Below are 43408 nucleotides of genomic sequence, written 5' to 3'. Positions count from 1 at the left end.
TCAGCTGCTCTACCAACTGAGCTATGCGCCCGATCGCATTTGCGATCCACCCCGGCGGCCACCAAGTCCGCTGGGGTGGCGGGCTGATACCAACGCGGCCGGGGGCTGTCCACCCCCAGCCGCTCTTTTTCTCATTCCGCCGCTGCATGCTGTGCATGCACGCGCACCGCGTGGGCCGACAGCTTGTTCAGCGCGGAGAGATACGCCTTCGCCGAGGCGACCAGCGTGTCCGGGTCGGCGCCGCGGGCCGTGACGCTGCGCTCGCCATCCCGCAGGCGCACCGAGACCTCGGCCTGCGCGTCCGTCCCGCCCGTCACCGCGTGGACTTGATAGAGCTCAAGCTGCGCCTGATGCGGCACCAGCGCCGAGATCGCGTTGAACACCGCATCCACCGGACCGTTGCCGTCCGCTTCCTCTATTCGCGTGCCGGTCTCGTCGGCGATGCGGAGCGTTGCCCGCTGGGGGCCCCGGGTGCCGGCGATCACCGACAGGGAGACCAGCCGGATCCGGTCGTGGGCCGTGGCGAGATTCTCATCCACCAGCGCCGCGATATCCTCGTCGTAGACATGCTTCTTCCGGTCGGCGAGCGCCTTGAACCGCTCGAACGCGTCCTGGAACTGGTTGTCGGACAGGTGCAGGCCGAGATCCTCCAGCTTCGAGCGGAACGCCGCCCGGCCGGAATGCTTGCCCATCACCAACGAGGTCTTGCTCAAGCCGACAGAGGCTGGGGTCATGATCTCGTAGGTCTCGGAATTCTTGAGCATGCCGTCCTGGTGGATGCCGCTCTCGTGCGCGAAGGCGTTGCGGCCGACGATCGCCTTGTTGAACTGCACGGGGAAGTTGGTGGCGTGGCTCACGAGCTTCGACGCGCGGGTCAGCATGGTTGACTCGACACCGGTCTCGTAGGGCAGCACGTCCGAGCGGGTGCGCAGCGCCATCACGATCTCCTCGAGCGCCGCGTTGCCGGCCCGCTCGCCGATGCCGTTGATCGTGCACTCGACCTGCCGGGCGCCGCCTTCGATGCCGGCCAGCGAGTTGGCGATCGCGAGGCCCAAGTCGTTATGGCAATGGACCGAGAACACGGCCTTGTCGGCGTTCGGCACGCGCTCGCGCACATTGGCGAACATGTCGCGATACTCGCCGGGCGTGGCGTAGCCCACCGTGTCGGGCAGGTTGATCGTCGTGGCACCGGCCTTGATGGCGGCCTCGACGCAGCGGCACAGGTAATCGAGCGGCGTGCGGGTCGCGTCCATGGCCGACCATTCCACGTCCTCGACGAGGTCGCGGGCCTGGGCCACCGTCTTGAGGATGATCTCGACCACCTCGTCCTGGCTCTTGCGCATCTGGTGCGCAAGGTGAATCGGCGAGGTCGACACGAAGGTGTGGATCCGCGCGCGCTGGGCGTGCCGCACCGCCTCGCCGGCCCGGGCGATATCGGCGGGAATCGCGCGGGCGAGGCCCGCGATGGTGGCGCGCTTGGTGCGCTTCGCGATCTCCGACACCGCTTCGAAATCGCCGATCGAGGCGATTGGAAAGCCCGCCTCGATGATGTCGACACCCATGGTGTCGAGGAGTTCGGCCACCGCCAACTTCTCGTCGAACGTCATGGTGGCGCCGGGGCATTGCTCGCCGTCGCGCAACGTGGTGTCGAAGATGAGGATCCGGTCGCGGGCGGTGGTGCTGGTCGCGGAGGTCGTCGAAGTCATGGTCTTACCCTGTCGCGGGCCGCCCGGCATGTGGCGCGGCGCGGCGTGATGCCCAGGCGGGCGGGTTCGCGAATGTGAGACAATCCCCTGAAGGCCCAGGCGCGCGCGCCCGGACGGCCCTCAGGGGCGGGTAAGCGGAAGCGGAAGGCGAAGCCCGGCGCGGCGCGCACGGAGCCGTTGCACCGTAGCGGCGGTGCGGACGGTCTCGGTCGCTGAGCCGGCTCTGGCCAAGGCTCGTCTCTCCCGGGTGGGGCGCGGACGGCACAAGGCAGCATACGCGCGGTAAGCGACGGCGTAGCGCTTGGATGTCCGAAACACAAGGGCTGCGCCGGCAACGAGGGTGCGGACGCCTTGCCAATCGCGGTCCCGCCTCGATAAAGCCCCGCCAGCCCGTCGAGACAGAATCCGCGAGACCGCCATGGCCAGCTACAAGCTCCTGCTCCTCCCCGGCGACGGGATCGGCCCGGAGGTCGCGGGCGGCATGCAGGTCGTGCTGGACGCGCTGAAGGAGACCGGGCTCGCCACCTTCGAGACCGAGACCGACCTCGTGGGCGGCTGTGCGCTCGACGCCCACGGCCTCCCGATCTCGGACGCGACGATGGCGCGCGCCAAGGCCGCAGACGCGATCCTGCTCGGCGCAGTCGGCGGACCGAAATGGGCGGGCGTTTCTTACGAGAACCGTCCCGAAGCCGGCCTTCTGCGCCTGCGCAAGGATCTCGACCTGTTCGCCAATCTGCGCCCCGCGATCTGCTACCCGGCGCTGGCCGAGGCTTCGGCCCTGAAGCGCGAGCTGGTCGAGGGCCTCGACATCATGATCGTCCGCGAGCTGACCGGCGGCGTCTATTTCGGCGAGCCGAAGGAGATCACGGTGCTGCCGGACGGCTCCAAGCGTGCCGTGGACACCCAGGTCTACACGACCGGCGAGATCGAGCGGATCGCCCGCGTCGCCTTCGACCTCGCGGCCAAGCGCTCGGGCCGGGTCGCCTCGGCCGAGAAGCACAACGTGATGAAGTCGGGCGTGCTCTGGAAGGAGGTCGTCACCAAGCTCCATGCCGAGCATTACGCCGACATCCAGCTCGAGCACATCCTGGCCGACAATTGCGCCATGCAGCTCGTGCGCCGACCGAAGCAGTTCGACGTGCTGGTGACCGACAACCTATTCGGCGACGTGCTGTCCGATCTTGCCGCGATGCTCACCGGCTCGCTCGGCATGCTGCCCTCGGCCTCGTTGGGCGCTGTCGATGACAGCGGCCTGCGCCGGGCGCTGTACGAGCCGTGCCACGGTTCGGCGCCGGACATTGCCGGCCAGGACAAGGCCAACCCGATCGCCATGATCGGCTCGCTGACCATGTGCCTGCGCTACTCCTTCGGCCTCGGCGACGCCGCCGACGCCCTGGACGGTGCCATCACCGACGCGCTCGCGGGCGGTGCGCGTACCGCCGACATCGCTGGCGAGGGCACGAACCCGATGGGCACGCGCGCCATGGCGGCTGCGGTGGCGGATGCGTTGCGAGCCCGCGTGGGCTGAACGCGCACGGGGCCGATCCCAGCCTTTGCGAACGCAGCAACATGGCATGGCGTCATGCTCGCAAGATCGGGCTGCCCCGGAACGCTTCGCTTGTGATGACGAACGGGGCTGCTTCGACCGAAAGGCAGCGCAGATGGCAGCGGCTCTGCGGGGCGCCCATCCCCAGCCGCGTGTTTCGACGCATGGCGGTTGGGGCTGACCTTCGCTAAGACCCGGCGATTGAGGAATGGGAGCGTCATGACGGTCGAAGACGGGGCATCCGAGCGCGCGAGCGCGGATTTCGGCTTCGAGCGCGTGGCGCTCGACGAGAAGCAGGAGCGCGTCGACAGCGTCTTCCACTCGGTGGCCCGCCGCTACGACATCATGAACGACCTGATGTCGGCGGGCCTGCACCGGGCCTGGAAGGCGCAGCTCGTTTCAATGCTGCGTCCGCCGCAGAATCGCGCCTTCGCCCATCTCGACGTGGCCGGCGGCACCGGGGATGTGGCGTTCCGGGTGCTCGCCGCCGGCGGCCCGCGCACCCGAGTGACGGTGCTCGACATCAACGAATCGATGCTGCGGGTCGGCGCCGAGCGGGCGCGGGAGCGCAAGGTCGACGAGGCCGGCGACCGGATCGCCTTCGTGACCGGCAATGCCGAAACCCTGCCGCTGCCGGACGCGGCTTTCGATGCGTATACAATCGCCTTCGGCATCCGGAACGTGCCGCGGATCGAGACGGCGCTCGCGGAGGCGCGGCGGGTTCTGAAGCCCGGCGGGCGCTTCCTGTGCCTGGAATTCTCCGCCGTCGATATCCCGCTGCTCGACCGGATCTACGACGCCTACTCGTTCAACGTGATCCCACGGATCGGCGCCCGGGTCGCGGGGGATGCCGATTCGTATCGCTACCTCGTCGAGTCGATCCGGAAGTTCCCGACGCGCGGCGCCTTCGCCGGCATGATCGAGCGCGCCGGGTTCCGCCACGTCACCGACCGGGCGCTCACGGGCGGGATCGTGGCGATCCATTCGGGCTGGAAGGTCTCCTGATTTTGGCCGACAGCGGTTTCCCCTCCCCCTTGTGGGGAGGGGTCAGGGGTGGGGGGGGCGCAGTAGGCGCCGCAGCATCCCATCCTGCACCACCCCCACCTCCGGCTCCTCCCCACAAGGGGGAGGAGAGTGCCTCTGCGTGGAACGGTCTTGGGGTGGCCTCTCGATGATCAGCGCCGCCATCAATCTGTTCCGCGGCGCCCGGGTCGGCTTCGTGCTGGCCCGCGAGGGCGCGCTGGCCTTCGCCGATCCCGCGGAGCTGCCGCCCCACCTGCGCCTCGCCCTGCGGCTTGGCCGTTCCCTTGAGAAGCCCGGCCGGAGTGATGGCGCGGTCGGGTTGTCGGCGGCGCTGACCCGGCTGGGCCCGTCCTACGTGAAGTTCGGCCAGTTCCTGGCGACGCGGCCCGACATCGTCGGCATGCGCGCGGCTTTCGACCTTGAGAAACTGCAGGACCGGGTCCCGCCCTTCCCGCAGGAGATCGCCCTGCGTGTGGTCGAGGCGGCGCTCGGCAAGCCGGTCAGCCAGCTGTTCGTATCCTTCAGCGAGCCGATCGCGGCCGCCTCGATCGCACAGGTCCACAAGGCGATCGTGCAGGATTCTGACGGCACCCAGCGGGCGCTGGCCGTGAAGGTCATGCGGCCCGGCGTGCGCGAGCGGTTCAATCGCGATCTCGAGGTCATGCGCTTCATGGCCCGGGTGGTTCACGCCCTCTCCCCGCAGGCCGAACGCCTGCGCCCGCGGGAGGTGGTCGAGATCCTGGCCCGCTCCGTGATGATGGAGATGGATTTCCGCTTGGAGGCGGCGGCGGCCTCGGAGCTGGCGCAGAACACGAAGGACGACACCGATTTCCGCGTCCCGAAGCCCGAATGGGAGCTGACCGCCCGCGAGGTGTTGTCGGCGGAATGGATCGACGGGACGCGCCTTCACAGTGCCGCCGAACTTGCCGCCCAGGGCCATGATCCACAGGCGATCGGCCGGACCGTGATCCAGAGCTTCCTCCGGCAGGCGATCCGCGACGGGTTCTTCCACGCCGACATGCACCAGGGCAACCTGCTCGTCGATGCCGAAGGCCGGCTCGTGGCGGTCGATTTCGGCATCATGGGCCGGCTCGGGCACAACGAGCGCCGGTTCCTGGCCGAGATCCTGCTCGGCTTCATCCTGCGCGACTATCGCCGGGTCGCGAAGGTGCATTTCGAGGCCGGCTACGTGCCGTCCCACCATTCCGTCGAGGATTTCGCGCAGGCCATCCGGGCGATTGGGGAGCCGATCCACCAGCGCCGGGCCGACGAGATCTCGATGGCCAAGGTGCTGACGCTGCTGTTCGACATCACCGCCCTGTTCGACATGAGCACCCGCACCGAGCTGGTGATGCTCCAGAAGACCATGGTGGTGGTCGAAGGCGTCGCCCGCTCGCTGGATCCGAAGCTGGACATGTGGACCACGGCCGAGCCGGTGGTGCGCGCCTGGATCGCCCGCAACATGGGGCCGGTCGGGCGCGCCCAGAGCGGCCTCGAGGCGCTGCGCGTGGTCTCGGATGTCGTGAGCGATATTCCCGATCTCGCGATGCGGCTGAAGCGCGTGCTGGTCCGCCTGGACGAGGCCGGCACGGGCGATGCGCGCAGGCTGGAAGGGTTCGCCCGGGATGAGCGTCAGCGAGCGGTCTGGTCGACCCTGGCACTCTGGGGCATCGCCATCGGGGCGCTGGTGATGGCCTTCCGGGGTCTTTGACGGGGCAACGCTCAGGCCGCGTCGGCCTGCGACGGCATCAACCCGCGCAGGGCGTTCACCAGTTCACCGAGCCCAGTCGTCCCCTTGGCCAGGACCCGATCCGCCCGGCCTGCCAAGCGGCGCCGGTCCTCCGCGGTGATGTCCTTGGCGGTCAGCACCACCACCGGAACGTCGCGCCACTCCGGGCGCTCCCGCAGCTGGCGCAGGAAGGTGAAGCCGTCCATCTCCGGCATCATCAGATCGAGGAGGATCAGCCCGGGCCGCTCCCCCGCCATCCGGTCCAGCGCGTGGACACCATTCTCGGCCTCACGCACGGGAAAGCCTTCGCGCTGCAAGTAGGCGCAGATATGCGCGCGGACATCGGCCTCGTCCTCCACGACGAGGATCGGGCCCTCGCCCCCCGCGGGCCGGAACCGGTCGACGATCTGGCGGAGGTTGCCCCAGTCGATCGGCTTCTGGATGTAGTCGGTCGCGCCGAGCGAGAACGCGAAATTCTGCTCGTCCAGGATCGTCACCATCACGATTGGCGTCGACCCGATCTCCGGGTCGGCCCGCAGCGCCCGCAGCACGTCCCATCCGTCCATCTGCGGCATGGTCACGTCGAGGAGCACTGCCCGCGGACGCAGGCTGCGGGCGAGTTCGAGCCCGCGCCGCCCGTCCTCGGCGATCATCACCGAGAACCCTTCGCGCTCGAGGAATCGGGCAAGGAGGTCGCGCGTCGCCGCATCGTCGTCGATCACCAGGATGTTGTTGCGATCGGCGACTACGCTGGCAACGTCGTTCGGGGCCGCCATCTGCGCATCCGGAGCCTGCAGCGGCAGGGTCAGCGTGAAGGTGGTGCCCACGCCCTCGCGGCTCTCCACCGTGATCGTGCCGCCGAGCATCTCGGCGAAGGCCCGCGTGATGGCGAGGCCGAGACCGGTGCCGCCGAACCGGCGCGTGGTCGAGGCGTCGGCCTGGATGAAGCGCTCGAACAGCTTGCCCACCTGCTCGGCATTCATGCCGATGCCGGTATCGGCGACGGCGAAACGCAGCGTATCGCCGGCCCGGGCGACCGCCAAAGTGATGCGGCCGTTCTCGGTGAATTTCGCGGCGTTGCTGAGCAGGTTGATCAGGCACTGGCGCAGCTTGGTGACGTCGGTATGCGCCTTGCCCAGGTCGTCGGCCAGATCGAGATCGAGGGTGTTGCCCTTCTTGCCGATCAGGCCGTCCACGGTCGTGGCAACCTCGCGCACCACCGTGGCCACGTCGAACTCCTCCGCGAAGATCTCGACCCGATCGGCCTCGATCTTCGAGATGTCGAGCACGTCGTTGATCAGGCCGAGGAGGTGCCGTGCGTTGGACTCGATCTTCTTCATGTCGGAGATCAGCCCTGCCTCGCCGAGATCTTCGAGCTCCTCCTGCACCATCTCGGAATAGCCGATCACGGCGGAGAGCGGGGTGCGCAGCTCGTGGCTCATATTGGCCAGGAACTGGCTCTTGGCCGTGTTGGCCGCCTCGGCGGCCGCGCGCGCCGCCTCGATCGCGGCTTCGGCCTCCTTGCGCTCGGTGATGTCGGTATGCGTGCCGACCCACTCGCGCAGGGTGCCGTCCGACTCGACGATCGGGACGGCGCGCACGCTCATGTGCCGGTAGGCACCCGAGGCTGTGCGGATCCTGTGTTCCGTCACATAGAGGTTGCGGGTCGCCACCGCCTCCCCCCAGGCCGCCCGGGTGTGCTCCCGATCCTCGGGATGGACGGCGTCGAGGAAGCCGAGGCCGGCATAGGCCGCTTCGTCCTGCCCGGTGAAGTTGATCCAGGCCGTTTGGCGACGCTGCAGGCTCCCCTCCGGATTGGCTGTCCAGACGATCGCGGCGCTGGCCTCGATCAGGGAGCGGAAGCGCTCCTCGCTCCGGCGCAGCCGGGTCTCCGCGAGGTAGCGGATGGTTTCGTCGACCACGACGAGGCCGACCCCCTCGACATCCTGGCTCTCCGGCCCGGCGGTGGCCTGTGCACCGCGCAGCGGATAGAAGCTCATTGAGAACTGGCGCAGGCCGCCCGGCGCAGAAGGCGTCGGCACCGCGACCGGAACATCGGGCGAGACCAGCCCGTCCTTGAGCGCGGCGGCCAGCTTCGGCGCCAGCTCCTCTCGCAGCGTCGGCAGCATCGCCCAGATCGGAGCACCGAGATCGGCCCCGAATCCGCGCTCGCTCATCGTGGCCAGCGCCCGGTTCATGTGGCGAATCTGAAGGTCGCGGTCGAGGAAGCCGAGTCCCACGGGCGCATTCGCCAGCACGCCGTCGAGGAGCCGCGACATGCGCAGCGATTCCTGGCGCCGCACCAGCGCGAGGCGCGCGAGCAACCCGATCGCACCGAGCGCGGCCGCGCCAGACAGCAGGAACAGGATCAGCCCGCGGCGTTTCGTGCGGATCTGAAGGTCGGCGAGCGTTTCGGCCGCCACCGCCTGCCGGGCGGCGGCCTCCATGCGGATCGCGTCCATCTGGCGTTTGCCCTCGCCGGTCCGGACGAGATCGGTGGCCGCGTCGAAGCCCTGGTCACGCCGTGCCGCGATCACCCGCGCGGCGAAGTCCCGCTTCTGAGCGATCAGGCCCGCCAGAGACGGGCCCCCGGCCCGAACCGGCTCCTGCGCAGCCGCGCCGAGGGAGGACAGCTCTGCCTCGATCTTGGGAAGAGCCGCTGTGTAGGGCGTCAGGTACTCGTCGCTGCCGACCAGCACGTATCCGCGCTCGGAGGTCTCGAGATCCTTCACCTCAGAGATCAGGCGCTCGACATCGGCGATGACGGCGTTGGTCCGCGCCGTCGCTGTCCGGTCGGCTTCTCCGGCCAGGTAGTTCGCCGTCCCGGCCGCGATGGCGACCAGAAGGAGGATGAAGGCCGCGGGCGAGCCGAGGAGCGCCCCCAGCGGACCGGCGCCGCGCCAGTTGCGCCGCCGCAGGCGGAAGATCGAACCAACTCTCGGACGCACGCTCATGTCTCGACCAGTCCCGTGCTCGCGCCGGACGCTTCAGAATCGGGCTTGCCGTGCGGCAGGGCGAGGTATTCCCGCGAGCGCATCTCGATCAGGCGGGAGACGGTCCGGTCGAATTCGAAGGCCTCCCGACCGGTTTCGGCGGTGTAGAGATCCTGCGCCTCGGCCGCCGCCGAAGCCACGAGCTTCACGTGCCGGTCATAGAGCGTGTCGATGAGCGTGATGAAGCGCTTGGCCTCGTTGCGCTCCGCCTCGGCCATCACCGGGATCCCGTCGAGGATGATCGTGTGAAAGGCGCGGGCCAACGCCATGTAGTCGGACGCGCCGAGGGGCTGGCGGCAGAGATCGTCGAAGCCGAAGCGCGCCACGCCGCCCGCCGCCTCGGGGATCGCAACCTCCCGCCCATGGACCGCCACGGTTGCCGGCTGGCCCTTCGCCTTTCCGGTCAGGCCCTTGAAGGCGGTGTCGAGGGCCGCGCGGGCCTCGGCCCCGGCCGGGACGTGGTACACGGCCGCCCCGCCGAGCTTTTCCAGGCGGAAATCGGTGCGCGAATCGAGGCGTAGCACCTCCACGCGCTCCTTCAGCGTGGCGATGAAGGGCAGGAACAGCGCCCGGTTGAGACCGCCTTCGTAGAGCCGGTCCGGCTCGACGTTTGAGGTCGCCACCACCGTCACACCACGCCGGAACAGGTGACCGAATAGCCGGCCCAGCATCATCGCGTCGGCGATGTCGGTGACGGTGAACTCGTCGAAGCACAGGAGCGTGGCCTCGTCGGCGAGCTGATCGGCCACCGGCCCGATCGGGTCGTCACCCTTGGCGGTGCCGGCTTTCACGGCTTGGCGATGCGCGTGGATCCGCTCGTGCGCGTCGGCCATGAAGCCGTGGAAATGGACCCGGCGCTTCGGCTCCGGTGCCGCCTCGTGGAACAGATCCATCAGCATGGTCTTGCCGCGCCCGACCGAGCCCCAGATGTAGAGCCCGCGGGGCGTCTCGGCCTCGTCCTTTCGCCGGAACAGCCAGCCCAGCGCGCTCGACTTGCTGGCGCGCTTGCGGCGCTGGAGGTCCTGGACCAGCCGGTCGAGGGCGCGGACGAGCCGGGCCTGCGCCGGATCCCGCTCGATGGCACCCGTGGTGACGAGGGCTTCGTAGCGCTCGTGCACCGGCCCCGGTGAAACGGCTCCGGCGCGCGCCTCCGGCGACGGCGTGATGTGCAGGCCGGATCTGTCGTTCACGCCGCTGGTCCCTCGCAGCCCGCCGCTTCGCCGATCAGGCGCCCCGTGCCCGCGTGGACGGCGACAGACCGGGCCTTTCCTGTGCCGGGGAAGCCCAACCTGAATCAAGCCCGCGATGCGCGGCCGGAGAGCGCAAGCGCCGGGATTGCAAGCCTTTCGCAAGTCAGCGCATGGCAGCCGCGCACATGTGCGGCCCGGCAGTCTGCCGCATTGCACAATGAAGCTCCGAATGCGACATCAACCGCGGTTCTCGGGAGGGACGTCCGGATATCTGCGCGCGAGCGCTTAGACCGGAGGCCCATCATGGCCACTTTAGCGCGTGACGAACCGGTCCGCAGCGTCCGGCGCCTATGGCCGGCGGACCGGAATGCGGTTCTCGACTACTTCCTCCGCCTGGATCCCGAGACCCGGGCCAGCCGCTTCATGGGCAACGTCAGCGAGGCCGGCGTCCGCGCCTACGCGGAGCAAGCCGTCAAGGCCGACGGAATGATGTACGGCGCCTTCGTGGAGGGCGTGCTTCGCGGACTCGGTGAGCTCCGGCCGATGGCGCCGTGCCCGTCCCGCTTCGTGCTGGGCCCCCGGGCGGAAGCGGCATTCGCCGTCGAGCTGGCGTTCCGCCGACGCGGCCTCGGCGCCGATCTGTTCGCGCGGATCGCCCGAGCGGCGCGCCACCGCGCCGTCGTCGATCTGCACGTGCGCTGCCTGTCCGGGAACGGCCCGATGCTGCGGCTCGCGGCGAAGCACGGGGCGGCCCTCCAGTATGCCGGCAGCGAGATCGACGGGGCCCTCCATCTCGAGCGACCGACACCATTTTCACTCTGGTATGAAGGCATCGCCGAGGCGTTCGACTTCGGCCTGGCAGTCAGCTTCCCGAACCGGATTGGCGCGACAGCCTGAGGCGCCTGCGCGCTTCGGCAACACAGCGCCTATCCGACGGTGTCGCCCACCAGCGCGAAGGTCAGGAGATCCACTGAGGCAGCCCCACCGCGCAGGAGCGCACGGGCTGCGGCATTGCCGGTCGCGCCGGTCGTCGTAACGTCATCGACCAGCAGCACCCTGCGCCCGCGGATCCGATGGGCTTCGGCGGGCGGTACCCGGAATGCGCCGCTCAGGTTCTCGGCCCGTGCCGCCTGGCTCAGTCCGACCTGGGAGCGTGTCGCCCGGGCACGTTCGAGGGCCGCCGGGACAAAGGGACGGTCCGCATCGGCGGCGATCACCTGGGCCAGCAGGGCCGCTTGATTGAAGCGACGGCGCCAGAGGCGGGCGCGATGGAGCGGCACCGGCACAAGGCATTCGGCTTCCGCGATCAGGCCTCGACCACTGGCCGACATCATCCGGGCCATCACCTTCCCGAGATCGAGACGATCCTCGTACTTCAGGCGATGCACGAGGCGACGCGCCACCGAATCGTAGAGGGCAACGGCCCGGCACCGGCCGAAGACCGGCGGCTCGGCGATGGCGCGGGGTGAGAGCAGCGGCCCGATCCCCAGATCCACTGCGAAGGGCGTTCCATAGCGCTGGCAGACCGGCTCCTCGATCAGGCGCAGGCCCGACCAGCAACTTGGGCAGAGGGCACCGGGATCGGCCGTCGCCGCGCCGCATCCTGAGCATGCGGGCGGGTAGATCAACGACAAAGCCCCGCGCGGTATTCCGCGCAGGGCTGCAGCGACCGTCCGGATCGCCGTCATCACACGTCCGGAACGACTAGCTTGGTGTTACTGAGCCGAAACGGGCCGTGCCTGCGGGGCCATCTGCTGCTGGTCCTGGCGGGCCTGGGAATTGGCGCGGTGACGACCGATGGCGCAGCCGGCGGCGGCGCCGACCAAGCCGTGATGGCCAGCGTAATGGCCGGCGATGCCGCCGACGATTGCGCCCTTGATGCAGCCCTTCGCCTGTGCGCCGCCCGCGGCGGTGAGGGCGGCGAGGGCCACGGCGGCTCCGATGAGCGTGCGCTTCATGAGGGTTGCTCCCAGTCAATCTCGGCCATTATGGCCAGCTGCAGCAGGAACGGCAGGCCACCCCGGTCGTTCCGCCCTTCGGCCGCAGCTCACGAATCTGTGCTGTAACGGCGGCATCATGCGTCCCGGGTGCTGGCGGGAGGCTGTCGTGAGCGCCATGTGCGCGGGATGGATCTGCCCGCCACCCTGTTCGATACCCCCATCGCCCGTCAGCGGCTCGGCCGCGCCGTCCGGAGCGGTTATGCCGGCTTCCTCCTCGACCGCCTGACCGAGGATCTGGACGACCGCCTGGGCGCCGTGTTGCGCAGCTTCGCGACCGTGCTGGACCTCGCCACCCCGATCCCGGCCGCCGGACCGATCCTCGCGCGCCGGTATCCGCAGGCGCAGCATATCCGGCTCGCGTCGCTGCCCGAGCCGGGTGGCAACAGGATCGTCGGCGATCCGGAGCTGCTGCCGCTCGCGCCCGACAGTCTCGACCTCGCGGTCTCGCTGCTCGCCCTCCACGGTGTGAACGATCTTCCCGGGACCCTGATCCAGCTTCGCCGGGCCCTCCGGCCGGACGGCCTGTTCGTCGGATGTTTCCTGGGCGGCGCCACCCTTACGGAGCTGCGCCAGAGCTTCGGCCAAGCCGAGAGCGAAGTCGAGGGCGGGATCAGCCCCCGGGTCGCCCCCTTCGCTGCCGTGCGCGAGGCGGGGGCCCTGCTGCAGCGGGCGGGTTTCGCGCTTCCGGTCGCCGACACCGATACCCTGACGGTGCGCTACGCCGATCCGTTCAGCCTGATGCGCGACCTGCGCGCCATGGGCATGACCAACATCCTCACCGAGCGGCGGCGGACTCCGCTGCGCCGGGCGACACTCCTGCGGGCCGCGGAGATCTATGCGGCGCGCTTCGCGGACCCGGACGGGCGCGTGCGGGCGACCTTCGAGGTGCTGTGGCTTTCGGGCTGGGTGCCGCATGCTAGCCAGCAGAAGCCTCTGCGGCCGGGTAGCGCCAAGTCGCGCCTCGCCGATGCTCTCGGAACGATCGAGTTGAAACCGGAGGCAACAGAATCACCATGAAGATACCCGGACCCGACCATCCGATCACCGTCACCCCGGAGCCGCGCCGCGTCCGCGTCATCGTAGCCGGCACGATCGTGGCGGATACGCGCGCCGCCCTGCGGCTGGAGGAAGCCCGATATCCACCGGTCTTCTACATTCCGCGCCGCGATACGCTCGCAGACGCCTTCGTGCCGTCGGCGCGCACCAGCCACTGCCCCTACAAGGGCGACGCTGGCTACTTCGATCTCTCGGTCGCCGGGACACGGCGTCTCGATGCTGTGTGGAGCTACGAGGCCCCCTACCCCGCGGTCGAGGCGATCCGCGAGCATGTGGCGTTCTATCCGGATCGCGTCGACGCCATCGAAGTCATGGACTGATCGACCCGACGGTCGGAGCGGCTAGGCGCGGACCAGGCTCCAGAAGCCGTATTTGCGGCCGTGGTCGCGTTTCAGCTTCGCACGGTAGCCCGCCGAATCCGGCTTGATAGCGTCCGCCTCGAGCCTCTCCGCCAAGCCGTCGAGCTCCGCAAGGTAGCGCGCGGCGTGTGGGTAGGCCGGGCTGCGGCCGTAATCGAGGATCCCGTCGATCAGGCGACGGTAGAGGATCGTGGCGGCCAGGGGATGGTCCTGGGCCAGCACTTCGGCGGCCGGCGCCAGGATATTGTACTGCAGGGCCCCGTTCCAGACCGTCGGATGATCCGTCACCAGACGGGCGGCGCGTCGTAGATCCGGCCACGTTGTCAGGAACGCGAGGGCTCGGTGCTGATCCGGAAAGGCGCCGGCGTGGTCCAGCGCGCGGTGCAGCGCCTCCTCGTCCTCGAAATCGGGCAGCTTGGCGAGGAAGCCGCGCAGCATGGGGGCGTCGAGTTCTCGTTCGAACCGGCCCCACCGCAGATCCTGCGCCTCCGCCATCCGGCCGAGGGCGTCGAGGATCTCGATCTCGACCACCAGCCGCTCGCGCTCGGGCACCCGCGGGTCGAAGCTCGCGATCAGGTCTGCCCGTGTGGTCGCGCGGCGTGCGTCGGGTTCCGGCTGGCGCCGAATCCAGTCGAGCGCTTCCTGCGCGCGGCCCGCGCCGAGCAGACGTTTGGCGATCTCGGTCCGGTTCTCGGACCCGGGCGCGATCTGGCTCTCGATCGCCACGTAGGCGTCGGCATCACCGCGGCGGTCGGCGATGGCCTGGCGCAGGCGCAGGATCTCCGTCTTGTTGTCCAGCCGGTATGCGGCTGCGCGCTTCCGCCCGTGGCCGGTATCGGGACGCGCGATGGCTTCGGCCAGTCCCGCGTCGATCTCCGCAAGGGCGTCCACCGGCAGGACCGACACGGTCTCCCCCAGGAGGGCGCCGAGCGGCCCGAACGGATCGTCGGTGAACGGGCGCACGAGGCCCAGTGCGACGCGCGCCGCGGCTTCGGGGGGCAACGCGCCCGCGATCTCGACGTAGGCCGCGGAGGCGCGCTCGAAGATGCCCTGAATCGCACCGTTGCCGTCGTCCACCCGGTCGAGCACGAGGTCGGCAGCTTCGAGGAAACGGCGGAGCCGGTCGAGGGCGGCGCCGGGATCGAGGGACCGCAGCTCGTTCACGATCACCGTGACGACGGCGCTGAGATCGGCCGCGAAGGCCCGGCGCTTCTGCCAATCGATGTAGCTCTGGGCACCTTCGAGCGCCGTCAGCCGCCGGTCCACGATCGCGGCAACGGCCTCCGGCCCCTGGAGCGAAGCGAGCGCCGCGCTGACCAGCTTCTTGAAGCCGGGATTGCGCGCCGTCTCGCCCAGGATGAGGCCGATCAGGCGGTCGGGGCCCAGCGCCGCCAGGGTCTCGGTCGACGGCGTGGTACGCCGCGCGCCCTTCGGCAGGGGTGTCTTCGCAGGCACCTTGGAAGGCGCCTTGGAAAGCGCCTCCGGCTTCACCGCTCGCGTTCGCACCACGACCACTCCTGTCGATGCGCACGGATCCGCATGGCCGCCGCGCGACTCTACTCGACGACCTTGGCGCGCGGCCGGTCGCTGCCCTGGGCGGTCTCGTCGTGCCAGCCGCCGGCCTGATCCTGATAGCGGATCCCCTCGGTCGAACCTGGCACCTGCTGCTCGGCCGCCGCGGCCTGGGCTGCCTGGAGTGCCTCATCCCGGCTCGGGAAGGTCTCGGAGAACACGTCGCCGACCTTATAGGCGAAGCCACCGTCGTGCTCGACGATGCGATAGGTAACCTCAGACATCACGCCTCCTGTACGCGTCCATGATCGTTGAGCGCGAACCCGCCGGACGCGCCACGGTTCCAGCGCGTGCCCGGCACCGGCCTCCGATCCGCCGGAAAGTGGCGCTAGGGCGGTGCGATCCCGGTTGGGCCAAGATGACGATGCAGCTTCGAACGATCCTCGCCCTCACCCTTCTCCTGGCCGCGCGGCCGGCCAGCGCCGAGGAGGGGTTTTTCGACAAGCTGTTCGGCGGCTCATCGCGGGGGGCGCCGCCCAACCCCTTTGCCTCGAATTACCCGTCGGCCCCGCCGACGGCGGACGAGGTCCGGGCCGAACGCCAAAGGCGGCCCGGTCGCGCCGAGCGCGGGACGCAGGCTGCGCCGCTGCCCCCGGGCCGCGTCCCCGAGGAATGAAGTTCAGAGCACTCGCCGCCGAAGTGGACGCCGGTTCGGCGCAAGAGAGCGCGTCAAAACAAAGACTTAGAGCCGTACTCGATGGCAACGCGATCGGGCACGGCCCTAGCCGTCGCCCATGACGCCGGCGGCGTCCTGCGCCTGAAGCACGTCCGGGCGCGGCATCGAGATGATGTTGTAGCCGGCATCCACGAAGTGGACTTCGCCGGTCACGCCACCGGAGAGCGGCGACAGCAGGTAGAGCGCCGAGCCGCCGACATCCTCCATGCTGACCGTACGACGCAGCGGGGCGTGGGCGCGCTGATGGTTGAACATCAGTCGGGCATCGGCGATCCCGGCGCCCGCCAGCGTGCGCATCGGACCGGCCGACAGGGCGTTCACCCGGATCCCGTCGGGCCCGAGGTCGCTGGCCAGATAGCGGACCGAAGCTTCGAGGGCCGCCTTCGCGACACCCATCACGTTGTAGTTCGGCATGACCCGCGTCGAGCCACCGTAGGTAAGCGTCAGCAGGGAGCCACCCTGTTTCATCCGCTTGGCGGCGCGCTGGGCGATTTCCGTGAAGGAGAAGCAAGAGATCGTCAGCGTGCGCGCGAAATTCTCGCGCGTGGTGACGTCGACGTAGCGGCCCTTGAGCTGCGCCTTGTCGGAGAAACCGATGGCGTGGACCACGAAGTCGAGTTCACCGCCGAACCGCGCGTCGAGCGCCTCGAACGTGGCGTCGACCGAGGCGAGATCCTCGACGTCGCAGGGCAGGACGACATCCGAACTGAGCTGTGCGGCGAGCGGGGTAACACGTCGGCCCAAGGCCTCGCCCTGATACGTGAAGGCGAGCCGGGCTCCCTCAGCGTGCAAAGCCTTGGCGATACCCCAGGCGATCGAGTGATCGTTGGCGACGCCCATGATCAGGCCGCGCTTGCCCGCCATCAATCCTGTCATGCCGACACATGTCCCGAACGAGCGCACCGACCCCGGAAACGGAGGCGGGCCGCGATGTGCTCGACCGAACCGCGGCAGGGTGCCTTACCGTGCCTCGCCCCGTGCTCCAAACGCGCCGACGCTGCACAGCCGACAAAAAAGCCCCGCCTGTCGGCGGGGCGTTCACGAACCTGCGCGCAGAGTCAGAAGTAGCCTTCGGTCTCGGCACTCGCCGCATCGATCAGCGCCTGCTTCGCGTAGATCGCCGCATATCCGGCAATCATCAATCCGCTCAGCGCTCCGAGGATGAACGTCCCCATGGCCACCACCAATCCTTGACGCGTGGTAAACGGCGTCGAGGCGTGGGAGGTTCCGGCCGGCGCGGTCAGGCGTCGACGTGCTTCAGCACCAAAGTCGCGTTCGTCCCACCGAACCCGAAGGAGTTCGTCAGGACGTGGCCGAGCTTGGCGTTGTCCCGGCGCGCCCGCAGGATCGGCATGTCGGCGAAGGCGGGGTCGAGCTCATCGATATGCGCGCTTTCGCAGATGAAGCCGTTGTTCATCATCAGCAGGCTGTAGATCGCCTCCTGCACGCCGGTGGCCCCCAGCGAGTGACCGGTCAGGGACTTGGTGGCGGCGATCGGCGGACAGGAATCGCCGCGCCCGAACACCTGGCGGACCGCCTCGATCTCCTTGTCGTCGCCCACCGGCGTCGAGGTGGCGTGGGGATTGATGTAATCGATCCGCGCGCCCTTGAGCCCCTCGATCGCCTGCCGCATGCAACGCATCGCGCCCTCGCCGGAGGGCGCCACCATGTCGTGCCCGTCCGAGGTCGCACCGTAGCCGGCAATCTCACCGTAGATGTGTGCGCCGCGCGCCTTGGCGTGCTCCAGCTCTTCGAGCACGACGACGCCAGCGCCTCCGGCGATGACGAAGCCGTCGCGATTGGCGTCATAGGCGCGGGAGGCCCGGGACGGGGTCTCGTTGAACTTCGACGACATGGCGCCCATCGCGTCGAACAGCACGGAGAGCGTCCAGTCGAGATCCTCGCAGCCGCCCGCGAAGATGATGTCCTGCCGCCCGCCCTGGATGATCTCGGCGGCGTTTCCGATGCAATGGTTCGACGTCGCGCAGGCCGAGGAGATCGAGTAGTTCACGCCGCGGATCTTGAACCACGTGGCGAGCGTCGCCGACGCGGTCGATGACATCGCCTTCGGCACCGCGAACGGGCCGATCCGCTTCGGTCCCTTTTCGCGGGCGATGGCGGCGGCCTCGACGATCACCCGGGTCGACGGACCGCCCGAGCCCATGATGATGCCGGTGCGCTCGTTCGAGATATCGCCCGATTCCAGCCCTGCATCGGCGATCGCCTGATCCATCGCGACGTGGTTCCAGGCGGTGCCGCCGCCATGGAAGCGCATGGCGCGCCGGTCCACCACACCCTCTGGATCGAGGGTCGGTGCGCCGGAGACCTGGCTGCGGAAGCCGTGCTCGGCGTAGCTGGCATCGCGCGCGATGCCAGAGCGGGCTTCGCGCAGGGAGGCCAGCACCTCCTGCGTGTTGTTGCCGATGGACGAGACGATGCCCATCCCGGTGATGACGACGCGGCGCATGATGGTGACGATACCTCCGTCGCGGCGTCGCTCGCGCGCGCCACGTCCCGGTCAGCTAAGATGACGCGGCGACAATCTCAACTGCTGAAGCCGCCGGACGTTGCGGCCGAGCTGCAAACGGCGCCGCCGACGTGGATTATTCAGCTCTGGAACAGGCCGACGCGCATGTCCTGGACTTGGTAGACCCGCTCGCCGTCCGCCTCAAGCCAGCCATCGCCGATCCCGAGCACGAGCTTGCCCTGCCGGACGCGCTTGACGTCAACGTTGTAGACGACCCGCTTCATCGACGGCAGCACCTGACCCGCGAGCTTCACCTCGCCCACGCCCAGCGCCCGGCCGCGGCCCGGCGAACCCAGCCAGCCGAGATGGAAACCCAGCATCTGCCACAGCGCGTCGAGCCCCAGGCAGCCCGGCATCACGGGGTCGCCCTGGAAGTGGCAGGGGAAGAACCAGAGGTCCGGACGGATGTCGAGTTCCGCAGTCACATGGCCCTTGCCGTGGGCGCCCCCGTCGGTGCCGATCGACGTGATCCTGTCGAACATCAGCATCGGAGGCAGGGGCAGCTGCGCGTTCCCGGACCCGAAGAGCTCGCCCCGCCCGCAGGCCAGAAGGTCCTCGTAGGAGTAGTGCGACCGGCGGCTCGCGTTCGGCCCGGAGGTGTCGGCGTCTGGCGGCATTGCGTTGGCTATGTCCTCGGATTCCGGAAGCGGCGTGCTTGCGCGTGGAGGTGGCCGCCCCTCATATGGCGCGCGGGGTAGCACGGGGCGGTGCACCTTCAAAGCCGCTGGCCGGCGAGCCGCGTCGGTGCGGTGCGGCAACGCTCGGGTTGCGACCACATGACCAGTTCCATATAATGAGTGGAATCTTCCGAGGCCCCACGTCGAGCGTTCAGTCCAGCAATGTCCGAACCGGTGCCCTTCCAGGCCGTCTTCAACGGGCGTGTCCCCCTCCCCCAGCTGGAGGCCAACGGCATGCCGCGCCGCGGTTGCCCGCTCTCCGATCTGCGCGATCGTCTGCGCCGGGCGGGTCTGCGGCCCACGCGGCAGCGCCTCTCGCTGGGCTGGCTGCTGTTCGGCCGTGGCGATCGTCACCTGACGGCGGAGATGCTGTACGACGAAGCCATGCGCGCCAAGGTGCCGGTCTCGCTGGCGACGGTCTACAACACCCTGCACCAGTTCACTGAAGCTGGGCTCCTGCGCCAGCTCGCGCTCGACGGGTCGAAGGCCTATTTCGACACCAATCCGAGCGAGCACCACCATTTCTACCTGGAGAATGAGAGCCAGGTGATCGACATGCCCGATTGCGGGATCACGGTAGATTCGCTGCCCGAGGCTCCCGAGGGCATGGAGATCGCCGGCGTCGAGGTGATCGTGCGTCTGCGCCGCGCCCGGCCGAACGGACGCCGCCAGAGCTGAATTGGCGGACTAACAATCAGGATCTTCGAAGGGGCCCGGCATCGTCCGGGCCTTTTTTGTTGGTCCGCCGGCTAGTCCACGACTTCGTTCGGATAGACGCCCCACAGGCGATTCTGGCGAATATAGCCGTCCACGTCCCGCTTGTTGGGGAGCGCCACGATCAGGCGGCACCACGAGCCGGTGCAGCTCTTCACGCTGCCGATCACACCCGTCTGGAGCTTGGCCTCGTCGTCGGCACCGTCATCGGCCTTGGCGCGCAGCGACACGGCGGCCTTCTCGACGCCCTTGTCGGGACCGGCATTGACGATGGCGGTACGCCGTCCGGACAGCAGCGAGTGCAGGACCCAACCCTCGGTCCCCTCCGAATCGCGGATCCGGCGCCAGGTCTCGAACTCGCCGACGATCTCGACGGGGAGCCCGGCCCGCTGGAACACCCACAGCGTCCGGTGATCCTTCGAGGGTCCTTCACGCAGGTTGACGCGGTCGGTCTTGAGGCTGGCGTAGCGCGGCAGCGGCAGCTTGGTCACAGGACCGATCCCGGTCTCGATCGGTGCCGCGGGCGCCGCCGCCGCTTCGATCGCGGGGCCGCCCGCCAACAGCGCCGCGACGGCGAGGCTGAGGCGTAACACGCGCATGGTCGTCTCCCTGTCCGGATAGGCCGATGGTGGTGAATGGGCCTGTCGAAAGCGTGGCTCTTTCGGCGTGCGGACCGTGCCCGCATCCGATTGTGTTCCGGCCCACCTCTGGTAGAGAGTCCCATGGGCCGGGACAGGCTCCGGAACCGGCGCCGCGCGACCGATCCTGTCTGGCCGAATTCGGTTAACGGACGCTTGCGCGGGGCGGTCCCGCCGGGCGCCGCGACCGCGGCCGAAGAGCTGACGGGGAGAGAGACGTGTCGAAGCGCAAGCCGCTGGTGGTCGTGACGCGGCGGCTGCCGGATGCCGTCGAGACGCGGATGCGCGAGCTGTTCGACGTCCGCCTCAGTTCCGACGATGCGCCGATGGCGGCCGACACGATGGCGGCCGCCCTGCGTGAGGCCGATGTCCTCGTCCCCACCGTCACCGACGAGATCGACGCCGGGCTGATCGCCCAGGCTGGCCCGAACCTGCGGCTCATCGCCAATTTCGGCAACGGCGTCGATCACATCGACGTCGCGGCGGCGCTGGAGCGCGGCATCACGGTTACCAACACGCCCGGCGTGCTGACCGAGGACACTGCCGACATGACGATGGCGCTGATCCTCGCCGTGTCCCGCCGGGTCGCCGAGGGCGCGCGGATCATCCCGGACGACGAGTGGACCACCGGCTGGTCGCCCACCTGGATGCTCGGACGGCGCATCACCGGCAAGCGGCTCGGGATCGTCGGCATGGGCCGCATCGGGCAGGCGCTCGCCAAGCGCGCCCGGGCGTTCGGCCTGCAGGTCCACTACCACAATCGCCGCCGGGTGCCGGCCGCCATCGAGAGCGCACTCGACGCGACCTACTGGGAATCCCTCGACCAGATGCTGGCGCGGGTCGACATCGTGTCGGTCAACTGCCCGCACACGCCGGCCACCTACCATCTGCTCTCGGCGCGGCGGCTCAAGCTGCTCAAGCCCGAGGCCGTCGTGGTCAACACCGCCCGCGGCGAGGTGATCGACGAAAACGCGTTGGCGCGGCTGATCGAGGGCGGCGAGATCTCGGCCGCCGGCCTCGACGTGTTCGAGCAGGAGCCGGCCGTGAGCCCGCGGCTCGTGAAGCTCGCCCGCCAGGGCAAGGTCGTCCTGCTGCCCCATATGGGCTCGGCGACCTACGAGAGCCGAATCGACATGGGCGAGAAGGTCATTATCAACATCAAGACCTTCATGGACGGCCACCGGCCGCCGGACCGGATCCTGCCCAGCATGCTCTGACGAAGCCCCGGTCGACCGTCACAGGACGTCGCCGGTCACCGCCGGACGCTGCATCCCCTGGACGCCTTGGAACAGGCGTTCACTGGTGAGCTTCAGGAAGTAGAAGCCGAATTCCGGGTTCTGGTAGTAGAGCTGCTTCACGTCCGAGTAGGTTACACACAGCGCGTGTCCGGCCTCGATGCAGACCAGCGAGGCCGTGCGGGCATTGCCCGGCGACAGGAGGCCGAGCTCGCCGACGATTCCGCCGGCGCGGACCTCGATGTCGACCTCCGGGATCCGAAAGACGCCGCTCTCGACGTAGTACATCTCGTCGGCGGAATCGCCCTTGCGGAAGACCACCTCGCCGATGCCGAACGGGCGCCGTGAGCCGAACGGACGCAGCCATTCGAGCGAGAGGTCGCCGCCGACCGCCGTCTCGACATCGCGGACGAGCCGCAGCATCTGCCAGAGCCGGTAGGCGTTGAACGGCATCTGGATCAGCTCGGTCAACACCACTGGCATGCTGCCGATCATGCTGCCGTAGGTGATCACCACGCAGCTCGCGCAGAGCGAGATGATCCGCAGGGGGATCATCGTGCTCATGGCGGTCGCCGAGATCGTCAATACCGTGCCGAGGTAGCCGATCGCCTCGATCCAATCCATGGTCGTCCCCCTGATCACAAGAGGGGGATGCCCATCCCGCTTGGCCTCGGCAAGCGGCTCGGACGGCTGCCCGGTCTGCGCGGCTCAGGCTGTGCCCGAGCGGATACGCGTCGCGACGGCCTCGGCGGCGCGCGCGCCCTCGGCGAAGGCGCCCCCCACCGTGCCCCATTGCTCCCGGGACAGCGCCTCGCCGGCAAACCACACCGTGCCGCCGACAGGCTCGTGCAGACGCTGACGGGCCGGCGCATGGCCCGGCGGGACGACGGCCCAGGAGCCCCGCGACCACGGATCGTGGCGCCACGTGCTCACCGCCGGGATACTCAGATCGCGCACGCGGTGATGACCGAACAGGTCGGCCAGCACCGCCCGGACATGCCGGCGCACGCCGTCCACCCCCGATCCTGCCGCATCGAGCACCGCGGCCTCGCGCAGGTCGAGCTCGTAATAGTGGAACGGCGTGCCGTCGATGCGCGTCAGCAGGCCCGGCGGCGTGCGGCGCCGACCATGGATCGCGGCCAGACGGTCGCGACCGCGAAACGGGCTCGACGGCCAGTGCAGCACCGCGTGCTCGTAGATGCCGGTGGTGAAACCGTCGATCGCGGCGCGGACCGCGTTGGGCAGGGGCGGCGTGAAGGCCGGCCCGTCGCGCAGCACCATCATCGGGATGGTCACGATCAGCGCCCGCGCCCCATAGGCGACACCGTCCGCGGTCTCGACCCTGACCCGACCGCCCGACCAATCGATCCGCGTCACGGCCTGCGCCAGCGCCACCGGCAGCCCGTCTGCAAGGCGGGCCAGATAGTTGCCGTAGCCGTCGGCCAGGAAGAAGTTGTCGCTGTACTCCATGCTGGGAAAGTCGTTGAGCGAGACCTGCTCGAGCGGCCGGCCGGAGACGAGGCCGTGAACCTGCGCCACCCGGGAGCCCCAGGGTCCGAGACCCGGCGGGAGGGCGCGTGCGGCGGGCCGGTCGTCCCCGGGCTGCGCGGCGCCCCCGGTCATGGCCCGGTCGGCCCGCGCGAAAGCCCGGGCGTTGGCCCGGACCTCATCGGCCCGCCCGGGCCGGCGTCCGACCCAGACATGGCTCTCCTGCGGTGCCCGGCGCAGCCGCTCGCCCCGCGCCCGGCCCAGGGCCACCAAGGGATTGATCGGTCCGGCATGGAGCCAGTGAGCGCCGAGATCGAGGGCATGGCCGCGCAGGGCTACCGTCAGGGCCCGGCCACCGACCCGGTCGCGGGCTTCGAGCACGGCCACGGATACGCCCCGGGCCTGCAGCGTCCGGGCCGCACCGATGCCCGCTGCGCCCGCGCCGATGATCAGCACTTCCGGCGCCTCCGGCAGCGGCGCGAGCCTGGGCCGGTAGGCGGGCCGCATCGGCGGATCGACACCGCGGGGGCCGGCTGATCGCGGAACCGGGGTCTCTCGTGTTGCGTCCTGCACGCGCACTCCTCGTTCCCTCGCCGACCCTGCGGCACGGGCAGCCTTGCGCCGCCGACCGCGCCGCTTCACAACGCGCCGGCGCCGCGACCGGCGGCGACCGGAACACACCCGATGCTCGTCGAGTCCGCCGCGGCGGCCCTGCGCCAGACCTTCTCGCCTCCCCTGCGGGCGATTCTCTGGAAATCCCTCGGCCTGACGCTGGGACTCCTGGTCCTGGTCTGGTTCGGCCTGACCCGGTTGGTTCAGGCGTTTCAGGCCAGCCATCACATCTCGTCCCAGTACCCGATCCTCGACACCCTCGCCTACTACTTCGCGGGCTTCGGCCTGTTCGTCGCACTGGCCTACCTGATGCCGGCGATCTCGATCCTGGTGGCGGGCTTCTTCCTCGACGACGCGGCCGAGATCGTCGAGCGAACGGATTTTCCGGGGGACCCGCCGGGGCGCGCCATGCCGCTCGGAACCGCGATGCTGTACGCCGTCCGCTTCGCCGGGGTGACGCTGCTGGTCAATCTCGCGGCGCTCGTGATCTTCTTCGTCCCGGTGATCGGGATCGTGGCCTTCTTTGCCGCCAACGCCTATCTGCTGGCCCGGGAATATTTCGAGATGGCAGCGGCTCGGTTTCGGCCGTTGCCGGAGGCTGCCGCCATGCGCCGCGCCTTCTCGGTGCGGACGCTCGGCGCCGGCTGTCTGCTGTCGGCGATGATGGTCGTGCCGATCGTCAACCTGCTGACACCGCTGTTCGGCATCGCCCTGATGGTCCACCTGCACAAGCGTCTCAGCCGTAATTTGCGCCTCGCTGCGCCGGGCACACCAGAGCGGGTGATGCGGCCATAGCCCGCTCTGGCCGCGACGGGGTTTGCCCGCTACCTTCGCCGGAGCCGGGCGGGGCCGGGGCGGAGAGCCGATCGATGAAGGCGCACGACGCGGCGCAGGACGTTCCCCCGCCCCCCGGCTTCGTGCCGTTCCTCCTCGTCGGCCTCGTGGCGATCGGGTTGGTGGGCTGGGGTGCCTATGGCCACTGGCAGCGGGACGCCGAGGCGAGCGCGACGCTGGAGCAGATCAAGACCCTCGTGCCGCAGGTGCGCCTCGTGGCAGTGGAGCGTGCCGAGGGACCGCTCGATCTCGTGCTCCCGGGCGAGATGCAGGCTTTCACCACAGCGGCGATCGCAGCCCGGGCCACCGGCTACATCGCGGAGCGCCGCGTCGACATCGGCTCGCGTGTGAAGGCCGGCGACCTGTTGCTGCGGATCGCGGCGCCGGATCTCGATCAGCAACGCGCCCAGGCCGAGGCGCAGGTCGGTCAGCTCAGAGCGCAGCTTCTTCAGGCACAGGCGCAGGTCGAGCAGGCCCGCGCCAACGTGAATCTCGCCAACCTCACCAACAACCGGACCACGACGCTCGCCGTGCAGGGCTGGGCGTCCCGTCAGAACGCCGACACCTCGCAGGCCGGCGTCCTGTCGCAGGCCGCGACCCTCGCGGCCGCGGAGGCCGGCGTGAAGGTCGCGACCGCCAACATCAAGTCGCAGGAGGCCGTGGTCGACCGGCTGAAAGCACTGACGGCATTCGAAAACGTCGTGGCGCCCTTCGACGGGGTCGTCACGATCCGCAACGTCGATGTCGGTGACCTCGTCCGCGCCGATAACGGTGGCACATCGCTGCTGAGCATCGATCAGGACAGCACCCTGCGCATCTCCGTCAACGTGCCCCAGAACGACGCCGTCGGCGTCAAGCCCGGGGTCGCGGCGGTGATCACGGTGCCGCAGCTTCCCGGCAGGACCTTCGACGGCTTCGTGGAGCGCAGTTCGGTCGCCCTGAACGCCGCCTCGCGGACGTTGACCACGCAGGTCGATGTGCCCAATACCGACCGGCAGCTGCGGGCCGGCTTCTACGCCCACGTGACCCTGAAGATCCCGCGCTCCGAGCCAGCGGTCTCGGTGCCCGCGGAGGCGACGGTGTTCAACGCCAACGGTCTCCAGGTCGCGCAGGTCGGCGATGATGACCGGGTGACGTGGCGGACGGTCAAGATCCGGCGGGATCTCGGGCGCACCCTCGAGCTCGAATCGGGTCTGACGGCCGACAGCCGCATCATCTTCAGCCCGCCGCCGGAGCTTCGCGATGGTCAGGCGATCGAGCGTCTGACGACACCGCCGGAGCCGACGCCGATGCGGTCGGCTCAGCGCTGATCGGTTCGCCCGGTCTCAGTTCACCCGGACGACGAGCTTCATCTTCGGGTGGATGCCGCACAGAACCTGGAACGTGCCGTGTTCGGTGAAGGTGATCGGCACACGGCTGCCCGGTTCCTGATCGCCGGAATCGAAGCTGAACGTCTCCGATTCGACGAAGACGTGGTGCAGCAGGTCGCTATCGTCGTTGACGAAGGTCACCACTTCGCCCCGGGCAACCGCGAGATTGTCGGGATGGAACATCCGGCCTTTCTGCGAGACCAGGATGCCCGATGCCTGGAGCTGCTCCGTGACGAGCAATCCGCAGGCTGCACCGAGGACCAGGGCCAGCACCACGGAGACCGAAATCGGGCGCCGGAGGCTTAGTGCGATCCGTACGACGGAAGCGGACATGTGATCCCTCGGCTTTCGAGGAACAGCTTCGCACGGACTTCCTTGAAAATTCATTCCCCGATACCCGCATTCAGCGCGCTTCGTGCGCTTCGTTCAGGGAATGACCTTATTTTCGCGCCAGGGTTTAAATCGAATTGGCGGGAGTGCGAGCTAAGCGCCTCTTAATATGTCGCAACTACAGATAGTCGGACGTGTGGGGCGACGGCCGGTGCGATGCAAGATCCCGAGGCGGCAACGGAGACCAGGAGCCCGGCGAAGCCGTCGGCCACGGCGCGTGGCCTCTCGGGTTTCTTCACCACGGTCCGCGGCCGGATCTTCGTCGCGTTCCTGAGCATGAGCCTGCTCTCGGGGGCGCTTGGGCTCTACGCGGTGGTCGCGATCTCGCACATCGGCACTCTGGTCAATCGGACCTACGACGAGTCGCTGATGTCCATCAATTACGCCCGGGCGACAGCGGCCGACTTCGCCAAGATGCGCACGGCTTTCGCCCGGCGGATGCACCTGCGCAACGAGGCCGAGACAGCCAAGCTGAATGCCGAAATCGCGGATCTGTCGACGACGCTGGCCGAGGATCTGACGATCGCGGTCGAGCGCTCGCAGTCCGACCGGGCGGTGCGGACCGCCGGAGCGGTTCAGGCTGCGGTCAGCGCGTGGGAGGAGATGCGGCGCACGCTCGATCCGTCGACGGCCCGCCCGGAGCGCTGGGACGCCCTGGATCAGAAGGCCAACGCGGTCGACAATCAGATCGACCTGCTCGTGAACTACACGGCGGGCGACGGCTTCACGTTCCGGCAGGCGGCTCGCTTCCTCGTGGCGCGGGAAATGCGCGTCAACGCCATTGCGGCGGTGTTGGCGATCGTCGCCTGCGGGCTCGTCGCGTGGCTGCTCAACAGGCGCATCACCGGGCCCCTCGCGGCGGCCTCCGCGGCCGCGGAGCGGATCGCTAGCGGCAGGCTTGAGGACCGCATTCCGTCCGGCGGCCGGGACGAGCTCGGCAGTCTGCTCCGCTCCATGGCGGTGATGCGCGACAACATCCAGGCCATGATGGCCCGGGAGGTCAGTCAGCGCCGCCGCGCCGAGGCGCTCGTCACGGACGCACTCCAGACCTCGCGCGAGGGCGTCGTGGTGGTCGATGCGGCGGGACGGATCGCGCTCGCCAATGCCCAGGCCCAGAAATTCTTCGCGGGGCTGGGCGAGGCGATCGAGGCCGGAGTCTCCCTCTGGGGGAACCCGGAAACCACCGAATCCGCGCGCCCGAAGCCCCACGGCGATTGCTTCCTGGCGCTCGCCCGCGACGGCGATATCCGGCTGGCGGACGGGCGTTGGCTCCGGGTTAGCCGCAGCGCCACCCAGCAGGGCGGCTTCATCGCGGTCTGCAGCGACATCAGCCTGCTCAAGGAGCAGGAGGATCGCCTGACTGCCACCAACCTCCGCCTCGACGCCGCCCTCGACAACATGTCTCAGGGCCTGTGCCTGTACGATGCGCAGGACCGCCTGATGGTGGTCAACCGCCGGTACAGCGAGATCTACGGCCTGTCCCCCGGTGCGGTCGAGCCCGGCATGACTGCCGTGGAGGTGATGAATGTCAGCCTCCAAGCCGGCAACCATCCGGGCTGCGATATCGAGTCGTTGCTCCGTGCGCAGCGTGAGGCGTTCTACGGCGGGGTCTGGCACACGCATTTCCAGGAATTGTGCAACGGGCGCATCGTGGCGATCGAACGCCGCAAGACGGCCGATAACGGGTTCGTCGCCACCTACGAAGATGTGACCGAGCGGCGGCAGGCCGAGGCGCGCATCGCGTTCCTGGCGCATCACGACATGCTCACCGGTCTGCCGAACCGCATCGCCCTCGGCCAGCAGATCGAGGTGGCGATGGCGCAGGCGGGCCGCGATTACGGCTTCGCGGTCTTCGCCGTCGACCTCGACGATTTTCGGCCGGTGAATGAGACGCTGGGGCACGGCGTCGGCGACGAGTTGCTCACCGCAGTGGCGAACCGGCTGACCGCCTGCGTGCGCGAGATCGACTGCGTCGCCCGCCTCGGCGCCGACGAGTTCATCGTGATCCAGCGCGGCATCGATCGGCCCGAGGACGCGGCGGTCCTTGCCCGGCGGATCATCGAGGTGGTGAGTGCGCCCTACAGCCTGAGCAGCCACGAGATCAGCGTCGGCCTGACCATCGGCATCACCCTCGCGCCGAGCGATGGGACGAGCTGCGAGAAGCTCCTGAAGAACGTCGAGGTCGCCCTCGACCGCGGCAAGTCCGAGGCACGCGGCTCGTTCCGATTCTTCGAGCCCGAGATGGATGCCCGCCTGCAGGCCCGCCGGGTGCTGGAGCGGGACCTGCGCGAGGCTTTGGCCCGCGAGTCGTTCGAGGTCTACTACCAGCCGATCTACAGCCTCGATGCCGACCTGATCTGCGGATTCGAAGCTCTCCTGCGCTGGGATCACCCCGTTCGGGGCTTCATCTCCCCGGCCGAGTTCATCCCGATCGCGGAGGAACTGGGTCTGATCGTTCCGCTCGGCGAGTGGGTGTTGCGCCGGGCCTGCGAGGAGGCGGCGCGCTGGCCGGATGGGCTCAAGGTCGCGGTCAACGTGTCGGCGGTGCAGTTCACCTCGGCGAGCCTCGTCAACGTCGTGCGCGAAGCCCTGCGCCGGACCGGCCTGCCCGGCCGTCGGCTCGAACTGGAGATCACCGAATCGGTGCTGGTGGCCAATCCCGGCGCCACGACTGCAATCCTCCACAGCCTCAAGGCGCTCGGTGTCCGCGTCGCCATGGACGATTTCGGCACGGGCTACTCATCGCTGAGCTACCTGCGCAGCTTCCCATTCGACAAGATCAAGATCGACCAGTCCTTCGTGCGCGATCTGTGCATCAAGGATGGAACGGACTTCATCGTGCGAGCGGTGATCGGGCTCGGCGCCAGCCTGGGCATGACCACCACGGCCGAGGGTGTCGAGACCGAGGCGCAGCTCGCCGTGCTGCGCGCCGAGGGCTGCGACGAGGTCCAGGGCTACCTGTTCAGCCGGCCCGTGCCCGTCTCGGAAGTCAACGCGGTGATCCTCCGCTGGAATGGGGCCAGCCGCGCGATCGCGTGAGTGACGCGGGCTTTATGAGCGGAATCGCCCCTGCGGCCGCGGCATCTCCAAATGGGTTGGCACCCAATCATCCCCACGTTCCCTCCCCCCTTTGCGGGGGAGGGAGGAGAAGCGGTGCCCCCCGCCCTACTCCGCCGCGTCGAGGCGCGGGCGCTCCACGTGGCTGCGCTCGGCCTTCACCAACTCGGCCGTACGGAACGCCACCTCCAACGCCTGCTCCGCGTTGAGGCGCGGGTCGCAGTAGGTATGGTAGCGATCCTGCAGATCGTCGGCCGTCAGCGCCCGGGCACCGCCGGTGCATTCGGTGACGTCCTTGCCGGTCATCTCCAGGTGGATGCCGCCCGCGAAGGTGCCCTCGGCGCGGTGGACGCCGAAGAAGCCCTCGATCTCCTGCATTACCCGCTCGAACGGCCGGGTCTTGTAGCGGCCGGCCGGGATCGTGTTGCCGTGCATCGGATCACAGATCCACACGACCTTTCGCCCTTCCCGCTCGACCGCGCGGATCAGCGCCGGCAGGTGATCGCCGACCTTGTCGGCTCCGAACCGGCAGATCAGGCTGAGCCGCCCCGGCTCGTTCTCCGGGTTGATCAGGTCGATCAGCCGGATCAGCCCCTCGGCCTTCATCGACGGGCCGCACTTGAGGCCGATCGGGTTCTTGATGCCGCGGGCATATTCCACGTGGGCGTGGTCCGGCTGCCGGGTCCGGTCGCCGATCCACAGCATATGGCCGGAGGTCGCGTACCAGTCGCCCGTGGTCGAATCGACCCGGGTCAGCGCCTCCTCGTAGCCGAGCAGCAGCGCTTCGTGGCTGGTGTAGAAATCGGTGGTCCGCACCTCCGGATGGGTCTCCGGATTGATGCCGATCGCCCGCATGAAGTCGAGCGCATCGGTCATGCGGCCCGCCACATCCTGGTAGCGCGAGGATTGCGGCGAATCCTTCACGAAGCCCAGCATCCACCGATGCGCGTTCTCGAGGTTCGCGTAACCGCCGGTGGCGAAGGCGCGTAGCAGGTTCAGCGTCGCGGCCGACTGCCGATAGGCTTCGAGCTGACGGCGCGGATCCGGGATCCGCGCCTCCTCCGAGAAGCCGATGCCGTTGACGATGTCGCCCCGGTAGCTCGGCAGGCTCACGCCCTCCAGCGTCTCGGTGGGCGAGGAGCGCGGCTTGGCGAACTGCCCGGCAATGCGCCCGACCTTCACGACCGGCGAGCCACCCGCGAAGGTCAGCACCATCGCCATTTGCAGGAACACCCGGAAGAAATCACGGATGTTGTCGGCCGAATGCTCGTCGAAACTCTCGGCGCAGTCGCCGCCCTGCAGGAGGAACGCTTCGCCCGCGCCGACGCGCGCGAGCGCCGCCTTCAGCTTGCGAGCCTCACCGGCAAAAACCAGCGGCGGAAAGCTCGCGATCTGCGACTCGACGGCACCCAGGGCGGCCATGTCCGGATAGGTGGGGACCTGCTCGATCGGCAGGTTTCTCCAGCTCTTCGGTGTCCAACGCTCGCCCATAGCCTCTCTCCGCGCACCCTAGAGCCGTGCCCGATCGCGCGCGCCTCTAAGTCCTTGTTGTGACGCGCGCTCTTGCGCCGAACCGGTGTCCGGTTCCGCAGAAAGCGCGCTCGTCGTGCGACCGCGCCTCACGCGCGAAGCGCGGCTTATAGAGAGGTTCCCGCACCCTGACGAGTGCCGGAATGCGAAGGGCAGGCGCGAGCGGGCTTCAGGCCTCGCCGTCCTCGACCTCGATCCCGTGCTCGGCCAGGATCCAGAAGATTGCCTCCAGATCCTCCGCGGACACGTCCCGAGGGGGAAGGGCCTCTTCGAGATCGTCGTAGGTCAGGCAGCGGCGGCGTTGCGCCTCGGCCTTGGCGAGCAGCTGGTCGATCGCCTTGCGGATGTCGGGCGAGAGCGCATCGTGGTTCGGGGGGCGGTGGAAGACCGGCCGCAGCGCATCCGCCAGCAGGCCGTCGATGATGGCCTGCCGCCGCGCATGCGCGTCGTCGCCCCCGCGTCCCTTGCCTGCGCCTTGCTTACCCATGCCCCTGATATGGCTCGGCCGGGCACCGCGTCGAGGCCCTGAGACTCTGGAGCCCTCAGCCGACCCCGACTGGATGCTTGGTCACCTCCGGCACGCGCATCGTCACGAGTTCCTCGGCCGCTGTCGGGTGGACCGCGATAGTCCGGTCGAAATCGGCCTTCGTGGCGCCCATCGTCACCGCAATGCCGACCGCTTGGATGACCTCGCCGGCGTCGTGGCCGAAGATGTGGACGCCCACCACCCGGTCGCTCGCGCAATCGACGATGACCTTCATCAGGATACGCTCCTCGCGGCCGGAGAGCGTCGCCTTCATCGGGCGGAAGCGCGCCTTGTAGACGTCGATCTTGCCGTGGATCTCCCGCGCCGCCGCCTCACTGTGGCCGACGACCCCGATCTCGGGGGTCGAGAACACCGCGGTGGGGATCAGGCGGTGATCGACGCAGGACGGCTTGCCGCCATAGACCGTGTCGGCGAAGGCATGACCCTCGCGAATCGCCACCGGGGTCAGGTTGGCGCGATTGGTCACGTCGCCGACCGCGTAGATCGACGGGACCTTGGTCTGCGAATACGCATCCACCGGGATCGCCCCGGCGCCGTCGAGGTCGATGCCGATCCGGTCGAGGCCCAGGCCCTCGACATTGGGCCGCCGTCCGGTGGCGATCAGGACCTGATCGACGGCAATCTCGGCGCCGTCGTCGAGCCGGGCGCAGAGGGCACCGTCCCGCCGCTCGATGCCCGTGAGGGTACGGCCGAGCCGCAGGTCCATCCTGTGGCCGTAGGCCTCCGCAAGGGCGTCGCGAACCTCGTCGTCGAACCCGCGCAGCAGCCTCTCGCCCCGGTGCAGCAGGGTCGTGGCGCTGCCCAAAGCCGCGAACACACCCGCGAACTCGACGGCGATGTAGCCGCCGCCGATCACCAGAATGCGCCCCGGCAGGCTCTCCAGCTCGAACACCTCGTTCGAGGTAATCGCCAGTTCGATGCCGGGCACGGCCGGCTCCTTCACCGGGTGGGCGCCGACCGCCACCAGGATCCTCTCCGCCCGGATGACGCGGCCCGACTTCAGCAGTCGCACCGTGTGCGGATCCTCGATCACGGCCCGCTCGGGCACGATCTCGACACCGGCCCGGATCAGGTTGGCGTCGTAGATGCTTTCGAGCCGGGTAACCTCGGCGTCGCGGCGCTGCTTGAGCTTCGCCCAGTCGAAGCGCGGCTTCTCCACCGTCCAGCCGAAGCCGGCGGCGTCCTCGAACTCGTCGGCGAAGCGGCCGGCATAGACCATCAGCTTCTTCGGGACGCAGCCGCGGATCACACAGGTCCCGCCGACCCGGTACTCCTCGGCCAACATCACCTTGGCACCGTACCCCGCCGCGATCCGCGCCGCGCGCACGCCTCCCGAACCGCCGCCGATGACGAAGAGGTCCACGTCGAAAGCACTCATGCGGGGCCGTCCATCCTGGGGGTCGTCGCCACGCGCGGCCGGGACGCCTCGCGCATCCACGAGATGGCAGCGCCGAGACCCGCCGTCCACCACGCCGCCCAGCCGTTGTGCTCCACGAAGGCGATCGCGACCGCACAGGCGACGAGGCCGAGCGCCGCCGCACGGTCGGGCTGCTTCAGCCGAGAGATACGGCTCAGCATCAGCATCAGGGTCAGCGCCGCGAGGAGCGCGCCGGGCAGGCCGAGCTCGGCCCAGACCTGGAGGAAGCTGTTATGCGGATGCCCGACCGCGAGGAGCACGCGCATCTCGGGTGCGAGCGTCTGGGCGGCCGGGGTCTCGGCGAAGCGCGCGCTCGTGCCGAAACCCGCCCCGCGCCAGGGATCGGCCGCCACCGCCGCGCCGAAACTGCGCGCGATCGCGACCCGCGCCCGGGAGGAGGATTGCACGAGGCGCTCGTGCGCCGATTCGGGCATGATGTGGGCCAGGAGATCGCCCTCGACCGGGGCGAGCGCCACCGCGAGACCGAGGCCCAGACCGGCGAGGCCGATTCCCGCCCGCCGGGGCAGCAGGCGGCCTGCCGCGAACATCGCGCCGCCGGCGAGCAAGCCGAGCTGGGCGGCGCCGCTGATCGAGCGCAGCACGCCCAGCGCCGCGAACACCAGCGTGACCGCCGCGAGGCCGCGATTGCGCTGCCGCCAGAGGACCAGGGCGAGCGGCCCGGCCACGAGGTCCAGGGTGAGCGCCGGCCGGTTGTGCACGAAGGCGACGGTCCGATGCCCCAGGGCCCGTTCCAGGGCGAGATCGGAGGCCAGATCCACGGCGATCAGCAATCCGGCGAGCGCGATCGAGGCGGCCCCGAGACGCGGCGCGAAAGCCAGGATTCGGCCGGGGGCGAGGCAAGCCAGAATATAAGCCGCTGTGAGCGCCGGCAGGAACTCGCCCGCCATCCGCAGCGACACGGCCGGGAACGGGCTCCAGGCGAGCGAGACGAGGCACCACGCCAGGAACGCGAGCGCCGCTCCGCCGAGAGGGGTGGCGAGCGGTGCCAGGACCCGGCGCGCCGCGTCGCGCCGGTCCTCGATCCCGCGCCCCGCTAGGAATGCGAGGGCGGCGAGCCCGATCACAAGCGGGCTCGACCGATTGGCCAGCACCATGGCGAGCGGCATGACGGCGAGGCAAACGCCGCCCGCGGCGTAGAGGCGGCCGGGTACACTCATCGGGGCAACGTCACGGCGATCCGCTCGCGCGAGCGGACACGCTCACTGCATCTGGTGCCCGCGCTTGCCCATTTCGGCGCGGACGCGGACCATGACGTATTCCGACACGTCCTGCGTCCAGTCCTGCATCTCCTGCACCATCTCGTCGAGGAGTTGCGGCTGCGCCTCGACGTAGTGCTTGCCGGCGGGCGAGCGGAAGAAGGTCGCGATCTCCTGCAGCTCGGCCTCCGAGAATTTCGTCGCGTAGGTGCGGGCCGCGATGTCGATCATGCGCTGCTTCTGCAGCTCCATCTCGGGCTGCAGCGAGGCCAGTACTTCATCGAGATCCTTGGCGAGTTCCGGCCGGGTAACGGATTGCTTGCGGATCTGGTCGGCGAAGGCAGGCAGCACCGAATCGAACGAGCGGGCGATGCCGGAGCTGAGCATCACCTCGCGGGCCAGGGCGAGATGGTTCGGGGTCATGGCCGGTGCCGCCGGCGTGTTGGCGGCGGGCGTGCTGGGCTGGGCCGCAGGCTTTGCCGGTGCCGGCTTATGAGCTTGGGCGACGGCAACGGAGGGAAGCGCGAGGCCGAGCGCAAGGCCGAGCGCGGCGGTGAGGCGTCGGGACATGCTGGGTTGATCCTGCGAGGATGGCTTGCGGGGGAAGCGGCGCCTCAGGCGAGGCTGCCGAGAACGGTGATGTCGGCTTGCCCGTCCCGTACGGCCGCCAGGATCGCGGCGTCGGCGATGCCGAGGAACAGACCGTGCTCGACGACCCCCGGTATGGCCCAGAGCGCCGCGCCGAGCGCCTCGGGATCGGGGATCGCGCCGAGATGGGCGTCGAGGATGTGATGGCCGCCATCCGTGAGAAGGGGCGCGCCGTCGGGACGCTGCCGCAGCCGGACGGCGCCGGAGCAGCCGGCACCCGCGACAGCCCGCTCCACGGCCCGGTGGGTGGCGGTGAGGCCGAAGGGGTTGACCTCGATCGGCAGCGGGAAGGCCCCGAGCCGATCCACGCGCTTGGCCGCATCGGCGATCACGACCATGCGGTGGCTCGCGCAGGCGACGATCTTCTCCCGCAGGAGCGCCGCGCCGCCGCCCTTGATCAGCCGTAAGCTGTCATCGACCTCGTCGGCGCCGTCGATCGTCAGGTCGAGCTCGGGCTGCTGGTCGAGGGTGGCCAGACGGATGCCGAGGCCCTCCGCCTGCGCCCGCGTCGCCTCGGAGGTCGGCACGCCGAGGATGTCGAGGCCGTCACGGACCCGCTCGCCCAGCAGCGCCACGAAGGCGGCGGCCGTGGAACCGGTGCCGAGGCCGAGCCGCATGCCGGGCTCCACGAGGTCGAGGGCGCGCGCCGCTGCGGCCCGGCGCAGGTCGGGCGCGCTCACCGGGAGCGAGCCCGGTCGACGGGGTGAAGCGAGGGGGCGCACGTCATGGGCCGGTCTTTCCGCGAAGATCGCGCGGCCCCTAGCACGGGACTCGGCCGACCGGAACGCCCGCTCCGACAATGCTGCGTCAAAAGCGGCCGCCTTGAGCCGGCGTGGCACTGGCGCCGGCCCGGCCGGGGGCTGGCCCGGTCAGCGGCGCGTCGGTGGCGCCTTCCGTCCCCGGCTTGCCCTGCTGGGTGCAGACGACCTGCTCCTTTTTCACCAGCACGAAGCAGATGCTCATCTCGCCGGTCCGGTAATTGACCCGGAAGACGCCGGCCTCGCGGGTGTGACGGCTCGCCACCAGCCCGTATTCCGAGGGCGTCTGCGGTCCGGCGCCTTCCCCGGCTCCGAAGCAGACGGTCTGGCCGATGCCGCCCGCCGATTCCTGGAGGCCGTACTGGCAAGATGTGACCTCGCCGGTCACCTTGTCGACCCGGTACATGCGGTTCAGGTCGACCTGCGGGGCCGGCACGAACTCGTAGGAGGTCGCGGCGGCCGGCGCGACGTGGAGCGCCGCGCAGGCGGCCAGGAGAAGCAGGGACGGTTTCATCGTTGATTCCGGGGCGGGGACGCGCAGCCTTTCGCCGGGCTTTCGGGCGAGTCTGGGGCGCCACCCTTGATGATCCGCCGGATCCGGCGAGACGCGGCGGCGCAGGGGTGCCGGCTTGCCGATGGCGGCGCCCCCCGGTAGCGAGGCCCGTGCCAGCCAGGAGCTCCTTCGCTATGTCCGCCGCTTCCACGACCCGTCCGCCCATCGCCGTGTTCGACCTCGACGGCACTCTGGCGGAGACCGCGGGGGACCTGATCGGCACGCTGAATGTGCTGATGCGGCGCGAAGGCCTGCCCGAGCTTCCGCTGTCGCAGGCCCGCGGACTGATCGGCGCCGGCGCCAAGGCGCTGATCCGGCGTGGTTTCGAGGCGGAAGGACGTGCGCTGTCCCCGGAGGATCACGAGCGGCTGTTCGAGGCCTTCATCGCCCATTACGGTGAACACCTCGCCGACACGTCGCACCTCTACCCCGGTGTCGTCGAGGCGCTCGACGCGCTGGAGGCCGACGGTTACCGCCTCGCGGTCTGCACCAACAAGTACGAGGGTCAGTCGATCGAGCTGCTGCGCCTTCTCGGGATCGGCCACCGCTTCGCGGCCATCTGCGGCCGCGATACCTTCCCCCAGTTCAAGCCCGATCCGCGCCATCTCACCGGAACGATCGAGCGCGCCGGCGGCGATCCGGCCCGGGCCGTGATGGTGGGCGACTCCCGCACGGACATCGACACCGCCAAGGCGGCCGGCATCCCGGTTGTCGCCGTGACCTTCGGCTATACCGACCGGCCGGTGACCGAGCTCGGACCCGACCGGGTGATCGAGCATTTCTCCGCGCTTCCCGCAGCAATCCGGGACTTGGCGCCGGCAAGAGCCGCGTGAGGCGTCAGCCGAGCCAGCGCCGAAGCCGGGCTACGGCTTCGTGGCACTCGGCTTCCGAGCCCGCGAACGAGAACCGGACGTGGTGGCTGCCGAGATCCGGGTCGAAGTCGAGGCCCGGCGTCGCCGCGACATGGGCCTCGTCGAGCATCCGCCGGCAGAAATCCGCAGCGTCGTTGGTGAGCTTCGCCACGTCCGCGTAGAGGTAGAAGGCGCCATCGGCCGGGTGCACGCGCCCGAGGCCGAGGCCCGGCAGCGCGTCGAGCAGGATGGCGCGGTTGCGCGCATAGCCGTCGCGGACGGCGTCGAGTTCCTCGGTCGCGTCGAAGGCTGCCAGCGCCCCGATCTGCGACAGGTAGGGCGCCGAGATGTAGAGGTTCTGCGCCAGCCGCTCGATCGGGCGGACCAGGGCTTCCGGCACCACCATCCAGCCGACACGCCAGCCGGTCATGCAATGGTACTTCGAGAAGGAGTTGATCACGACCGCGTCGGGGTCGAAGCGCAGAGCCGTCACGGTGGGCAGGCCGTAGCTGAGGCCGTGATAGATCTCATCCGAGATCAGCGGCAGGCCGAGGCTGCGGGTCGCGGTGCAGAGGTCCCGCAGGGCCGCGTCCGTGATGACGGTGCCGGAGGGGTTGGCGGGGCTCATCACCAGCGCGCCAGAGATCGGTGCCCGGGCGTGGGTCTCGCGCAGGAGCGCGGCGGTCGGAGCGAACCGGTCCTCCGCGCGCAGGACCATCGGGGCGGGCACGAGGTCGAGGGCGGCCAGGATGTTGCGATAGGCCGGATAGCCCGGCTGCGGCACGGCGACACGTGCGCCGGCATCGAACAGGCTCATGAAGGCCAGCACGAAGCCCGCCGACGACCCCGTGGTGATCACCACCCGCTCCGGCGGCACCGAGACGCCGTGACGCTCGGCGTAGTCCCGGGCGATGCGCGCGCGCAAAGCCGGCAGGCCGAGAGCCTCGGTGTAGGGGACGCGCCCGGTCGCCAGAGCATTCTGCGCCGCCGCGATCACCGCGCGCGGGGCCGGGGCCGAGGGCTGGCCGACCTCCATCCGCACCACGTCGGCACCGGCCCGCGCCTTGGCGGCGGCGGCGGCCATCACGTCCATGGCGAGGAACGGCTGGACGGCGGCGGCGCGTCTGGAGATCGGGGTCATGGGATCCTTCTCTGCGCCGGATGCGGCGGCACGGCCGGGGCCATCCGGCGAGGCCCGCGAGCGTAGTTCGCCACCCGGGAGGCCTCAACCGCGCGGTGCGGCGGCACTGCTCGCGCGGAACCGATTCGTGACACGCGCATCCGATTGACCCAATGCCGTGAAAACGCCAAACCCAGCGCCTACCGCTCGCGCTCAGTGCGGGCCGGCTTGCCCCGCAAGCGAGGATCCATGCCGTTCATCCGCCCCCTGCCCGCGCTGGCCCTGGCGCTCGGCCTCGTCGCCGTTCCTGCCCTCGCGCAGACTGCCGGGGCGCCCGCCGCCTCCCCGTTCACGGACGCGCAGCGTGCCGGGATCGAGGCGATCGTGAAGGATTACCTCGTCAAGCACCCCGAGGTGCTGCAGGAGGCGATGGCCGAGGCCGAGAAGCAGCAGGCCGAGACGCAGCGTCTCGCCCAGGCCGCCGCCCTCAAGGAATCGCGCGACGCGCTCCTGAACGGCCCGCACGATGTCGTGGCCGGCAATCCGTCGGGCGACGTCACGATGGTCGAGTTCTTCGATTACAATTGCGGCTACTGCCGCAAGGCCCTGGGCGACGTCCAGGCGCTGATCAAGTCCGATCCTAAGCTGCGGGTCGTGATCAAGGATTTCCCGGTGCTCGGCCCGGAATCGCTGGAGGCCAGCCAGGCCGCCGTCGCAGTTCGCCAGCAGCTGAAGGGCGATAAGCTGTTCGAATTCCATCAGAAGCTGCTGGAAACCAAGGGCCGCGTGAACGGAGCCCGGGCGATCCAGGTCGCCAAGGATATGGGCGTCGACATCGCCAAGCTGCAGAAGGACATGGCCTCCCCCGAGGTGAAGGCGGCGCTCAGCGAGAACCGCGGCCTCGGTGACCGGCTCGGCCTGTCGGGCACGCCGGCCTTCATCATCGGCGACGAGGTGATCCCCGGCGCGGTCGGCGTCGATCCGATCCGCAAGACCATCGCCGACGTCCGTCAGTGCGGCCACGCTTCCTGCTGAGGGAACGGGCCTTTCAGTGGCCCGTAGCAAAGGGGGGGGCGGCCTTGTCGCGCCGCACCGCCTTCGTCTAAGAGCCGCCAGCCGCAGGGCCGTCTTCCGCCGCCGACTCGATGGACGGACCGACGCGCCGCGATACGAAGTAGGCCGGATGCCAAAGAACGACGCCATCGATCCCGAGCTCGTGCGCGAGCTTGCAAACCTCGTCACCGAGACGGGCCTCTCCGAGATCGAGGTCGAGAAGGGCGACCTGCGCATCCGCGTCGTGCGCCGGCTCGAACCTGTGAGCGTTCAGGTCGCGGCGGGTGCGCCCGTGGCCGCCTTCGCTGCGCCTCCGGCCCAGTCGGCACCTTCGGCGCTGGCTCCAGCCGAGCCGCCGCGGACGCAGGCCGGCACCGTGCCCTCGCCAATGGTCGGGACCGCCTATCTGCGGCCCTCCCCCGACGCCAAGGCGTTCGTGGATGTCGGCGCGAAGGTCGAGGTCGGCGACAAGCTGTTGCTGATCGAGGCGATGAAGACCTTCAATGAGATCGTGGCACCCCGTGCCGGCACGATCAGCGCCATCTTCGTCGAGGACGGACAGCCGGTCGAGTTCGGCGAGGCCCTGCTCGTCATCAGCTAAAGCGCTCTCCGACGCAGGGGACACCGGTTCGGCGCAAGAGAGCGCGTCACAACAAGGGGTTAGAGCCGCGCACGATTGCTACGCGATCGGGCATGACTCTAGGCTGTCCGTCGGCACGACGCCGCTTAACCAGAGGATAGAGCCTCCTGTGCGGTTCGGTATCGCCAGGACGCCCTAACGGGTCCGATGTTCGACAAGATCCTGATCGCGAACCGGGGTGAGATCGCCCTGCGCATCCTGCGGGCGGCAAAGGAACTCGGGATCGCCACCGTGGCGGTCCATTCCACGGCGGATGCCGACGCCATGCACGTCCGGCTCGCCGACGAGAGCGTCTGCATCGGGCCGCCGGCGGCGCGTGACAGCTACCTGAACATCCCGTCGATCATCGCGGCCTGCGAGATCACCGGGGCGGACGCGGTCCATCCCGGTTACGGCTTCCTGTCTGAGAATGCCCGCTTCGCCGATGTGCTGGCGCACCATCAGATCGGCTTCATCGGCCCGAAGGCGCAGCACATCCGCACCATGGGCGACAAGATCGAGGCCAAGCGCACGGCGCTGAAGCTCGGCATCCCCTGCGTGCCGGGCTCCGATGGCGGCGTCGAGGATATCGATACCGCCAAGCGGATCGCCGCCGGGATCGGCTACCCGGTTCTGGTCAAGGCGGCGGCGGGCGGCGGCGGGCGCGGCATGAAGGTCGCGCGCACCGAGGCCGACCTGGAGCAGGCGATCGGCATGGCCAAATCCGAGGCGAAGGCCGCCTTCGGCGACGACGCGGTCTATCTCGAGAAGTACCTCGAGAAGCCTCGGCACATCGAGGTGCAGGTCCTGGGCGACGGCCGCGGCGGTGCCGTGCACCTCGCCGAGCGCGACTGCTCGCTCCAGCGCCGCCACCAGAAGGTCTGGGAGGAAGGCGGCTCGCCCGCCCTCAACGAATCGATGCGCGCCGAGATCGGCGGCATCTGCGCCAACGCCATGAAGGAACTCGGCTATCTCGGCGCCGGCACCGTCGAGTTCCTGTACGAGGACGGCAAGTTCTACTTCATCGAGATGAACACCCGCATCCAGGTCGAGCATCCGGTCACCGAGATGATCACAGGGATCGATCTGGTGATCGAGCAGATCCAGGTCGCGTCGGGCGGCGCCCTGTCGGTCAGCCAGTCCGACATCAAGGTCGAGGGCCACGCCATCGAGTGCCGGATCAACGCCGAGCATCCGGAGACCTTCCGGCCCTCGCCGGGCGAAATCACCCATTACCACACGCCCGGTGGGCTGGGCGTCCGCGTCGATTCCGCAGCCTTCCAGGGCTACCGGATCCCGCCGAATTACGATTCGCTGATCGGCAAGCTGATCGTGCACGGCCGGACCCGCAACGAATGCCTGATGCGTCTGCGCCGGGCGCTCGACGAGTTCGTCATCGACGGCATCGATACGACGCTACCCCTGTTCCGGACCCTGGTCCGCAACCCGGACGTGCAGAACGGCCAGTATGACATCCACTGGCTGGAGCATTTCCTCGAAGACGGTGGCATGAAGGTCTGACCGAGCTGCGGCGACCGCGGCATCCGGTCCCCTCTGGTCTTCGCGTCGGACACGCGCGACATTCAGGCCATGCACGACAGCCACCGCGTGGACATCACCCCCGAGATCCTGCTGAAGGCCTACGCGGCGGGCATCTTTCCGATGGCCGAGGATGCGCACGACCCGACCCTCTACTGGGTCGAGCCGAAGGCCCGCGGCGTGCTGCCCCTGGACGCGTTCCGCGTTCCCAAGCGCCTCGCCCGGACGGTGCGGTCCGACCAGTTCGAGGTGCGGTGCGATACGGATTTCAACGGCATCATCGACGGCTGCGCCGCCCCCCGCCGCGACAGCGAGCGGACGTGGATCAACGGCCGCATCCGGGAGCTTTACGGGGCGCTGTTCGATGTCGGCCACGTCCACACGGTCGAGGTCTATGCCGGCGACGACCGGCGGCTGGTCGGTGGCCTCTACGGCGTTTCGCTCGGGGCGGCCTTCTTCGGCGAGAGCATGTTCCACGAGGTTCGCGACGCCTCGAAGGTCGCGCTGGTGCATCTCATGGGCCGCCTGCGCGCCGGGCATTACCGGCTCGCCGACACCCAGTTCGTCACCGATCACCTCGCGCAATTCGGCGCGGAGGAACTGCCGCGGCATGTCTACAAGCGCCGCCTCGCCGCAGCGCTGGACGAGGTCGCCGACTGGAACGTCTGGCCGGGGGACGGCTCGGTGACGGGGGCGCGGGTTCTGGAGGCGCTGGGCGACCAGGGCGACGCTTAGAGCGCTCTCCGTCGCAGTGGACACCGGTTCGGCGCTGGAGAGCGCGTCACAACACGAGCTTGGAGCCGCGCACGATTGCAACGCGATCAGGCACGACGCTTAAGCGGGTGCGGCTCGCTCAGCGGAACAGCGCGTCGAACAGGTTCTGCGGCTGCTGCGGAGGCGGCGGCGGGGCCGGCGCCGGACCCTCGTTCGACGGGAAAAACTTGCGCGAGGGCTTCTGACGGGGCTGAACCGGCACGCCGCGCGGCGCCTCGACATCGACCTGGCCGGCAGCGTTGAGCTGCTGGGCGGTCTTGGTGCTGTCCTTGCCCGCGCGCTTGGTCTTCTCCGGTTTGGCCGCGACGGCGGGAACGTCCTCCTGCTCCTTTGCCTCGGCGATCACGTCGGCGCCGCCTTTGCAGTCGACCAGCCAGACATCGTAGATCGGGTGTTCGATCGCGTGCAGCCCGGGGCTCGACGCGAACATCCAGCCGGTGAAGATCCGGCGATACTTGTTGTCGAGGGTGACCTCGTCGACCTCGAGGAAGGCCGTGGTCTTGGGGCTCTCGGTCGGCGGTCGCGTGTAGCAGACCCGCGGGGTCAGCTGCAGGGCGCCGAACTGCACGGTCTCGTCGACCGCAACCTCGAACGACACGATCCGGCCGGTGATCTTGTCGAGGCCGGAGAACACCGCGGTCGGGTTCTTGATCTTATCGGCCGCAGCCGGCCCGGCCAGAACGGCGAGCGCGAGGCTCGGGGCAAGCACCGAGCGTGCGAGGGCGATGATGCGGCTCAAGGCGCGGATCCCGTGGCGAGGGAGGCCGGCCGCGCCGATGGATGCGCGGCGGACATGTCGAGTAGTCCGCCATCAACACCGGAACGGTGGCGGCAAAAGGGCGCCTGAGCCGCCCTGCGATGGCGGTTATTCGCCCGGGGTCCAGGACACGTAATCGCCGGTCGCCGCCGGGCGCTGGCCCCAGGAGAGCTGCGAGCCCTGCGGCCGATAGGCGTTCGGCGTGCCGGTCTGGTTCTCCATGTGGGGCTGCTGCCATGCGCGAGGTTGGTAATTCTCCTCGCTCGGCGCGACGTCGACGTTGTGGCAGAGCCAGCCGCGCCAGCCGGGCGGCACCTTCGAGGCATCGGCGTAGCCGTTATAGACCACCCACCGGCGCTCGGAGCCGACGGAGCGGTCGATCAGCGCCCCCTCCGCCTTATAGTATTTGTTCCCGAAATCGTCCTCGCCGACGAAGATGCCGGTGCGCGCGGTCTGGAGCGCGAGGGAAACGGTCTGGCCGTTCCACCACGTGAAGACGCGCAGCAAAGTGTCCTTCAGCGCCATCGCCGGTCCCGGAATCGTCTCGCGCCGCACGGACGCTGTCTGGCGCCGTTATGGTGACCGCGCGCGCGTGAGTCCAGCGCGCCGTCGGATGTGTCGCTGCGTGGCAGC

Annotated in this window: 41 protein-coding genes; 17 read left to right on the top strand and 24 right to left on the bottom strand. The window is 69.3% G+C overall.

Annotated elements, in window-relative coordinates; translation table 11 throughout:
- Positions 1 to 131: 131 nt before the first annotated feature.
- A complete protein-coding gene (locus OXS27_RS05405; RefSeq protein WP_243920894.1) occupies positions 132 to 1706 on the bottom strand; it encodes a 2-isopropylmalate synthase in 1575 nt (524 codons plus the stop codon).
- Positions 1707 to 2124: 418 nt separating this feature from the next.
- On the opposite strand from OXS27_RS05405, the gene leuB reads away from it, so the two are divergent.
- The 3 genes from leuB to ubiB all read left to right on the top strand — a co-directional run bounded on the left by leuB (position 2125) and on the right by ubiB (position 5986).
- The gene (gene leuB, locus OXS27_RS05400; RefSeq protein ID WP_243920896.1) at positions 2125 to 3234 is read left to right on the top strand and encodes a 3-isopropylmalate dehydrogenase; all 1110 of its coding nucleotides are present in this window, start codon (positions 2125 to 2127) and stop codon (positions 3232 to 3234) included.
- A gap of 237 nt (positions 3235 to 3471) precedes the next feature.
- A complete protein-coding gene (gene ubiE, locus OXS27_RS05395; protein WP_243920898.1) occupies positions 3472 to 4257 on the top strand; it encodes a bifunctional demethylmenaquinone methyltransferase/2-methoxy-6-polyprenyl-1,4-benzoquinol methylase UbiE in 786 nt (261 codons plus the stop codon).
- Positions 4258 to 4423: 166 nt separating this feature from the next.
- On the top strand, positions 4424 to 5986 hold the full coding sequence (ubiB, locus tag OXS27_RS05390) for a 2-polyprenylphenol 6-hydroxylase (RefSeq protein ID WP_243921343.1): 1563 nt from the start codon (positions 4424 to 4426) through the stop codon (positions 5984 to 5986).
- 11 nt (positions 5987 to 5997) lie between these two features.
- Here ubiB and OXS27_RS05385 read toward each other — a convergent pair whose 3' ends face one another.
- Both OXS27_RS05385 and zapE read right to left on the bottom strand, forming a co-directional pair.
- Positions 5998 to 8958 carry a response regulator gene (locus tag OXS27_RS05385; RefSeq protein WP_267354775.1) on the bottom strand — a complete coding sequence of 987 codons (2961 nt, stop codon included), beginning with the start codon at positions 8956 to 8958 and terminating at the stop codon, positions 5998 to 6000.
- Positions 8955 to 10187: a cell division protein ZapE gene (gene zapE / locus OXS27_RS05380; protein ID WP_267354773.1), complete on the bottom strand. Its 1233-nt coding sequence runs from the start codon at positions 10185 to 10187 to the stop codon at positions 8955 to 8957. The genes OXS27_RS05385 and zapE overlap by 4 nt, the downstream gene beginning before the upstream one ends.
- 303 nt (positions 10188 to 10490) lie before the next feature.
- Here zapE and OXS27_RS05375 point away from each other — a divergent pair, with 303 nt between their 5' ends.
- Positions 10491 to 11084 carry a GNAT family N-acetyltransferase gene (locus tag OXS27_RS05375; RefSeq protein WP_267354771.1) on the top strand — a complete coding sequence of 198 codons (594 nt, stop codon included), beginning with the start codon at positions 10491 to 10493 and terminating at the stop codon, positions 11082 to 11084.
- Positions 11085 to 11113: 29 nt separating this feature from the next.
- On the opposite strand, the gene OXS27_RS05370 is transcribed toward OXS27_RS05375, so the two are convergent.
- Complete coding sequence (locus OXS27_RS05370) at positions 11114 to 11875, bottom strand: ComF family protein (RefSeq protein WP_267354769.1); 762 nt, start codon at positions 11873 to 11875, stop codon at positions 11114 to 11116.
- Positions 11876 to 11902: 27 nt separating this feature from the next.
- Positions 11903 to 12145, bottom strand: a complete 243-nt coding sequence (locus OXS27_RS05365) for a hypothetical protein (protein ID WP_267354767.1) — start codon at positions 12143 to 12145, stop codon at positions 11903 to 11905.
- Positions 12146 to 12313: 168 nt separating this feature from the next.
- On the opposite strand from OXS27_RS05365, the gene OXS27_RS05360 reads away from it, so the two are divergent.
- Entirely contained in the window at positions 12314 to 13204 is an 891-nt protein-coding gene (locus tag OXS27_RS05360) for a methyltransferase domain-containing protein (RefSeq protein ID WP_267354765.1), read from the top strand.
- Positions 13201 to 13563, top strand: coding sequence for a DUF427 domain-containing protein (locus tag OXS27_RS05355; RefSeq protein WP_267354763.1), 363 nt, complete (start codon positions 13201 to 13203; stop codon positions 13561 to 13563). The genes OXS27_RS05360 and OXS27_RS05355 overlap by 4 nt, the downstream gene beginning before the upstream one ends.
- 21 nt (positions 13564 to 13584) lie before the next feature.
- Here OXS27_RS05355 and OXS27_RS05350 read toward each other — a convergent pair whose 3' ends face one another.
- Positions 13585 to 15111, bottom strand: coding sequence for a DUF6880 family protein (locus OXS27_RS05350; protein WP_267354761.1), 1527 nt, complete (start codon positions 15109 to 15111; stop codon positions 13585 to 13587).
- Between the two features lie 47 nt (positions 15112 to 15158).
- Positions 15159 to 15398 (bottom strand): hypothetical protein, encoded by a 240-nt coding sequence (locus OXS27_RS05345; protein WP_243920916.1) that lies wholly within the window; start codon positions 15396 to 15398, stop codon positions 15159 to 15161.
- 134 nt (positions 15399 to 15532) lie between these two features.
- Here OXS27_RS05345 and OXS27_RS05340 point away from each other — a divergent pair, with 134 nt between their 5' ends.
- Positions 15533 to 15790, top strand: coding sequence for a hypothetical protein (locus tag OXS27_RS05340; protein WP_267354759.1), 258 nt, complete (start codon positions 15533 to 15535; stop codon positions 15788 to 15790).
- 105 nt (positions 15791 to 15895) lie between these two features.
- Here the strand turns inward: OXS27_RS05340 and fabI are convergent, their stop codons facing one another.
- The 3 genes from fabI to fabA form a co-directional block, all read right to left on the bottom strand.
- The gene (gene fabI / locus OXS27_RS05335) at positions 15896 to 16726 is read right to left on the bottom strand and encodes an enoyl-ACP reductase FabI (protein ID WP_243920920.1); all 831 of its coding nucleotides are present in this window, start codon (positions 16724 to 16726) and stop codon (positions 15896 to 15898) included.
- Between the two features lie 364 nt (positions 16727 to 17090).
- A complete protein-coding gene (fabB, locus tag OXS27_RS05330; protein ID WP_267354757.1) occupies positions 17091 to 18317 on the bottom strand; it encodes a beta-ketoacyl-ACP synthase I in 1227 nt (408 codons plus the stop codon).
- Between the two features lie 140 nt (positions 18318 to 18457).
- On the bottom strand, positions 18458 to 18994 hold the full coding sequence (fabA, locus tag OXS27_RS05325) for a bifunctional 3-hydroxydecanoyl-ACP dehydratase/trans-2-decenoyl-ACP isomerase (RefSeq protein WP_243920924.1): 537 nt from the start codon (positions 18992 to 18994) through the stop codon (positions 18458 to 18460).
- Between the two features lie 222 nt (positions 18995 to 19216).
- On the opposite strand from fabA, the gene irr reads away from it, so the two are divergent.
- Entirely contained in the window at positions 19217 to 19732 is a 516-nt protein-coding gene (irr, locus tag OXS27_RS05320) for a Fur family transcriptional regulator Irr (RefSeq protein ID WP_276592384.1), read from the top strand.
- Positions 19733 to 19803: 71 nt separating this feature from the next.
- Here the strand turns inward: irr and OXS27_RS05315 are convergent, their stop codons facing one another.
- On the bottom strand, positions 19804 to 20367 hold the full coding sequence (locus tag OXS27_RS05315) for an SH3 domain-containing protein (RefSeq protein ID WP_243920926.1): 564 nt from the start codon (positions 20365 to 20367) through the stop codon (positions 19804 to 19806).
- Between the two features lie 257 nt (positions 20368 to 20624).
- On the opposite strand from OXS27_RS05315, the gene OXS27_RS05310 reads away from it, so the two are divergent.
- Complete coding sequence (locus tag OXS27_RS05310; RefSeq protein ID WP_243920928.1) at positions 20625 to 21623, top strand: D-glycerate dehydrogenase; 999 nt, start codon at positions 20625 to 20627, stop codon at positions 21621 to 21623.
- Positions 21624 to 21641: 18 nt separating this feature from the next.
- Here OXS27_RS05310 and OXS27_RS05305 read toward each other — a convergent pair whose 3' ends face one another.
- The gene (locus OXS27_RS05305) at positions 21642 to 22265 is read right to left on the bottom strand and encodes a cyclic nucleotide-binding domain-containing protein (protein WP_267354753.1); all 624 of its coding nucleotides are present in this window, start codon (positions 22263 to 22265) and stop codon (positions 21642 to 21644) included.
- Positions 22266 to 22349: 84 nt separating this feature from the next.
- Positions 22350 to 23636: an NAD(P)/FAD-dependent oxidoreductase gene (locus OXS27_RS05300; protein ID WP_243920932.1), complete on the bottom strand. Its 1287-nt coding sequence runs from the start codon at positions 23634 to 23636 to the stop codon at positions 22350 to 22352.
- Positions 23637 to 23813: 177 nt separating this feature from the next.
- On the opposite strand from OXS27_RS05300, the gene OXS27_RS05295 reads away from it, so the two are divergent.
- Both OXS27_RS05295 and OXS27_RS05290 read left to right on the top strand, forming a co-directional pair.
- Positions 23814 to 24536, top strand: a complete 723-nt coding sequence (locus OXS27_RS05295) for a sulfate transporter family protein (RefSeq protein WP_243920934.1) — start codon at positions 23814 to 23816, stop codon at positions 24534 to 24536.
- A gap of 74 nt (positions 24537 to 24610) precedes the next feature.
- Positions 24611 to 25885, top strand: coding sequence for an efflux RND transporter periplasmic adaptor subunit (locus OXS27_RS05290; protein ID WP_267354750.1), 1275 nt, complete (start codon positions 24611 to 24613; stop codon positions 25883 to 25885).
- Between the two features lie 15 nt (positions 25886 to 25900).
- Here OXS27_RS05290 and OXS27_RS05285 read toward each other — a convergent pair whose 3' ends face one another.
- Complete coding sequence (locus tag OXS27_RS05285; RefSeq protein ID WP_243920938.1) at positions 25901 to 26278, bottom strand: plastocyanin; 378 nt, start codon at positions 26276 to 26278, stop codon at positions 25901 to 25903.
- 213 nt (positions 26279 to 26491) lie between these two features.
- On the opposite strand from OXS27_RS05285, the gene OXS27_RS05280 reads away from it, so the two are divergent.
- Positions 26492 to 29374, top strand: a complete 2883-nt coding sequence (locus OXS27_RS05280) for an EAL domain-containing protein (protein ID WP_267354747.1) — start codon at positions 26492 to 26494, stop codon at positions 29372 to 29374.
- 126 nt (positions 29375 to 29500) lie between these two features.
- Here the strand turns inward: OXS27_RS05280 and OXS27_RS05275 are convergent, their stop codons facing one another.
- The 7 genes from OXS27_RS05275 to OXS27_RS05245 all read right to left on the bottom strand — a co-directional run bounded on the left by OXS27_RS05275 (position 29501) and on the right by OXS27_RS05245 (position 36023).
- The gene (locus OXS27_RS05275) at positions 29501 to 30883 is read right to left on the bottom strand and encodes a 3-deoxy-7-phosphoheptulonate synthase class II (protein WP_243920941.1); all 1383 of its coding nucleotides are present in this window, start codon (positions 30881 to 30883) and stop codon (positions 29501 to 29503) included.
- Positions 30884 to 31091: 208 nt separating this feature from the next.
- Complete coding sequence (locus OXS27_RS05270) at positions 31092 to 31409, bottom strand: RNA polymerase sigma factor region1.1 domain-containing protein (protein WP_243920943.1); 318 nt, start codon at positions 31407 to 31409, stop codon at positions 31092 to 31094.
- 55 nt (positions 31410 to 31464) lie between these two features.
- Positions 31465 to 32847: a glutathione-disulfide reductase gene (gene gor, locus OXS27_RS05265; RefSeq protein ID WP_267354744.1), complete on the bottom strand. Its 1383-nt coding sequence runs from the start codon at positions 32845 to 32847 to the stop codon at positions 31465 to 31467.
- Positions 32844 to 34064, bottom strand: a complete 1221-nt coding sequence (locus OXS27_RS05260; RefSeq protein WP_267354742.1) for an O-antigen ligase family protein — start codon at positions 34062 to 34064, stop codon at positions 32844 to 32846. Before OXS27_RS05260 ends, gor begins: the two co-directional genes overlap by 4 nt.
- A gap of 42 nt (positions 34065 to 34106) precedes the next feature.
- On the bottom strand, positions 34107 to 34673 hold the full coding sequence (locus OXS27_RS05255; protein ID WP_243920950.1) for a DUF2059 domain-containing protein: 567 nt from the start codon (positions 34671 to 34673) through the stop codon (positions 34107 to 34109).
- A gap of 44 nt (positions 34674 to 34717) precedes the next feature.
- Positions 34718 to 35431, bottom strand: a complete 714-nt coding sequence (gene rpiA, locus OXS27_RS05250; protein ID WP_267354740.1) for a ribose-5-phosphate isomerase RpiA — start codon at positions 35429 to 35431, stop codon at positions 34718 to 34720.
- 127 nt (positions 35432 to 35558) lie between these two features.
- Complete coding sequence (locus tag OXS27_RS05245; RefSeq protein ID WP_267354738.1) at positions 35559 to 36023, bottom strand: hypothetical protein; 465 nt, start codon at positions 36021 to 36023, stop codon at positions 35559 to 35561.
- Positions 36024 to 36196: 173 nt separating this feature from the next.
- Between OXS27_RS05245 and gph the strand changes: the two genes are divergently transcribed.
- Positions 36197 to 36895, top strand: a complete 699-nt coding sequence (gene gph, locus OXS27_RS05240; RefSeq protein WP_267354736.1) for a phosphoglycolate phosphatase — start codon at positions 36197 to 36199, stop codon at positions 36893 to 36895.
- 4 nt (positions 36896 to 36899) lie between these two features.
- On the opposite strand, the gene OXS27_RS05235 is transcribed toward gph, so the two are convergent.
- Positions 36900 to 38054 carry an aminotransferase class I/II-fold pyridoxal phosphate-dependent enzyme gene (locus OXS27_RS05235; RefSeq protein ID WP_267354734.1) on the bottom strand — a complete coding sequence of 385 codons (1155 nt, stop codon included), beginning with the start codon at positions 38052 to 38054 and terminating at the stop codon, positions 36900 to 36902.
- 228 nt (positions 38055 to 38282) lie between these two features.
- Here OXS27_RS05235 and OXS27_RS05230 point away from each other — a divergent pair, with 228 nt between their 5' ends.
- From OXS27_RS05230 to aat, 4 genes are all read left to right on the top strand, one after another.
- Positions 38283 to 39068, top strand: a complete 786-nt coding sequence (locus OXS27_RS05230) for a DsbA family protein (protein WP_267354732.1) — start codon at positions 38283 to 38285, stop codon at positions 39066 to 39068.
- A gap of 148 nt (positions 39069 to 39216) precedes the next feature.
- On the top strand, positions 39217 to 39687 hold the full coding sequence (gene accB / locus OXS27_RS05225) for an acetyl-CoA carboxylase biotin carboxyl carrier protein (RefSeq protein WP_243920962.1): 471 nt from the start codon (positions 39217 to 39219) through the stop codon (positions 39685 to 39687).
- Positions 39688 to 39873: 186 nt separating this feature from the next.
- On the top strand, positions 39874 to 41226 hold the full coding sequence (accC, locus tag OXS27_RS05220; RefSeq protein ID WP_267354729.1) for an acetyl-CoA carboxylase biotin carboxylase subunit: 1353 nt from the start codon (positions 39874 to 39876) through the stop codon (positions 41224 to 41226).
- Positions 41227 to 41295: 69 nt separating this feature from the next.
- Positions 41296 to 41979, top strand: a complete 684-nt coding sequence (gene aat / locus OXS27_RS05215) for a leucyl/phenylalanyl-tRNA--protein transferase (RefSeq protein ID WP_243920965.1) — start codon at positions 41296 to 41298, stop codon at positions 41977 to 41979.
- Between the two features lie 118 nt (positions 41980 to 42097).
- Here the strand turns inward: aat and OXS27_RS05210 are convergent, their stop codons facing one another.
- On the bottom strand, positions 42098 to 42757 hold the full coding sequence (locus OXS27_RS05210) for a DUF2155 domain-containing protein (RefSeq protein ID WP_267354726.1): 660 nt from the start codon (positions 42755 to 42757) through the stop codon (positions 42098 to 42100).
- Between the two features lie 126 nt (positions 42758 to 42883).
- The gene (locus OXS27_RS05205) at positions 42884 to 43300 is read right to left on the bottom strand and encodes an NADH:ubiquinone oxidoreductase subunit NDUFA12 (RefSeq protein WP_243921347.1); all 417 of its coding nucleotides are present in this window, start codon (positions 43298 to 43300) and stop codon (positions 42884 to 42886) included.
- Between the last annotated feature and the right edge of the window lie 108 nt (positions 43301 to 43408).

The organism is Methylobacterium sp. GC_Met_3, assembly GCF_026540775.1.
Lineage (GTDB): Bacteria > Pseudomonadota > Alphaproteobacteria > Rhizobiales > Beijerinckiaceae > Methylobacterium.
This window is presented reverse-complemented; position numbering and strand designations above follow the sequence as displayed.

Coding starts and splice junctions, on each gene's coding strand:
- OXS27_RS05205 (WP_243921347.1), bottom strand. CDS start 43,300: ATGGCGCTGAAGGACACTTTGCTGCGCGTCTTCACGTGGTGGAACGGC.
- OXS27_RS05375 (WP_267354771.1), top strand. CDS start 10,491: ATGGCCACTTTAGCGCGTGACGAACCGGTCCGCAGCGTCCGGCGCCTA.
- OXS27_RS05305 (WP_267354753.1), bottom strand. CDS start 22,265: ATGGATTGGATCGAGGCGATCGGCTACCTCGGCACGGTATTGACGATC.
- OXS27_RS05245 (WP_267354738.1), bottom strand. CDS start 36,023: ATGAAACCGTCCCTGCTTCTCCTGGCCGCCTGCGCGGCGCTCCACGTC.
- irr (WP_276592384.1), top strand. CDS start 19,217: ATGTCCGAACCGGTGCCCTTCCAGGCCGTCTTCAACGGGCGTGTCCCC.
- OXS27_RS05370 (WP_267354769.1), bottom strand. CDS start 11,875: ATGACGGCGATCCGGACGGTCGCTGCAGCCCTGCGCGGAATACCGCGC.
- OXS27_RS05365 (WP_267354767.1), bottom strand. CDS start 12,145: ATGAAGCGCACGCTCATCGGAGCCGCCGTGGCCCTCGCCGCCCTCACC.
- OXS27_RS05340 (WP_267354759.1), top strand. CDS start 15,533: ATGACGATGCAGCTTCGAACGATCCTCGCCCTCACCCTTCTCCTGGCC.
- OXS27_RS05295 (WP_243920934.1), top strand. CDS start 23,814: ATGCTCGTCGAGTCCGCCGCGGCGGCCCTGCGCCAGACCTTCTCGCCT.
- aat (WP_243920965.1), top strand. CDS start 41,296: ATGCACGACAGCCACCGCGTGGACATCACCCCCGAGATCCTGCTGAAG.
- OXS27_RS05235 (WP_267354734.1), bottom strand. CDS start 38,054: ATGACCCCGATCTCCAGACGCGCCGCCGCCGTCCAGCCGTTCCTCGCC.
- fabB (WP_267354757.1), bottom strand. CDS start 18,317: ATGCGCCGCGTCGTCATCACCGGGATGGGCATCGTCTCGTCCATCGGC.
- OXS27_RS05300 (WP_243920932.1), bottom strand. CDS start 23,636: ATGCGGCCCGCCTACCGGCCCAGGCTCGCGCCGCTGCCGGAGGCGCCG.
- leuB (WP_243920896.1), top strand. CDS start 2,125: ATGGCCAGCTACAAGCTCCTGCTCCTCCCCGGCGACGGGATCGGCCCG.
- OXS27_RS05345 (WP_243920916.1), bottom strand. CDS start 15,398: ATGTCTGAGGTTACCTATCGCATCGTCGAGCACGACGGTGGCTTCGCC.
- accB (WP_243920962.1), top strand. CDS start 39,217: ATGCCAAAGAACGACGCCATCGATCCCGAGCTCGTGCGCGAGCTTGCA.
- fabA (WP_243920924.1), bottom strand. CDS start 18,994: ATGCCGCCAGACGCCGACACCTCCGGGCCGAACGCGAGCCGCCGGTCG.
- OXS27_RS05290 (WP_267354750.1), top strand. CDS start 24,611: ATGAAGGCGCACGACGCGGCGCAGGACGTTCCCCCGCCCCCCGGCTTC.
- OXS27_RS05385 (WP_267354775.1), bottom strand. CDS start 8,958: ATGAGCGTGCGTCCGAGAGTTGGTTCGATCTTCCGCCTGCGGCGGCGC.
- gor (WP_267354744.1), bottom strand. CDS start 32,847: ATGAGTGCTTTCGACGTGGACCTCTTCGTCATCGGCGGCGGTTCGGGA.
- OXS27_RS05285 (WP_243920938.1), bottom strand. CDS start 26,278: ATGTCCGCTTCCGTCGTACGGATCGCACTAAGCCTCCGGCGCCCGATT.
- OXS27_RS05315 (WP_243920926.1), bottom strand. CDS start 20,367: ATGCGCGTGTTACGCCTCAGCCTCGCCGTCGCGGCGCTGTTGGCGGGC.
- gph (WP_267354736.1), top strand. CDS start 36,197: ATGTCCGCCGCTTCCACGACCCGTCCGCCCATCGCCGTGTTCGACCTC.
- OXS27_RS05405 (WP_243920894.1), bottom strand. CDS start 1,706: ATGACTTCGACGACCTCCGCGACCAGCACCACCGCCCGCGACCGGATC.
- OXS27_RS05360 (WP_267354765.1), top strand. CDS start 12,314: ATGGATCTGCCCGCCACCCTGTTCGATACCCCCATCGCCCGTCAGCGG.
- OXS27_RS05280 (WP_267354747.1), top strand. CDS start 26,492: ATGCAAGATCCCGAGGCGGCAACGGAGACCAGGAGCCCGGCGAAGCCG.
- ubiE (WP_243920898.1), top strand. CDS start 3,472: ATGACGGTCGAAGACGGGGCATCCGAGCGCGCGAGCGCGGATTTCGGC.
- ubiB (WP_243921343.1), top strand. CDS start 4,424: ATGATCAGCGCCGCCATCAATCTGTTCCGCGGCGCCCGGGTCGGCTTC.
- OXS27_RS05270 (WP_243920943.1), bottom strand. CDS start 31,409: ATGGGTAAGCAAGGCGCAGGCAAGGGACGCGGGGGCGACGACGCGCAT.
- fabI (WP_243920920.1), bottom strand. CDS start 16,726: ATGACAGGATTGATGGCGGGCAAGCGCGGCCTGATCATGGGCGTCGCC.
- OXS27_RS05260 (WP_267354742.1), bottom strand. CDS start 34,064: ATGAGTGTACCCGGCCGCCTCTACGCCGCGGGCGGCGTTTGCCTCGCC.
- OXS27_RS05255 (WP_243920950.1), bottom strand. CDS start 34,673: ATGTCCCGACGCCTCACCGCCGCGCTCGGCCTTGCGCTCGGCCTCGCG.
- accC (WP_267354729.1), top strand. CDS start 39,874: ATGTTCGACAAGATCCTGATCGCGAACCGGGGTGAGATCGCCCTGCGC.
- OXS27_RS05355 (WP_267354763.1), top strand. CDS start 13,201: ATGAAGATACCCGGACCCGACCATCCGATCACCGTCACCCCGGAGCCG.
- OXS27_RS05275 (WP_243920941.1), bottom strand. CDS start 30,883: ATGGGCGAGCGTTGGACACCGAAGAGCTGGAGAAACCTGCCGATCGAG.
- OXS27_RS05230 (WP_267354732.1), top strand. CDS start 38,283: ATGCCGTTCATCCGCCCCCTGCCCGCGCTGGCCCTGGCGCTCGGCCTC.